This window comes from Pantoea pleuroti, assembly GCF_014156615.1.
Taxonomy (GTDB): Bacteria; Pseudomonadota; Gammaproteobacteria; order Enterobacterales; family Enterobacteriaceae; genus Pantoea; species Pantoea agglomerans.
The window spans coordinates 290,056-347,430 of sequence record NZ_SBFD01000005.1 but is presented as its reverse complement, the minus strand read 5'-3'; the positions used below and the strand labels follow the sequence as shown (position 1 = coordinate 347,430).

Genomic DNA, 57,375 nt, shown 5'->3' with positions numbered 1-57,375 from the left:
TGACACCGTGAACGTGAACGTCGACACCAGCGCCACCGCGCCGGGCCTGACCGACGACGCCGGTAACCCAATCGCCGACGGCAGCAGCACCAGCGACAGCACCCCGACGATCAATGGCGACGGCATGCAGCCCGGCTCCACCGTCACCGTCTCCGACGGCGACACCGAGCTCGGCACCGCCACCGTGGGCGAGGACGGCAGCTGGACCTTCACCCCTGACGCGCCGCTGGCTGACGGCGATCACGCGCTCGTGGTTGACGGCACCGACGCCAGCGGCAACGCCAGCAGCAGCACCGTCGACGTCACCGTCGACACCAGCGCCACCGCGCCGGGCCTGACCGACGACGCCGGCAACCCGATCGCCGACGGCAGCACCACCAGCGACAGTACCCCGACGATTAATGGCGGCGGCATGCAGCCCGGCTCCACCGTCACCGTCTCCGACGGCGACACCGAACTCGGCACCGCCACCGTGGGCGAGGACGGCAGCTGGACCTTCACCCCTGACGCCCCGCTGGCCGACGGCGAGCACGCGCTCGTGGTTGACGGCACCGACGCCGACGGCAACGCGGTCAGTGACACCGTGAACGTCACCGTAGACACCAGCGCCACCGCGCCGGGCCTGACCGACGACGCCGGTAATGCAATCGCCGACGGCGCGACCACCAGCGACAGCACCCCGACCATCAATGGCGGCGGCATGCAGCCCGGCTCCACCGTCACCGTCTCCGACGGCGACACCGAGCTCGGCACTGCTACAGTGGGCGAGGACGGCAGCTGGACCTCTACCCCTGACGCCCCGCTGGCCGACGGCGAGCACGCGCTGGTCATCGACGGCACCGACGCCAACGGCAACGCGGTCAATGACACCATTAATGTCGTGGTGCAAACCGCGCCGTCTATGGAGATCGTTGATGATAACGGTACCGCTATTCTGGATGGCGACACTGTTAGTGACAGCACCCCAACCTTCAACGGTAAAAACTTCGAACCGGGAACCAATATCGTCATCGCTGATGGCGAAACGACGCTGACCACCGTGACAGTTGGTGAAGATGGAAGCTGGACCTTCACGCCGGAAAACCCACTGGCTGAAGGTGCGCACGCTATCAAGGTCACTGTTACTGATTCAGAAGGTGTGAGTAATGACGGCATCTTCAACGTCACGATTGATACCACCGCGCCAGATGGGGTTGATATCACTACGGTGGCTCTGACCGATGAAGATGGCAATGCGATTACCGCCGCGGATGTTACCTCTGAAAACATGCCGACCTTCAGTGGCAAAGATCTCGAAGCAGGAGCCACCGTTGTTATTCGCGACGGTGAAACTGTACTGGGTGAAACGACGGTGAATGAGGATGGCAGCTGGTCGTTTACACCATCAACCGCACTTGACGATGGCGATCATCACTTTACGTTTGAAGTCACCGATGCAGTCGGCAACAGCAGCGGCATGTCTGAGGCACTGGATCTCTCAGTCTCAGCTACCAAAGGCATTAACACCGGTGTCGTAATTACCGATGATGCAGGACGCGTGATTGTTGATGGCGATGCCATAAATGACACCACCCCGACGTTTAGCGGAAAAGATCAGACACCAGGCACCACAGTGACTATCGCCGATGGTGAAACCGTGCTGGGAAGTGTCGTGGTTGCCGAAGATGGAAGCTGGAGCTTTACGCCTGAAGCAGCCCTGGCTGAAGGTGACCATGCGTTAATCGTGACTGTAACGGATGCGGAAGGCAACACCAGCAGCGACACCGTTAACGTCGTGGTCGACACCGTTGCGCCAGAGGTCATTGATGTGGCCGCGATGGTGGTCTCAGATGATGCAGGCAATGCGTTAGTCGCTGGCAGCGCTATCGGTGATACCACACCGACCTTTAGCGCCTCAGGCCAGGAAGCGGGCACCACTATTATCGTTCGCGATAATGGTACGGTACTGGGTGAAGCTCAGGTCGCCGACGATGGCAGCTGGTCTTTCACGCCGTCTGAAGCGCTGACTGATGGTGACCATAGCTTTACGTTTGAGACAGTCGACGCGGCAGGTAACAGCAGCGGTGAATCTGACGCTGTCAGTTATGTCGTGGACTCTGTTGCACCTGAAGGTGTGGACATTGCTGCGGTGGTGATCACCGATGAAGTGGGCGCGGCTATTAATACAGCCGAAACCCAGAGCGACAGTAAACTCACCTTCAGCGGCAGCGATCTTGAGCCTGGTGCCACCGTTACGATCTATGACAAAGGTCAGATCGTCGGCGAAACCACCGTTGCTGATGATGGCAGCTGGAAATTTACCGCTGAAGACGGTTTGTATGACGGCACGCATGAAGTGACCTTTACCGTGACAGATGCGGCAGGTAACAGCAGCGCGCCTTCTGACGCTCTGGATCTGAATGTGCAGGCGATTGTGCTGACCGCCTCCGATAATGTCAGCTCAGATGCAGCGGTCGGCTTTACCTATCCGGTTGATGTGAGTCAGGATCTGGGGACAGTACTGGAAGACAGCGGATTAGTGTCGTTTAACAATAAGATTGTCAGTGATCCGATTGTGGTCGCCGATGGCACCATTATCGATCTTGATGTTACGGCCACCTCTTCCGCATTCCTTAACGTCGCCAGTAACTCGACGCTGGTGTTGCAGAAGTATGACTCATCCACCAGCACCTGGGTTACCGTTTCTGAGGAGAACAGCGGAAACCTGTTTGGCATGTTTGGACTGGGCGCATCCACCTCCACCATCACGCTCACCGGTCTGACTGCTGGCCAGTATCAGCTGGTTTATACCACCGGCGGTATTAACGTCGGTGCGAGCTTTAATCTGAACGCCTCTAAAACCGTCTATACGCTGGCGGAACAGGGCACGCCGACCGACTACACCACGGCAACCGGCAATGTGATCACGGATGTCGATACCGTCTATGGTGCAGATGGTATTCCGCACAGCGCCTATACCTCAGTGAGTGCGGCGAGCGTGACCAGCAGTGATGGCACCGTGACATCTGTCACGCTGGATGCCACCACCAAAACCGCCACGCTGGTGGGTCAGTATGGCACGCTGGTCATCAACGCCGATGGCAGCTATGTCTATACCCCGATCTCGTCCATGGACAGCATCGGTAAGGTAGATTCCTTTACCTATACCATTACCGACTCTGCCACCGGCCAGAGTTCATCCGCCCAGATTCACGTGCAGATTGGTACCACCAATGCGGCTCTGGATCTGAGCTGGGATCCAACCGATCCCACGGCGGCAGCGATCACCGACATTGCTTCCAGTAACGAGGCAAATGCCAGCGTTACGGTGATTTACAACAAAACCAGTGACACGATGCCCGAAGCCCTGCTGACAGCACAGAGTGCAGCCATTTACACCGGCTCATTCACGCTGAATTCTGCAGATGACATTGTGACCGGCGAGTTTAAGCTCTCAACGCAATATGATTTCTGGGGCAATAACTTCTCGCAGGATATGACTCTCGTCTACGAAGTCCAGAAACTGGGAGAAGACGGAAGCTGGTCAACGGTAACCACCAACGAGTTAGTGGTGAAAGCGGGCAACCATAGTGACGAAGTGCTGCTTCTCACCGACATGTCCTCTCTGGTTTCTGAAGCAGGAACCTATCGGATTGCTGTCTCCAAAACGGGGGCAACCAACACGATCAGAGTGAACATGAACGTGGATGTTTTAAGCACTACGGACTACGTCATCACCGCGAATGAACTCGCCACTGGCAACGTGCTGACCGATGAAGGCACAGACGGTGCGGTTGATAAGCTGAGTTCTATCTACACCCGCATCTATGCCAAAGCCGGTGACAGCACCAGCGATGTGACGATCGATGACAGCTATACCTGGGTCACCGAAAGTGGCGTCTCCATTGCGGGTCAGTATGGCACCCTGGTGATCTATAACAACGGGGCTTATACCTACACCCCTGCCACCACCACACTGCCAGCCGGCTCTGAAGACGTGTTCACCTATGCGCTGAAAGGTGCCAATGGTGAGGTCGTTACTGCCACCGTCACGATCCATCTGGGCGTTGAGGTTAACGGCAGCAACGGCGGTGCGCTGGTGTTCCACGGCACTGAGGCAGACGATGTGTTTGATGTGTATGACACTAACTTCGCCTCGGTAGATGGTGCGGCTGGCGACGACACGCTGGCATGGCATGGCAATGGCCAGCTGGTCTTAAGCGACGTCGCAGCGAAAGTCAGCAATATCGAATCGATCATGCTGACCTCAACCACCAGCAGCGACAACCTGGTGCTGGATGCGCAGAGCGTAGAAGATGTCACCAGCGAAAGTAATGCGCTGTATATCAAAGGCATCGCTGGCGACAGCGTGACGCTGCAAGGCACCTGGGTCGACAGTGGCACGGTAATCGTCGACAGCATCACCTATACGCACTACACCAGCACGACGGCTGCCGGAACAGTGGTCGATATCTACGTGCAGCAGGGGGTTAATCTCTCTTCAACCACCTATACGGATAGCCAGAATGGAACGGAATATACCGTTACCGCTGCGCAGGATGTAACAGGTACGGCTAGCGACGATATCTTTAACGTGAGCGATAGCAGCTTCACCCATATTGATGGGGGTGAAGGTCTGGATACGCTGGTGTGGAGCGGCACAGGCACACTGACGCTCAGCGATCTGCAGTCGAAAATCAGCAATATCGAAGAGATTGAGCTGGTTAATGACAGCGCGGTTAATAATCTGGTTGTCACCACGCAAAACATAGCGGATATCACTGATGCTGATAACACGCTGTTTGTTAAAGGTGCCATCACAGACACACTGACCCTCTCCGGTCGCTGGACGCTCTCTGGCAGTGAAGTGGTCAACAATGTGGATTACGTTCATTACGTCGGCACCACCGCCGATGGTCAGACCGTGAACCTCTATGTTGATCGTGACATGAAACTGAGCAGCACCGAAACCGCGCCTGAAAACAATGCGGCCGATGTCACGGGCGACGTTGCTCTGCTCAGCGACAGCGTGGCGCAGACCACCACGATGAACACTGCGACCAGCAGCTTCACCAGTGAGAGCTTCACGGTTAACAGCATCAGCGATCTGCAGGAGATTAACGTCAGCGTGACCGGGGCGTCGATCAATGCCAGCAATACCGTTTCGGTGAACTGGTCGTTGCAGGTTTATAACGAGCAGACGCTGCGCTGGGACAACGTGACCAGCGGCACTCAGGCGGTCACCAGCGGCAGTCCGCTGAATGTTTCGCTGGAAGGCCAGAGTGCGGGAACTTATCGCATCGTGGTCGACAGCACGCAGTCCGGACATCCTGGCTTCCTGTGGTCAACCAACTACGACGCGCTCACCGTGAAAGTGGCAGTGAATATCGTCAGCACCACCGACTATAAGGTCAGCACCAGCTCCAGCGTCAATGGCTCGGTCTTTACCAGCGACAGCGCCAGTGACAGTTCACTGCTGGTGAAATCGATAACCGCGGGTATTGTGACCGGTGCCGCAAGCTACACGCTGGTGGCCGCAGCGGGCACCACCATTGCGGGGACCTACGGCACGCTGACGATTCATACCGATGGGAGTTATACCTACACGCTGAACAGTGACTCGGTGATCAAACTGACCGGCAGTGAAGATTCGTTCACCTACATTCTGGCGGACGGCACCACCAAAAATCTGGTGATGACGCTGGGTGTTTCCGTGGATGGATCGGAAGGTGGTGCGCTGATCTTTGCCGGTACCGTTGGCGATGACAGCTTCACCGTTCACGACACCCAGTTCACCTCGGTGGATGGTAAATCGGGTCAGGATACGCTGGTCTGGAATGGTGCAAGCGAGCTGAACCTCAGTGAGATCGCGGGCAAAGTGAACAATATCGAAATCATCGATTTGCAGGACAACGCCCAGGCAACGGCGCTGCTGATTGGTGCCGATGATATTGAGAAAATCACGGATGCCAGCAATGTGCTGTATGTCAGGGGTGGCAGCAATGACTCCCTTTCACTGCAGGGCGTGTGGACCGTTAACGGCGTGGAAACGCTGAATAACATTACCTACACCCTCTACACCAGCACGGCACTGGATGGCTCGGCAGTCAAACTCTATGTTCAGCAGGGCCTGCACTTCAACGAAGTGACCGAGCACCTTGCCGGTTCTATAGCGGATGTCTCAGCCGATCTGACCGTGGTATCGGTGAGCCTGAATGGTGAAACCACCGCGATTACTGACGACAGTGCCGTCAGCGTCAAAGGCGCCTATGGCACGCTGGTTATCGATGAGGCGGGTCACTACAGCTACGAGGTGGATGATGCGTTTGCGCACAGCGGTAACACTGACACCTTCACCTATGCCCTGTCAGACGGCAGCAATGCTTCTCTGAGCTTTAACCTGGGGGTTGATGTTGATGGCAGCGCGGGTGGCGAAATTACCTTCACCGGCACCAGCGGTGCGGATGTTTTCGAAGTCTATGACACCGATTTCATCTCAATCAACGGCGCTGATGGTAACGATACGCTGGCCTGGCATGGCACAGGTACGCTGAACCTCAGTGATATCTCGGCCAGGGTCAATAATATTGAAACCATCGACCTGATGACGGACGCCGGAAAAGACAATCTGGTGGTCAGTGCAGAAAGTCTGCTGAAGGTAACGGATAACGATAATACGTTATTTGTCAGAGGGGAAAATGGCGACACGGTGACGCTCAATGGTAACTGGGAGCAGGCGGAAGGATTAGTGGCAAATGGGGTTAACTATAACCATTACACCAGTTCTGCAGCCGATGGCTCCGTGGTACAGTTATATATTGAAGACGATGTAACCATCGGATAATTAAAATCCGCATTAAAAGCAGGCTGGGTTATTTATACCAGCCTGCTCTTTCCCCGCGCGCTAAGCCGACTTTTATGACTGAGGTATATTTAACTTTTAAAATATCATGAAAAAAATAATTATCATTTTGCACTGTATTTTTATTACCCACTCTTCTTTTGCTGCAGATAAAAAACTATTTTCTGCAAGCGAGCCTTCAATAAATGAAGCCCCGTCCGGCTTTTGGGGCGTATTTTCTAAAACGCCCGATCCCGGAACCTTACCTGCGGGCGGTTCTGCGCTGGCAGATAAATTACAAATTAATCCGGCAGAAATTGATATGCAGCCTGCAGAATCAAACGGGGCTGACAGCTTTCCGGCTGACTGGCAGGCGGCCATTCAACTGGCGGTTAATCATCACCCTTCCATCAGCAGCAGCATTGCGACGCTGGAGTCATCAGGATTCACCATTGATGCCGCGAAAGCGGGCTATCTGCCTGCCATAAAAGCGGGCATCACCACGGGTCGACAGCAGGATGAAGGCAGCGGCCATATCGCGACCGTCGGCCTTTCTCAGATGCTCTACGACTTTGGTAAAACCGGCAGCGCGGTCGATCAGGCCAGCGCGAAATATCTGCGCCAGCAGGCCACGGTCCTGATGCAGATCGACACCATTATTGAGCAGACCGCACTGGCACTGAATGAGGTTTATCGATCAACGCAGCTGCTTGATAATGCAAAAAAAGAGGTAAAAGCACTGCGTGACATCCTGGCACTGACGCAAATGCGCGCCGAGGCCGGGGCCAGCACCCGTGTGGATCCGGTTCAGGCCCAGGCGCGCGTTGAAGCCGCCCAGGCGTCACAGCTGGATCTGGAAATCAAACTGGAGCAGCAGAAATACCATCTGCAATCGCTACTCGGCCAGCCGGTCGCAGAGAAGAAAATATCCGCGCCGGTCTCCCTGTTGCCCCTGATTGAGCGCCAGAGCGCCAGGATCGATTTAAACCGTAACCCGACCATTTTAGTGGCCCAGGCAGATGCTGCCGTCGCCCTGGCAGAGTTACGTAATTACAAAGCGCAGCGCTACCCCACTTTATCGCTTGAAGCCAACACCAATAAATATATCGGCGACATTGCGGATTATCAGCGCCATAGCCAGTACCAGAACGTTTATCTTTCGGTGAACAGCACCCTTTATCAGGGCGGCGCATTAGTGGCGCAGGAAAGCGCCAGTGCCAGAGCGCTGGAAGCAGCCAGGACCACTATTGCCAGTAAGAAACTGGAGATTAGCGATCAGCAGCGAAATTATTTTCAGAGCGTTAAAGGATTGCAAAAAAATATCACTTTGCTGAGCAGCCGGATGAAAACCATTATGGAAACACGCGCTCTGTACCGGGAACAATATTTATCTTTAGGTAATCGAAATGTTCTCGACTTACTCAATGCCGAACAGGAAATAAGTCGCGCCCGGCAGGATTTAATTAACGCCCGTTGCGATCTTTGGGCCTCCTCCGTTAATTATCTGGTGGTGACCGGAATGGCCCGCGACGCGTTTGATTTAAATAATAAAGTGATCCAGGGACTGCGCATTGCGCCGTAATTCTGTCAGCAACGAAGAGAAGACGATAATGAACACGATATCTGACAGGGAGAGTGCTTCAGCCCAGCCTGAGGCAAAAAAGGCTTATACCCCCTGGCTTGAAGCGCTGCTGCTGGTGGCTAAACATTACCGGCTTGATGGTTCACCTGAACGGGTGAAAGGGGAAGCGGAATGGCATATGCAGCATCTTTCACAGGATGCGCTGATTGAAAATATGGCCCGCCAGCTCGGCCTGCTGGTCATTTTTGATGAATTTCATCCGGATCAGCTCGATCCCTGGCGGATGCCGCTGATCGTCGATTTTGGTCCCCGCGGCGTCGGCGTCATCACCACGGCAGGCGAAGAAGACAAAGTCAGCGTGATGCTGAGCGGCGAAAAACAGCTGCAGACCACGCTGAGTCTTGAAGAGCTGTCGCAGCATGCGCAGCGCGTACTGCTGGCGAAGCCGGAGTCCTCGGTGCCGGATGCGCGGGTAGATGACTATATCAAGCCGCATCGTGCTGACTGGCTGTGGCAGACCATTCTTCGGGAGTGGCCAGCCTATGTAAACGTGATGTTTGCGTCGCTGATCTCCAACGTGCTGGGTCTCTCCGCGATGCTGTTCACCATGCAGGTGTATGATCGGGTGATCCCTTCCCAGTCCGTTCCCTCACTCTGGGTGCTGTTCGGTGGCGTAATGATCGCCCTGACCTGCGTTTTTGTAATGCGCATTATCCGCACGCATATCTCTGATATGGCCGGTAAAAGTGCGGATCTGCGCATCTCCGACCGCGTCTTTGGTCACGCGTTGCGTATCCGTAACGATCAGCGGCCCAAATCCACCGGCTCTTTTATTGCTCAGATCCGCGAGCTGGAACAGATCCGTGAACTGATTACCTCGACCACCATTTCAGCAATTGCCGATCTGCCTTTTTTAATCATTTTTCTCTTTATCCTCTGGTTACTGGGTGGATGGCTGGTGCTGGTTCCGCTGGCGGCGATTCCGCTGATTGTTATTCCGGGCCTGCTGGCGCAGGGGTCGCTGGCGAAGCTCTCCAAAGCGACCATGCGCGAGTCCGCGGTTCGCAGCGCCATGCTGGTTGAGACCGTACAGGGCATGGATGACATCAAGCTGCTGCGCGCAGAGCCCTACTTTCAGAACCAGTGGAATCACCTCAACGAGGTAATCAGTAAATCTTCGCAGAAGCAGCGTTTTATCAGCGGATTGCTGATGAGCTGGACCAGCGAAGTTCAGACTATTGCTTACGTGGGCGTGGTGCTGGTGGGTGCCTTCTTTGCCATGAGTGGCGATCTCTCTACCGGCGTGTTAATCGGCTGCTCGATGCTGGCGTCACGCATGATGGCGCCGCTGGGACAACTGGCGATGATATTTGGCCGCTGGCAGCAGGCCAAAGTGGCGCGTGAAGGACTGGAGAACCTGCTTAACAGTGAGGTCGATCAGCCAGAGCGCAGCATCCGGGTTCATCGTCCGCGCATTAACGGCGAATATGCCCTCTCCGACGTCATCTATCGCTACGACCCGAACTCCCCTGACCCGGTGCTGACGGTGAAAAAGCTGACGATTAAAACCGGTGAGAAAGTGGCGCTACTGGGGCGTAATGGTTCCGGTAAATCGACGCTGCTGCAGCTGATGGCGGGCCTGTTGCAACCGGGCGAAGGCGCACTGCTACTGGATGGTGTGCGTCTTTCCTCTATCGATCCGCTGGATGTGCGGCGTGACGTCGGGCTGCTTACCCAGACCTCCTCCCTTTTTTACGGCACGATCCGTGAGAACTTACGCCTGGGCATGCCGCTGGCGACCGAAGAGGAGATGCTTCAGGCCCTGGAGATCAGCGGCGCACTCGACTTTATTCAGCGCTTGCCGGAGGGCATGGATTACCTGTTGCAGGAGGGCGGCAAAGGATTGTCTGGCGGTCAGCGTCAGCAGCTGTTGCTGGCGCGCACCCTGCTCCGCCAGCCCAGCGTACTGCTGCTGGATGAGCCTACCGCCTGGCTGGATGATAGCGCGGAAAAGCATCTGATTGAGCGGCTGATGACGTGGATGGGCAACCGGACGCTGATTATCGCCACTCATCGTCCGGCGGTACTGCAGCTGGTTGATCGCATTATGCTGATCGACAAAGGCAGGATTGCGCGGGATGGAACGAAAGCCGAGATGCTTATCACCAGGCCCGAGGCCAGCGCAGCGCCGCATCAGGGCAAAGTGAACGTTAAACCGCAGGGAGCACAGGTATGAGTTTCTCCTTATTCCGTAAAAAGAAGTATCAGCGTTCCCGTAAGCGGGTCTCCTCTGGCGGTCTGATCATCCTGTCGGTGCTGATCATGCTGGTGCTGTTCTTTATCTGGGCCTCGAACTTCGAACTGGATGAAGTTACCGTCGGTGTCGGCAAAGTAGTGCCAAGCTCACACGAGCAGATTATTCAGTCGCTGGAGGGCGGGATCCTGAAAGAGCTGAAGGTTCACGAAGGCGATGTGGTTGAGGCGGGTCAGGTGCTGGCCCTGCTGGATCCGACCCAGATTGACTCCGGCGTACAGGAGAGCACCTCACGGTTACGTGCCGCGCTGGCGACGGCGGCCCGCTTACAGGCTGAGACCGCTGGTACACCTCTGATCTTTCCGCCAGAGGTATTAGCCGATCCGCCACTGGTGGCTGCTGAAACCGCGCTTTATCAGTCGCGCCGTGAAAACTACAGCAAGACCATCAGCGGCCTGACCGAAGCGCTGGAGCTGATCAACCGCGAGTTGCGGCTGACCTCTTCGCTGGTGGCTAAAGGCGCAGCCAGTAATGTGGAAGTGCTGCGGCTGAAACGCCAGGCGAACGATCTGCAAAACAAGCTCAACGACGCTGAGAATCACTATATCGTTCAGGCACGTGAAGAGCTGGCGAAAGCCAATGCCGAAGCGGCGTCTCAGCGCTCCATTATTATCGGACGCGCTGACTCGCTGAAGCGCACGGTGATTGTTACGCCGGTCAGAGGCATTGTTAAAGATATCGAGGTCAATACGGTTGGCGGCGTTATCCCACAGCGCGGCAATCTGATGGAGATTGTGCCGCTGGATGAGCAACTGATGATTGAGGCGCAGATTGCTCCGCGCGATGTCGCCTTTATCACGCCCGGCCAGCGTGCCGTGGTGAAGCTCACGGCCTATGACTACAACATCTATGGTGGTCTGGAAGGTAAAGTGGCCTCTATTTCACCGGACACCATCCAGGATGAAGTCCATCGCGACCAGTACTATTACCGCGTCTACATCCGCACCGATAAGGATTATCTGGTCAATAAAAAGGGCAAAAAATTTCCGGTTTATCCGGGGATGATTGCGATGGGCGAGATTCACACCGGCAGTAAAACCATCATGGAGTATCTGATGAAACCGCTGAACCGCGCGAAGGAAGCGCTGCGCGAAAGGTAAGTGTGTTTAGCATGGGTGGCTGCCGATATGGGTTGGGCAGCCACTTCCACTTTTAGTGACGAAGCGCATTAATCAGTAATGGCGACCTGGCCACCTTTCCCTCTGATCCCCTCTCCTCTGGCGCTTTTCTCTGTTTCATCTTTTCAGACATTATTTCAGCAAATTACGGCTGGGTGGTCAGCCTGACCAGTTACTTGTGGCCATGTTTTAATATTTACATGGCATAGTGCCTTTGCTTAGATGATAACTGACAAGGCGAATAACAGATTAAGCGGAACCTGATGATGATGAAGGCGCTGACTGAACGGCAACTGACGATTATGCGACAACTTATTTCTCATAACAGTTATGTGAGCCTGCACGCTATTTCAGAAAAAACAGCAATCACCACCCGAACCTTGCGCCGCGATATTGCCGATATTAACGAAAAACTTTCTGACCAGGGAATCAATCTCAGCGGGAAAAGTGGGAGAGGGATCACAATTAAATTCGCTGACGCGCAGTCTGAAATAGCCGCGCGCCGGATTTTCTCAATCGAGGTGGATGATTTCAGCAGCAACTTCAGGATGCTGAAAATAGCATCGGATTTATTAATGCTGTCACCAAAAAGTTCCTCCATCAGCGAACTGGCGGATAAATATTTTATCAGCCGCGCTTCGATAGTGAATGATTTGAAAACATTAGAAGCATGGTTACATCAGTTTGATTTAACCTTATTAAAAAGTCGTGTCGGAACCAGCATAAAAGGCAGCGACCATAATATTCGCATGGCGATGAAAGCGCTGGTGTTAAAATCGATTTATAACCGTCAGGACATGATGGAAAGCCGTCTGGATGAAAGCACGCTGCAGGAGCTTTCAGAGAAGTTTGGTCAGCAGGCTGTCCATTTTACCCTGCAATTAATTAATTTTATTGAACAGCAGCTGCAATATACGATAAGCGATCCTTACTACATCAATTTATTTACGCATATTCTGGTACTGATCCACCGGAGTCACTCGCCGATGCACAGGACCGACGCCCGCGCGGTGTCGATGAACCGGGTCAGCGACCATCACGCATGGCAGGTATCACTGGCGGTGATAGAGCGCATTGAGACCGCCTACAACACGGTACTGGTGGCCGAGGAATCTCACTCCATCTATCAGTATCTGGTCTCCTCCGGTAAGGCGGGCGGTGAGTCACCACAGCACGATGACTCGCTGATTTCAGAGCGTGAAACCCGCTTTGCTGAGGCGCTGATCGCCCGGGTGGCGCAGCGCATCAACATTGAAATCACTACCGACCAGAACCTGCAGGCGTCATTGTCCTCGCATATCAAGCCGATGCTGAACCGCCTCAGATATCATATCCGGATTAAAAATCCGCTGCTGCATGATATCCAGACCGAACTGGGCACGGTGTTCGCCGCCGTTAAAGCGGTGATCAGCCAGCTGACGCAGGAGTACAGCCTGGATGAGATCAGTGATGACGAAGTGGCTTACCTGACGGTGCATATTCAGGCAGCCATCGAAAACAGCATCAAGGTAAAACGGGTATTGCTGGTCTGCTCCAGCGGTCTGGGTACCTCGCAGCTGCTTTACGGACGGATTATCCGTGCCTTTCCCGACTGGAAGATTATCGACATCGTGCCAGGGAAAAATATTGCTGACTCCCTGAAACGACATGAGTGTGACGTGGTGATTTCCACCATCCGGCTGGAGCCGCTGGAAAAACCGGTGGTGTATGTCTCGGCCCTGTTCTCGGCGAAAGATATCGCAAGAGTAACGGAGTGTCTGGTATCGAATTCGATTAATTAATGATAATGGAGAAGCAAAATGACGACAGCCGTGGCTATTAACGAAGTATTAAAAGAAGAGTGCATTATTCTCGATGTCGATTGCCAGACCAAAGAGCAGATTATTTCTCAGCTGACCGACCTGCTCTGCCAGACCGGTGCCGTCACCGATAAAGCCGCATTCCTGAAAGATGTTTATCTGCGTGAAGAATTAGGCTCCACCGGATTTGAAAATCATATTGCTATTCCACACGGTAAATCTGCTGCCGTCGCTAAAACCCGCATTGCCGTGGGTCGTTTACGCCAGGATATTCCGTGGGAGACCATCGACGGCACCAAAGTCCGGCTGGTGATTCTGTTCGCGGTAAAAGAGTCCGATAAAGATGTGGGCCATATCAAAATGCTCGCCAAAATATCCATCGCGTTAGGTGATGAAGATGTCGTCGAGCAATTACTTAATGTCCCGCATCGCGAAGAGATGTTTCATTTACTGTTATCCCGATCGGGAACCTGAATAAACCGGAGAGCAGCATGCAATAAAAAACAAAGGAGGTATTCCAGGTTGTAGCCATCCCTTCAGACCGAAAAACATAAATATAAAATTTTCACTGGAGAACATTTATGAACATTATTGCCATTACCGCCTGTCCTACAGGTGTCGCCCACACCTACCTTGCCGAAAGTAATTTAAAAAAAGCGGCTAAAAAACTGGGCCTGAATGTATTAGTTGAAACCCAGGGTGCGATTGAAAGCGAATATACTTTCAGCGACGACGATATTCATCGGGCGGACGTCGTGTTGATCGCCGCAGATAAAAAAGTTGAGATGGCGCGCTTCCAGCACAAAAACGTGATTGAGGTGCCCGTTACCCGTGCCGCGAAGGATGCTGAAGGCCTGTTAAACGCCATTGTTAACGGCGAACTGGCTCCGAGGCTGGTAGACGCTGCGCCGCAGGCCAGTGCATCTGAGCCGGCTAACAGTGCCCGCGAGGCGTCGGGTTCCCGCTCCTGGATTTCAGAGATTTATGTGCACCTGATCACCGGCGTGAACCTGATGATCCCCTTTGTGGTGGCGGGCGGCATACTGATCGCACTGAGTTTTTCATTCGGGATTACGGCGGCCACACCAGGGGACGCGAACTTCAGCCCGATAGCGAAGATGCTCTCTGACATCGGTGGCGGTTCCGCCTTTGCCCTGATGCTGCCGATTCTTGCGCTGGGGATCAGCCAGTCTGTCAGCGGCAAAGCGGGCATCGTGGCGGGCGCCGTGGGCGGGATGATGGCGATCCACACCGGCTCCGGCTTTCTCGGCGCGCTGATTGCCGGCTTCCTGGCCGGATACATCACGCTGCTGATCAACAACCATATCCATCTGCCCAAAGCGGTCGCCGGGCTGAAACCTATTTTAATCGTGCCTCTGTTAAGCGTGCTGCTGACCGGCGCACTGATGGCACTGCTGATTGGTGAGCCGATCAAAATGCTGCTCGGCTGGCTGACCGACTTCCTTAGTTCGCTGGGTAACACCAACGCGGCCATCCTCGGCCTGCTGTTCGGCATGATGGTGGCCTTTGATATGGGCGGCCCGCTGAATAAAACCGTCTGTATGTTTGCGATTGGCCTGATGTCGAGCGGGGTTTACGGACCGATTGCCGCCTGTATGGCGGCGGGCATGGTGCCACCACTGGGCATCGCGCTGGCAACCACCCTCTTCCGCCGCAAATTTACCGAGCAGGAGCGGGAAACCGGCAAGGTCACCTACATCCTCGGCCTGTCATTTATTACCGAAGGCGCGATCCCATACGCGGTCGCCGATCCGCTGCGCGTCATCCCGGCCATCGTGGCGGGCTCCGGATTAGCGGGCGCACTCTCAATGATGCTGGGCTGCGCTTCCCGCGCTCCGCACGGCGGCATTTTCGTCATCTTCATTCCTAACGTGATCAGCAATGTCATGGGTTATCTGTTTGCGATTGCCGCAGGCAGTCTGCTGACGGCGCTGATCCTGCTGTTCCTGAAAAAAGATATCTCCGTTCCTGCAAAACAAGGATAAAACTTATGCTTTACAACATGAAAGATCTGCTCAGCGTTGCCCGACAGCATCAGTTTGGCGTTGGCGCGTTCAACATCGCCAGCGCGGAGTTTGGACGTGTGGCGGTTGAGACTGCCGAGCGACTGGATTCACCGCTGATTCTGGAGATCCATCCTGAAGAGATGGCCTTCACCGGCCCGGAATTTATTGGCTATCTGCGGACGCTGGCAATTCAGGCACGTGTGCCGGTGGTGATCCATCTGGACCATGGCCGCTCGCTGGAAGAGGTGATGAAAGCGATCTACGCAGGTTTTACTTCAGTGATGATTGACGCCTCCTCTCACCCTTTTGAGCAGAACATTGCGCTGACGAAGAAGATTGTCGAGATAGCGCACACGATTAATGTCTCTGTGGAAGCGGAGCTGGGCACCATCGGCGTGGCAGAAGGCAGCGGCGAAGGCGGCAGTAACGAGATTCTCTATACCGACCCACAGCAGGCCGAGACCTTTGTGCGCGAGACCGGCACCGACACGCTGGCCGTCGCCATCGGCACTTCGCATGGTCTCTACCCCAAAGGGAAGCAGCCGAAGCTGGATATCGAGCGCCTGCAGCAGATCCGTAAGGTGGTTGATATCCCGCTGGTGCTGCATGGCGGTTCGGGCAACAAAGACAGCGAGGTCGCGGAATCAATTCGTTATGGCGTCGGTAAAATCAATATCTCCAGTGATATGAAGAAGGCGTTCTTCGTGGCGCTGGAGCAGGAACTAAAACAGGGCGGGCACGAGCCTAATGCTCTGTTTGTTAAACCGATGCAGGCGGCAAGTGAAGTGGTCGCCACGAAGATGGCGCTGTTTAGTTCGGTGGGAAAAGCGGCGTTGTATCGGTAAGCCAGTTACCAGTCGTTAGTGGAACCCGGCGGCGATTCAAAGAGACACTGAGGATTCGGTGTCTCTTTTTGCTGGCATCACAACAATCAGCGCTCTGTTCGGCTGACTGAAATTCAGGGGCGTTTAGCGAGGCGACCTGTTCAGCCACGGACGGTAATAGATATGTTCAGCCTGGAAATCGACCGCACCCTTATTCCCGGTCAGGCGCAGAGCAAGCGTTAGTGCAAAATCGAAGGCGACACCCAGGCCCCGACCACTGAGCAGATTGCCATCCTCCACTACATCCTCCATCACGTATTCGCCATCTGTTACCTCAAGCCCCAGCTCACCTGAGCAGGTGTAGCGACGGCCTTTCAGCAGGTTATTTCCACCCAACACCCGGGCGGCGGCAGAGCAGATTGGCGCAATCAACATTCCCGCTTCATCATGTCTCTGGATTAAAGCAGCCACAGCAGGACTGGCGGCCAGGTTCTTAGAACCCTCAGGCCCGCCAGGCATGATCAGAGCATCGAATAAATGTGTGTCCTGTAATTCTTCAATCAGCGTATCTGTTTTAATGACGGCGCCGTGATAACTGACGATCTCACGCTGAGGCTGACAGGCAACGGTAGTGACTGTGATGCCCAGTCGGCTGAGAATATCGAGAGTAATAAACGCTTCTGCTTCTTCAAATCCTGTGGCCAGGAGTAATGCTGCATTTTTGTACATATTTCCTCCGATGATTTTAAATAAATGAAACGCTGTTTCATTTATTGGGATTCTACCAGAAGTTTCCCTCTGTCGATGACTCTGTTTAAGAGAGGCGATTTATAATGTGTGCGTGACAGGATCCTACTGGATGGATTGATCGAAAGCGGGAGCGCTGTTCTCACGAAGCACACGGGTGATCGCATCCACCTTTGCAGAACGGGGTCGCCGGGCTGCTGGCCTTTCATTACGGCATAAGCCATGTGCTGGTTTTTCTGCGCGGGCGATCGTCCTCGTCAGCCGGGTTCTTGCTGGCAGAGCGTTTGATTACAGCAGAGTGGCTGGGTCGGTGGAGGACTAAGGGTGATAAGGTTGAGTTACTTCCCGACTGCAACGTCAGCTGGCGGCGCTGAAAGAATAGCGCAGCGTTTATCCAGTAGTGACTCAACAGAGGCCCGATTGCCCTTATCCCAGCCGCGCCGGGTGGTTAGCAGGATAAATCCTTTTTCTCCCGAAAACGTCGCCGGGATGAGCGCCACGCCAGACTCTGCCAGCTGCGGCGGGGACAGCCGGAAATGGCGCGCTACGGAGGAGACAGGATAGATCCCCATCGCCGTCGGCTGCATAACGCGACGGGCATAGTAGGTGTGATTCAGCAAACGGTCGGGCAAGGGTCGCCAGTCATTATTAATATAGGGGCGCTCGGCCTGAAGCTGGCGATAGACATCCTCCCGCAGGCAGGTCAGATGAATATGCAGTTGATTCTGGCTGCGGCCATAAGCGGAATTCAGCGCCATGCCGATCCGATCCTCAGGCACCCTGGCCCCATAGGCCGCCATCAGACGATAGCGCATTAACCAGGCGTAGCCGAAATAGTCAGGACGCCCGGGGCGCGACAGCGCAATGCTCTCAATGCCGGACATCGCCACCGTCGGCACCAGAATAAAGTGCAACCTGTGGCGAGGATTCTGGATGATGCTGTAGCCCTGCGTGCTGTCCTGCGGCAGATAGATTTGCTGGCAGGGTGCCGGATCGCGACGATAGTGATAGTTATTCATGCAGAGGTCATGCGTGACCGTCCACAGCGCGTCAGAGCGGGCGCATCCCACCAGTAGCAGCGCGATGACCAGTGGCAGAGAACGGCATCGCCACAACAACTTCCCGTTCAGCGGATGGCGTCCGGTCAGGCGACTCAATGCAGGTACAACCTCATCAACAAGGGTTCATATTGAGGGAGCGTTTATCCAGTTTAGTACGGAGCCAGTGGTAACCAGCTTCGGGTTGGTTAGTATAGCGCTGGTGTTGCAGGGTGGTTAGGGCAACTGAGTGAATGTTCTGCCTCCTTATTCTTTGGAATAAGAAAAATCAGCAGTGACTAAATGCGACGCTGATTTATCAGATTGAACATCACAGGCGAAATAATAACGTTCTCCAGTTGTGAACTTAAATCCAAACACAGGAAGACACTCACCTTTTGGAATATAAACAGGTTTGTCATCAAAAACCTTGTGAAGAGAGTTGCTTTTATCGCTGTTGATTTGAATGGCAGTAATCCTTTCTTGTGGCTCCAGTGGCGACACCACACAAACTTGCTTGTCTTTGATAAATGCCGTTGTAGATTCGCGCTCCACCATTCGGTCGCCAGGCCCAGGGCATCCCGTTAAGAGAAATACGACACCCGGCATCATCTTGTTTTTCATGATTAACGCCCCTTCCCTGTTACGCTTTTCTGATAAAGCGTGGGGACATCCTGCAACATATCATTGCCCCTGTACATCCCCATGCGCCCTGGCCTCTGATAGAAAGACCACTTACTCATCCCATAAACCAGTAGTAACCAATAATCAGCTAAAATAGAGACTTGCTGTTCAGGAGAGTAATCAGGTTACTGGCCTACTTACACGACCTGATGTGCCTCCTGCTGATTAACACTCGCTTGTCATCACCTATATGGCCAGTGAAAGCGCAGGCGTTAAGCCGGCTGCAGGGTTGACCTGAACGTTTGCCATCAGGCCGTATGTCCGAAACCCACAGGGGTTAGCGCAGCAGAACTGACGACCCGGTAACGCCGGGGAGCCGAAGGAGAGCATGAGAATCAGGATTTAAAAATCGTCAGCAGTCAGATACTGACTCGGTGTCTGTTTAATTACGCCTGCCAGCATGAGTTTTGTTATGAAAAATGCTGCTGTCGGTTCACTCCAGTCCGCAATAACTTAAAATCGCGAATCATTATTCGAATTTTTCTGCTGTCCCCGCAGATTTTTGTGAATCCCGATAATCCATCTGTAGTCTTGTAAGCTGGTCTTTCCATCCGTTTTGTAAAGCAAAAATATCCAGGATATTGCTGGCAGATGTCATTTGCACTGTCTGTTAGCTGGATTAAAATACGATTAGCAACAGCTAACGAAGCGGATTATACTGGTTTATCCACTCATCCCGGATGGTAGATACTGACGTGAAGGATACATACTACAACGATACAAGAATCAATTTGTTAATCCAGAATGAACTGAATGCATTCTTTGAGGATTACAAGGGTGTTATCTATGCCTACGCCATTATGAACAAGAAAGACCCTTCACAGATGCGTATTATTAATAACAACCCTGAGTGGTTCGATATATACCTTGAAAGAAAATATCAGTTTATTGATCCTGTCATTATTCAGAGTTTACGTTGTATTGAAGATTTTTTTTGGGAAAACAATGTCATTCTGTCAGGCGGCTACAATCTCACGCGAATTTTCAATGAAAGTTTTCAATATAATATCTTCCAGGGGCAGACATTCCCTCTGCATGACTACCTGAACAACCTGGCTTTGCTATCCATTATCAGCCAGAAAGATGCTGGTATTGACATGGAAAAAAATCGTTCGAAAATAGTTAGCTTTCTTATTAACTTGCATCAGAAGACGCTTAACTTATACAGTCAACACCATCAGAAAAAGAACGTTTTTTTGTCACCGCGTGAGCGGCAAATACTTAAGTGGGTCGGCGCCGGGAAAACATACGCCGAAGTTGCGGTCATTTTATCTATTGCGGAACGCACCGTAAAATTTCATATGGGCAACGTCATGAAAAAGCTCGGAGTGAATAACGCCACACATGCGGTAAAACTTGGAACGGAGCTCCGGCTGCTGGACAACTGAGCCAGCGTTACTGGTTAAAGATGGCGTAAATGCCGGGACATCTCACGAAGCCAGCCACTGGCTTTGTCTCTGGTGATAATATCTTCCACGATGCTCATGCTGGCAGGCATGAAAATGTAGTAGATAACTTCCCCTTTTTCAGAAAGGCCTTTCTGAATAACTTCTATTTTCCAGTTTGCATGGCGAAATATTGCATACATGCCGCGACTTGCCACAGCGTACATCCCCCGATAGTTTCTCTTCATGCAATAAAAAATCATTGCAAGGAATAACACTTTACTGGCGGGAAAGCCATGAAGGCCTGCAGAGTCACGTCTTTCTTTATCTAAAAACAGCCGGCTAATCTCACAACAGGGGATATCTGTGGGGAGACCACTTATACCCTCGAAATATTCATGAAAAATTTCGCTCATCATCGTCGGCTGCGTTGAATCTATAAACCGTGCACCACATAGCAACTTCCCGTTATGCATGCCCAGCAGGTAAGTCGTATTTTCGTTGTCAAATTGATCCTTTTCCATGCCGTCAATGCATTCGACTTTCCAGTCGAGTCTCTCACGAAATGTTTTTCTTCTGAGCCGGTAGAGTTCGGTTGCTAATTCTGGCGGAAATGCATCGTAATCACGCAAAAAAAACTCAATAGCAGAATTCATTCATTCATTCCTGATAATCACACATGGGAACCATTACCCCTGTCTTTTAAGACAGCTTTTATTACACCTGCGCAGACCCTATACTTAAAAAAGTACCTGACCACCAGTCACTCACCATGCTTAGCGGTCAGGAGGTCAAAGACCAAGTCAACACCAGGGAAAACCCACCCGCGATTATCTGATATTTCAGGTACCGGGTACAGAGTGCAATAAGCGCTCAAACGATAATTATATTAAAATACGAAAAACATCAATTAACTATAGTTTAATTATTGCCCTTTATAATTTTAAGGGGCAAGCTTTCCTGTTGAATTGACTAAAGCAACTATTATCTAATCTGTGATACAGGTTAACCAGGGGTTTCCCCGCCTGACACTAATCAGTTGCTGAAGACATCGCCACCAAACTGTTCAGCCGTTATACGAAACCCCTCACCATTATCGTTACAGATACCGCCAGCAGCGAGTAACCGACCGACTTTTTTGATGTTAAGCGTTCCATAGATTACTGGCTGTCTCCCGCCTCCCACGCTGAGCTGCCTTAATGAAGTTGGCGCAGTTTTTCCGTCAGAGCGTCGGTGATCGCGCTTACTCACTGCATGATTAAACGCACCGATAGTGTTTTGGCTCCACCGAATCTGAAGGCATTTTCATTGCCGCAAATTAACTTACCGTTGTCGTCAATGTAAAACAGCCCGGCGGACAGAACACACACATCATTCAGGCATACCACATCACCACACTCTATCATGGCTTTTAGTTGTTCCTTTGACCGCTCTACGTGTCTGGATAGCGTTCCGGATTATCTCTCGACAGGCAAATAAGACGGTTTTCTGGCAGACTCAATCCCATATAAACATCCCTGTGTGGTCTCTTTCATTCCCAGGGGATAATCGGACTGCAGGAAAGTGAATTAAACAATCAGGCAACGAAAATCCGATGTCCCGGTGGTGGATACACCAGAAAACGGTGAGCAGGTTATAATGCAACTCAATCAATCACGCATGCACGTATTTTTGGGCAAGAAAACCTAAGATTTAGCCGTACATATCATAATAATTTAATACTCAATGTGAGCGAATTTAGATCATTCAATTTATAAGCAATTTTTTAACTTCTGCAGAATTAATTCACATCTTATAAAATTATTGCTTAGTGCTAAGTTGCTTCTCAATCGCTCTGACTATAATCTGATAACCAATGAGTGTTACCATTGTACATATCACTAATAGCGCAATCCCCACGAAACCCTCAATATCGCGTTGATTAAATAGCTTTGCTAACTCTGTCCAAAACTGCTGCTCTCCTTGTGTCGATGGATCTGACGGTCATACCATAAGGAACGTCATTACAAACAAAGATACTGCGATAAGTATTCTAAACCCCGCTGGGACACGTTTTGCTTCCATTTAAAACCACCTCAATTGTGCCAAAAGACATTAGTCCATTACGTAATTTAACCTGAGATGTAGAGAGTAATGCTTGCCGAATAGCGATGAAATCAGTTCTGTTTTGCAAAGTGATACAACCTAAAGATACACCAAGAGGCCCGCGAGGATGTAGCCTGAAATTCCCTCTTTCTACATTACGCTTCCTGATAGTTAACCGCTCCCGATGCGATGTCGGGAGCGGCTTTTCATTCAGACGACTTTCTGTTTACCGGTTATTACCTTAATAAACTCCTGCACCTGCTTTTGTTTCCGCGCCGACAGCTTGCATACCTGGCGCAGCGACTGCATCAGTTCGCCCTCCTGCCGGGCGGTGAGCACAATACAACCTTCCATTACCTTTACATCTACTGCTGTGCCCGTGGTAAAACCGGCAGCTTCCAGCCATTGTCCTTTCATGGTGATGGCGGGTATCCGGCTGTAATCCGGATAGCGGCTTGCATAGCTAACGGTTAATTGCCGGTTATCTGCAGGAGAGACTTCTGGTTCAGTCGGTTGTGCAATAGAATGGGCGTCAGTCATGATTACTATTCCCTATAAATAGTGATTGTGATTAGCGGCGCGGGTGTGTTGGCGCACATCCGTGCCGCGCTAAATACCTGTATATATCATCAGGAAAGAGAAGGAAAGTCCAGCTAAAAACAGAGTGAAAAAAGTAAGTTATAAAATCATTTTATTATAAAGCGTAACGTTTACCTGGCAGGAAATAATAAGAAGCGCACCAGGAAAAAACATTAATAACATTAGTCCCGGATATCAGAAATCACCAACAGCTATTCTTCCTGACTCAATAAATAGAGAATCATCAGGGAGAGTTTAACTTTCTTCCTCATTTTACTCTCCCCAGGTTACTGCACTAATCCTTACAATCTCATATTGTTGCTCATGAGATGGTGTTTCAATACATTTAAGAATTTTCCCGCCTCAATTTTTCAATGTATGGCTTAAAGCCGATCCCTCCCAATTATCGAGGTTAAAATTGTTCTTTCTGCGCCGTGATTCAGTCAGATTTCCATTTAATGCTGCAGCCAGTACAACTAACTCAAACCAATACCTTCAACCCATGCTTCTGCACTACGGTAAGCAATTTCAGCGATAATCCACCTGGACGCTTTACCCCACTTTCCCATTTCTGCATCGTTGACACACTGGTGTTCAGATAGCTGGCAAAAACGGGCTGGCTGACGTTCAGCTACTCACGCAACGCCTTAATCTCGATGGGTTGCAGCTCATCCACATTGTTGAGGCACGCTTTATCAAAGTTGCGCATCGTTTCCTGCGGGATAGCATCGATGCTTAATAATCCAGAAGCCGCGCTGTGGATGGCATCAAAAGCAGGACTCTTAAATTTACTTTTTGCAGTCATGGCAAATCTCCACCAGTTCTTTACTCTTAATCAGTGCCGTGATCTTTTCATCGCGAAGAGCAGCATAGTGCTTTGCTAACTCGCGAAATCAGGCCAGCTCGCGATTATCAATATTTGCCATATCCTGTTTGGCATAAAAGGAACGTGTAAAACCAGTGCTCCCCACCTTTCGCCAGGATAATGACGCGATCGCGATTCTGGTTCAGGCGCTTCTTGTAAACACCACCACCAGGATGATTGGTATTTTTCCTCTATGACCTCTCTGTCAGAGGTGCCAGACAATAATTTACATATAGTCCCAAAATACCTTTTGATTAGTCGCCTGGATATAGCCAGACACTTCACTCTTCTTAAATGAAGGGATAGTCTTAAACCTCACTCAACATGGATCGTTTTGTAAGCTGTGTGCAATGGTAGCGCTAATAGGGACATTATGCTTCATCACTATCAGGCAAAATCAGTGGATGATATCTACCTTGATGACTTTCCCAACATCATCCACCCGAATACGGCAGCGCGTTACCTTGAGGAGACCGCTCGGCCAAATAAAATCATCCGGGAGTGGGATTTACCGGGCAACTATGGTCTTTTTGTCAGCCGATATCGTCAGTTCCACTTTCAGCAGCCCTGGATGGCGTACCGGGACGTGCTGGATGACATTCGATTCGGGAAGGTTGTTTTACTGGGAAATGACGCAATTGGTCATGTCATTACGGGGGTGCAAACATCTTCTGGCAACCTCCGGAATGACCTGCCTTTGTTTCTCCACTCCCGGCTTAGCTACCTCATCACACATCAACTAAAACGTCCGGTGTACTGCGTTCTTCCGTCAGCACCCATTCAACATGCTCAGGCTGCAAAAACCATCAACAGTAAAGCAGCGGGTCGGCTTCTGGCCGCTGGGGGTGTTTACAACGGCAATATTGAGGGATTCAGGAAGACCGCAGAGCAACTCGGCGGGGATGCACCAGCGGGTTACGAACAGGTCATGGATAACAAGGGGTTACTTATCACCGGTGCATCTGTTGCTGCCGGGCTGACAATGGGAAGAATGCGATTTCCTGAGTTAGAGAAACCAGAGGTATTCGGGGCTAAAGGCACATTTACGTCAAGAACATTTGACCCAGAAAAAGCAGGTGGGGCAATAGAGCACCTGACAACAGACGGAATAAAAATCACTCATGAAGGGATCCAAATCGTAGAAAAACACATATCACGGTTTGATCCCGATCCTGGCAACGACTTTATGGTTTCCAGATTGAAAAAAATTGCAAACGGTGAAATACCTGCTGAAAAAGTAGACCTGAATTACTATACTCATGAGTGTCGAGAATATCAGCGTTACTGTAATTTAGGTTGGGAAACAGGCAGGCCAGCCGATGACATTGAATCTTATGATTTATGGAACAACACGCACACTGCAACTCTCGAAGATTATAGAATAACTGGCGATGACCTTTATCATCCGGATGCCCCATCATGGTAAACAACACTGAACTAAACATTCTTAAGCTGTTAGCTTCAAGAAATGACGTAAATTGGAATTGGTATAATCTTGATCGCGCTATGTCAAAGCGAAAAATGGATGGAGTGGGTAATGTTGCACGGCTTATTAGGGGCTTATCCGAAGCGGGATTAGTTGACATAATACCAAGAACCCCAGCAGGTATGGATCACTATCAGATATCAGAGCAAGGCTCTCGACTTCTGGAAGAACTTGATCATCAAGATTTAATCCAGACCGATTTATCATAACAGTCGTTTCAGGAACCGCCTCAGAAGCTCTGTTGGCGGTTCAGCCATTCATTTTTGGTTAATGGCTTGATGAAGTATCTCGCCTTAAAACATTCCGGGAAGGCGTCATTCACACTTGACATAATTTCTCATGATATCAAAGAAATACGTGTTAACCACTACAAAGCTCAACGTCCTGAAAGTCATGGCAGAAAAAGACATAGACTGGACATGGATGATACTGGATCGCACCCTTGCTACTCGGGGTATTCCCGGATTTAGCAATGTTGCGACGATAGTAACCAACCTGATGAACGATGGAATGGTAGATACTGTTTATAACGAGACCTCATCAAAACCAAGGTATCGCGTATCTGAGCAAGGACACCAGTTACTGGGACAAATCAGCAAGGCTATAAATCCATCCGATATCCCATGATTTGTGGCTAATTATTATGGATACGAGGCATCTCAGGCTTTGCCGAACGGGCCTTCACATAGCCAGGGCTATGATGAATATTTTTTCCGGGTCATGTGCAGGTAAAACCTTATCGAGACGGGATAGACCATAAGATCGACCTGCTTCTATTAACTGATGGGGATTAAGGCAGGTTGATTCCGGCTTTGGAAGCATAAATCCCAGACACAAAAAAACAGCTCTTAAGCGACTTAAATTTGCATACCTGGTGCGAAGGCCGGACTCGCCAATCACAGTTAACAACCTGATATAAATGTAATTTATTTTAGATTACCGATACTTGTACCCACAAATAAAAATCTATATAGATTACTAGCAATACTACCGCTTTGATATTTTCTCCGCACTAACCACGTAATACAACTAACGGCATACTCAGGACCTTACGCCCATCCCTCCACTGCTCCTTCCTTTCAAATTAATCAGGCTAGTTCGCAGCATTCTAATTGGGGCCAATAACCATAGCACCAATAGGCGAACGAAACGTACCATCCAACTGTTTGACGCAACGTTGATGCTGAGCTTCAGAAACAGCTTCTGAACTAACTGTCATAGGAGTTAATTCGATAAGCTGATTATCTACCCACGTTGCCATGTAACTGTCTGCCGGTGATTCCAAAAAGCTAAAAGCAATCTTAGAGCCTTCGGCTTTTATACGTTCAGTAACCTTTGGTTTGAGAAGTAAACTATTTTCACTTTTACCCATAGTGAATCTAAAGCGGAGCCGTGTAGCATCACCTTCAGGTGATAATGTTAGTGACCCTGGTTTGATGTTACTCGATACACTGATAGGTACGATTCCCTCCATTGATTTCCTTAGCGTGATAGTTGCTAGCGACGTTTCAGTCCGGTCGACATACATTCCAGACATGCGCCTGAAGTTGGCTTCCCACATCTCATTTAAGCGAATGGCAATATCCTTACGCTGTACAGTTGTCAGCGGCATAGTCTCTTTAATAACTGATGGACGATTAACAACCATGACATTGTTGGGGTTCTGGCTACCAAATAAAACATCCAGCCCTCCTCGGGAGTCATGTTTCCCTGCTAACAATGGATCATCATGGCTCTCCCAACAGTTTGTCTGAGCCAATCCCATCATGTATAAAAACTGCTCAGTCAATGTGATATATAAATCCCCGATACCTTTAGAGTAAGAAGCGCCTATATCAGAGTGAGAACCTGGCAAATAGATAGTATTAATTCTTTTTATAGGAGCGAACTGCGTACTTAGAGGTAACGGTGTTTTATCCTCATCAAGCGTTGGAACAAAAAACAAGTTCCTGGGCTCGTCTGTTGCTACAAAGTGCACGAGATAATCAACGCTCTGAGGTATGTTCAGATTAAGATGATCCTGCTGGCCAGTTGCTACTGTATCGTAAAGTAGCGCATAAAATCGCGGGCTCTTAATATGGGAATTAAAATTTTTTGCCCATTGATTGCTGGCTAAATTAATAAAATGCCTCGCAGTTGCAGCTCCTCGACTGAACCCCGTAACAAAAACTCGAATATCGGTATCAGAATTTTTCTTTAGCCACATCTTGACTTGAGTATAGAATTTTTTTTCCGCATCTGCTGCTATTTCAACACCACTTCTACCAGTAGCAGCATCAAAATAATCGATACTTTTTCCCTGCATTCCTGCTCCGGAATAGTAATTATCAGCTTGTACAAGCGCGGCTATCCTGGCAACAAGAGTCTCCCGCTCATTAGATGGTACCCTAGCGTGATCATTTAGCGTTCCATCAAAAGCAACTTTATATATTCTTACAGGTCGATTTCCAATCGGTACGGTGATCAATGGCGCGTTATTAACTTCGTATGTAATTTTTTGAATTTCTTCATAATCTGTGACTTTTACAGGTATAGAGCGACTCCCCGAAACTAATCCCGAACAAGCACTTAAAAGACCACTAATCAAAATACATAGAAGAGTAGTGCTAAGTTGATGAAGTCGCATTTCAATCATCTTTCCCCCCAAAACTGGCAAATATTCTGATCTTGAAAATTAGGACTCACTAATGATGATGCTCAAGTTGCCATAGCTTGCATGAACAGCCCCCAGTTTAGATATAACCGTCAGTTAGTAATTTCGGCTCCTTCACTTTCTGAATTTTCCTTTCTCCAGCCCGCTGCAAATTCAGACGGTGTCAGATAATTCAGCGTGGAGTGTGGGCGGCATACATTATAATATCTACGCCATTCACTAATGGTTTTCCAGGCATGACTGACATCGCTGAACCAATGTTCATTCAGACACTCATCGCGAAAGCGTCCGTTAAAACTTTCAATCAGTCCGTTCTGCATTGGCTTACCCGGCTGGATAAGTCGCAACTCCACGCCATGCTCAAAGGCCCACTGAGCGAGCGCGCGGCAGGTAAATTTCGGACCCTAATCGGTTCTTATCGTCGCCGGATAGCCACGAAAGAGCGCGATGCTGTCCAGAATACGCGTGACCTGAACGCCTGAAATACCGATAGCGGCGGTGATAGTCAGATACTCCTTCGAATCATCCACACAAGTCAGGCACTTAATCCGAAGGCCGCTGGCAAGTGCATCCATGACAAAATCCATCGGCCATGTCAGGTTCGGCACATCCGGGCGAATAAGCAGCAGCTGCCTAGACGCCAGACCTTTACGACGTCTCCTGCCGTTTACCGCTCAAGTCATTAAGATAATAAATGCAGTGAACCCGTCTGACATTAACGCAAAGGCCTATATACAGCGGAAGCTGCCACATATGTCGGTAACCAAAGCGCCGGGGTGCGAGTGCCAATTCATTGATGCTCTCAGATAACTGCCTGTCAACAGCCGGACGCTGAGCCGCATAACGACAGGGGCAAACCTGCCAGCCTACAGGCAAGACGTTGCGAAAAGCCTGTTGCCACGCACATGACTTTCACGGCTTCACGCTTTTGGTGTATCGTCAGAACTTTCGGCCCAGAGGCAACCTGAAGCGCCTCATTATCAAACATATCTCCGGCGAGCGGATACTTGAAACGCGCACTCTCCTCTTTAGTTTAGGCGACTTGAGCCGCTTCACTTCGGGTACTTCCATGCCGTCAAACTTTTAGCGCAAGGTGTAAAAGGTGGCGCCTTAAATAACATGCTAAGGCAAAACTGCCGTGCAAAACCCTGTATTCAGCCTCGCGGAGGATACTGATAAGCTGTTCGTTGTAAAAGCGCTTCTTTATGGTGATGTGCTCACATTGCTCATGAAGACACTACTATAATCGCAATGTCCTAATGAATGGGGAGCAGATCAATAGATAAGTAATCCTTTTTCGAGCCTCACTCTCGTACAAAGAGCCTTTCTCATAGCATCTGCCCCCTTCACCCATTACAATCATCGCTTGTTTTTTGCGAGCTGCATAGCAGTCTTCAAAGGGTAGAAATGACGATGAAAAACGACAAAGCATGGATTGGAGACCTGTTAGGCGGGCCGCTAATGAGCAGAGAAAGTCGAATCATCGCTGAGCTCATGCTTACCGATCCCGATGATCAGACCTGGCAAGAGCAGATCGTTGGTCATAACATTCTTCAAGCCTCCTCTGCCAATACGGCTAAGCGCTATGCCACAACGATAAAACTGCGCCTGAATACGCTTGATAAAGCGGCATGGTCACTTATTGCGGATGGGAGCGAGCGCGAGCGTCAGCAATTGCTTTTTGTCGCTCTGGTACTCCATTCACCGATTGTTAAAGACTTTCTTGATAAAGTGGTGAACGATCTACGCAGACAGTTCAAAGAAAAACTCCCTATGGATAGCTGGGATGAATTTGTGGCTAGTCATCTTCGTCAGCAGCCCGTACTCAGCAGTTACTCTGATTCATCCATCAAAAAAATGGGCAACAACCTGGTCAAAGCGCTAGCTGAAGCGGGTTATCTGGATACGCCGCGTCGGCGTAATCTCCAGTCAGTCTTTCTTTTACCAGAAACCCAGGCAACCTTACAGCGCCTTGGGCAAGAGGAATTTATTTCTATTCTGGAGGGGCAACGGTGATCGATCCCGTGCTTGAATACCGCCTGTCACAGGTTCAGAGCCGCATCAGCGAAGAACGCTTCCTCAAAAATAACGGCTCCGGCAATGACATTGGGTTTTGGATATTTGATTACCCCGCGCAGAATGAGCTTCAGGTGCGTGACCACCTGAAATATCTGTTCCGTAATCTGGAAAAAGACCATAAGTTCGCGCACCTTAATATCTTTCAGATCATTATCGATATGCTTACTGAACGTGGGTTATTTGAGCGTATCTGTCAGCAAGAAGTGAAAGTAGGTACCGAAGCGCTGAAAAAACAGCTCGTTGGCCTTTTGAACCAAAAGAAGATCGCGGATTACATAGCAAAAAAAGTCGATCTTCAGAATCAAGAATTTGTCATCCTGACGGGCATGGGCAATGCCTGGCCGCTGGTTCGCGGCCATGAGCTGATGAGCGCTTTGCAGGACGTGATGGGATTTACTCCCTTATTGATGTTTTATCCGGGAAACTATAGCGGACACGACCTCTCTCCGTTGGCGGGCATTGATTCCCGAAATTATTATCGCGCCTTCAGGCTGGTACCCGAATGCGGGCCTGCGGCGACATTGAATCCTCGTTAAAGAGCACAGCAATGAATATTGAACAGATCTTTGAAAAACGTCTGAACCGAAATATTAATGGCGTTGTGAAAGCCGAACAGACGGACGATGCCAGTGCCTGGATCGAGCTTGATGAATACGTCATCACTCGGGAGCTTGAAGGGCATCTTCGCCATTTCTTCGAATCTTATGTTCCGGCAACAGGTCCGGAGCGCATACGCATGGAAAACAAAATTGGCGTATGGGTGTCCGGGTTCTTTGGCTCTGGTAAATCGCACTTTATCAAGATCCTGTCATATCTGCTGTCTAACCGCAAAGTCAGCCATAACGGTACGGAACGTCATGCATACTCCTTCTTTGAAGACAAAATTAAAGATGCGCTGTTTCTGGCTGATATTAATAAAGCGGTACATCACCCGACGGAAGTGATTCTGTTCAATATTGATTCCCGCGCTAACGTGGACGACAAAGAAGACGCCATCCTTAAAGTCTTCCTGAAGGTATTTAACGAACGGGTGGGTTACTGTGCTGATTTCCCACACATCGCTCATCTTGAGCGTGAGCTGGCTAAGCGCGGACAATACGAAGCGTTCAAAACTGCATTTTCCGCTATCACTGGGTCAAGCTGGGAAAAAGAGCGCGATTCCTACTATTTCATCAGCGATGAAATGGCAGAAGCCTTAAGCCAGGCTACCGGTCAAAGCATTGACGCCTCGCGTCAGTGGATAGAGCAGCTGGACAAAAATTTCCCATTAGATATCAATAATTTTTGCCAGTGGGTCAAAGAATGGCTGGATGAAAATGGCAAAAACATCCTCTTCATGGTGGATGAAGTCGGTCAGTTCATCGGTAAAAATACGCAGATGATGTTGAAGCTACAGACTATTACTGAAAACCTGGGGGTTATCTGTGGTGGGCGCGCGTGGGTTATCGTTACCTCCCAGGCGGATATCAATGCAGCCATTGGTGGGATGAGCAGCCGGGATGGACAAGATTTCTCTAAAATCCAGGGCCGCTTCTCTACCCGTTTGCAGCTTTCAAGCTCCAACACCTCTGAAGTTATCCAAAAACGTTTGCTGGTTAAAACCGATGCCGCAAAACCGGCGCTTGCTAAAGTCTGGCAGGCAAAAGGCGACATTCTGCGTAATCAACTTGCGTTTGATCCAACAACCACAGCTTCTTTGCGCCCCTACACCAGTAAAGAAGAATTTATTGATAATTACCCGTTTGTTCCGTGGCACTACCAGATTCTGCAGAAGGTTTTTGAATCTATCCGTACGAAAGGTGCCGCCGGTAAACAGTTAGCTATGGGCGAACGCTCGCAGTTAGAAGCCTTCCAGACCGCGGCACAGCAAATCGCCCCGCAAGGTCTGGATTCTCTGGTGCCGTTCTGGCGTTTTTATGCCGCGATTGAGAGCTTCCTGGAACCGGCCGTCAGCCGCACCATTACCCAAGCCTGCCAGAATGGTATCCTTGAAGAGTTCGATGGCAACTTGCTGAAAACGCTGTTCCTCATTCGCTATGTCGACGTGCTGAAAAGCACATTAGACAACCTTGTCACCCTTTCGATAGACAAAATCGATACCGATAAAGTCGAATTACGCCGTCGCGTTGAGAAAAGCCTGAACAAGCTGGAACGGGAAATGCTGATTGCACGTGTCGAAGATAAATACGTGTTCCTGACTAACGAAGAAAAAGAGATCGAGAACGAGATTCGAAACGTTGAAGTTGATTTCTCCGCAATCAATAAAAAACTGGCTTCGATCATCTTTGATGACATTCTGAAAAACCGTAAATACCGCTATCCGGCGAATAAGCAGGACTTCGATATCAGCCGCTTCCTGAACGGGCATCCGTTAGACGGTGCAATGCTTAACGATCTGGTGGTGAAAATTCTCACGCCGAAAGATCCGAGCTATACGTTCTATAACAGCGATGCCGCCTGTCGTCCTTATACCTCAGAAGGTGATGGCTGTATTTTGATTCGGCTGTCTGATGAGGGTCGCACCTGGACAGACATTGACTTAGTCGTTCAGACCGAAAAATTCCTCAAGGACAACGCCGGGCAGCGCCCGGAACAAGCCAGCCTGCTTTCAGAAAAAGCCCGCGAGAACAGTGTTCGTGAGAAAATGCTTCGCGTACAGCTGGAGTCGCTTATTGCCGAAGCAGACATCTGGGCGATTGGCGAACGCTTGCCGAAGAAATCCTCGACGCCATCCAGCATTGTGGATGAAGCCTGTCGTTACGTGATTGAAAACACGTTCGGCAAACTAAAAATGCTGCGTCTCTATAACGGTGAAATCACCCGTGAGATTCACGAACAGCTTACGTTTGAAAATGATGCCGAACTGGATCTGGGAGATACAGAAGAGTCCAATCCCGACGCGATGCGCGAGGTGGAAACCTGGGTCAGCATGAATATCGAGTTTAATAGGCCGGTCTATTTACGCGATATTCTCAACCACTTTGCCCGCCGTCCCTATGGATGGCCAGAAGAAGAAGTGAAGCTGCTGGTTGCTCGCCTGGCACGTAAAGGCAAATTCAGCTTCAGCCAGCAAAATAATAATATCGAGCGTAAACAAGTGTGGGAGCTGTTCAATAACAGTCGTCGCCACAGCGAACTGCGTTTGCACAAAATTCGTCGTCACGACGAATCACAAATTCGCAAAGCTGCACAAACCATGGCAGAGATTGCCCAGCAGCCGTTTAGCGAACGTGAAGAACCGGCCCTGGTTGAACATATCCGCCAGGTCTTCGATGACTGGAAACAAGAACTGAATGTCTTCAGAGCAAAAGCTGAAAGTGGCAACAGTCCAGGAAAAGAAGAAATTGAGTCAGGCCTGCGCCTGCTGAATTCCATTCTGAGTGAAAAAGAAGATTTTGCCCTGATTGAGAAAGTCACCAGCCAAGTCAATGAGCTGCTGGATTTCAGCGAAGACCGCGAAGATTTAGTTGATTTCTACCGCAAGCAGTTCGCCACCTGGCAAAAGCTGGGCGCAGCGCTGAATGGCAGTTTTAAATCCAACCGCAGCGCGCTGGAAAAAGACGCCATCGCGGTAAAAGCGCTGGGTGAGCTGGAAAGCATTTGGCAGATGCCGGAGCCTTATAAACATCTCAATCGCATCACTCCGCTGATTGAACAGGTGCAGAACGTCAACCATCAGTTAGTCGAACAACTCCGCCAGCACGCCCTTGAGCGCATTGACGCCCGCATCGAAGAGAGTCGTCAACGTTTGCAGGAAGCACATGCCGCCTCGGAGCTGCAAAACAGCGTTCTGCTGCCGATGCAAAAAGCCAGAAAACGCGCCGAGGTCAGTCAATCGATGCCGGAAATTCTGGCAGAACAGCAAGAGGCGAAGGCGCTGCAAACGGATGCAGAGAAGAAGATCAACCAGTGGATCGACGAGCTGCGTAAAAAGCAGGAAGCCCAGCTACGAGTCGCGAGTGAAGTAAAACACGCTGCCGAGTCGCAACAGGCATATGTTGTGGAAGAGAAAACCGTTATCCAGCCGGTACCGAAAAAAATGCATCTGGTGAATGTTGCCAGTGAGATGCGCAAAGCCACCGGTGGTGAGGTGCTGGAAACCGCCGAGCAGGTGGAAAAAGCGCTTGATGCGCTTCGAACTGAGCTGCTGGCGGCCATTGAGGCAGGTGACCGGATTCGTCTTCAGTAACCCCATTTCAGGGCAGCGCTCTGCTGCCCTTTGCAGGATTTTCTATGAATACCAATAACATCAAAAAATATGCACCCCAAGCTCGTAACCAGTTCCGTGATGCGGTGATCCAGAAGCTAACTACGTTGGGGATTGCTACCGATAAAAAAGGCAATCTCCAGATTGCGGATGCCGAGATCGTCGGCGAAACCGTGCGCTATGGCCAGTTCGACTACCCCAAATTCACCCTCACCCGCCGCGATCGTCTGGTCAAACGCGCCCGCGAGCAGGGCTTTGACTTACTGGTTGAGCACAGTGCCTACACCTGGTTCAACCGCCTGTGCGCCATTCGTTATATGGAAATCCACGGTTATCTTGACCATGGCTTCCGCATGCTTTCTCATCCCGATAATCCGACCGGTTTCGAAGTGCTGGACCATGTGCCGGAAGTGGCGGAAGCCCTAGTGCCGGAGAAAAAGGCGCAGCTGATCGAGATGAAGCTCTCAGGTAATCAGGATGAAGCCATCTACCGTGAATTGCTGCTGGCTCAGTGCCACGCCCTGCACCGCGCGATGCCATTCCTGTTTGAAGCGGTGGATGATGAAGCCGAACTGCTGCTGCCGGATAACCTGACCCGCACCGACTCCATTCTGCGCGGTCTGGAGAACGGTATTCCGGAAAAAGACTGGGAAGATGTTGAGGTTATCGGCTGGCTGTATCAGTTCTATATCTCTGAGAAAAAAGATGCCGTTATCGGTAAGGTAGTAAAGAGCGAAGATATTCCTGCCGCCACCCAGCTGTTTACCCCAAACTGGATTGTGCAGTATCTGGTGCAGAACTCCGTCGGTCGCCAGTGGTTGCAGACCTACCCGGATTCGCCGCTGAAAGGCAAAATGGACTACTACATTGAGCCAGCAGAACAGACGCCGGAAGTGCGGGTACAGCTGGCTGCCATTACGCCTGCCAGCATTGAGCCGGAAAGCATCAAGGTGCTCGACCCGGCTTGCGGCTCAGGACATATTCTCATTGAAGCCTATAACGTACTGAAAAATATCTACGAAGAGCGCGGCTATCGCGCTCGCGATATTCCACAGATGATTCTGGGAAATAATATTTTTGGTCTTGACATTGACGATCGAGCTGCCCAGCTTTCCGGCTTTGCCTTATTAATGATGGCGCGAAAGGATGACCGCCGGATATTCACCCGCGACGTGCGCCTGAATATTGTCTCCCTGCAGGAGAGCCTGCATCTGGATATTGCTAAGCTGTGGCAGCAGCTCAACTTCCACCAGCAGAACCAAACCGGCAGCATGGGGGATATGTTTGCCGAAAATACCCCATTAGCCCATACCGACAGTGCGGAATATCAGCTGCTGATACGCACGCTGAAGCTGTTTGTGAACGCCAAAACGCTGGGCTCGCTGATTCAGGTGCCGCAGGAAGAAGAAGCAGACCTGAAGGCGTTTCTCGATGCGCTATATCGCCTGGAGCAGGAAGGGGATTTCCAGCAGAAGGCGGCGGCGAAGGCGTTTATTCCGTATATTCAGCAGGCGTGGATCTTGGCGCAGCGGTATGACGCGGTGGTGGCGAACCCTCCGTATATGGGCGGTAAAGGGATGAATGGCGAGCTGAAAGAGTTTGCAAAAAACAACTTTCCAGAAAGTAAACTTGACTTATTCTCGATGTTTATGCAACACGCATTTTCATTATTAAAGGCAGGTGGTAACAATGCTCAAATAAATATGCAGTCGTGGATGTTTCTTTCAAGTTATGCAAATTTCCGAGCTTGGCTTTTAAAGAAAAAAACATTCATCACAATGGCTCATTTGGGAACTCGTGCCTTTTCTCAAATATCAGGTGAAATAGTCCAGACAACCGCCTGGATCATATGCAACCTTGAGGCGGAAAAATATAAACCAACTATATTTCGATTAATTGGTGGGAGTGAAAATGAAAAAAGAGATGCCTTATTAGGTCGCTGCTTTCGTTTCAACAACTTTCCTCAAGAAACATTTAGTAAAATACAAGGTTCCCCAATAGCATATTGGGTTAGTCTACATACACTAAGCTCTTTTGAAAAAAACAGGCCATTAAATGAGGTAATCAAATTAAAGAAAGGAATCTGCACAGGAAACAATGAGTTATTTTTACGCCTTTGGCATGAGATTTCGATAAAGAAATTCCATCTTTCTGATGAAAATAAAAAAAATATGAAGTGGTATCCTGTAACTAAAGGTGGAAGCTTTAGAAAATGGTATGGGAATAAGGAGTATGTAATAAACTGGGAAAACAATGGCGAGAAATTAAGAGAAAGTACCAATTCTATTATAAGGAACCCTTCTTTTTATCATAGAAAAGGTTTGACGTGGAATGACATTTCAACAGGAAAATTTGCTGTGCGTTTGCAAGATGAAAAAGGTCTTTTTGAAGGGAAAGGACCAATGGCATTTTGTGACGGGAGTGAAGAATACTTTTTAGGTTTAATGAACTCGAAAGTTATAACGAATTTTTTAGAATTTTTATGCCCAGCACTAAATTTTAATATTGGCGATATATCCAGAATCCCAGCAATTATTCCGGAAAATCATTCTATAAATGACATTAATAAACTAGTGAAAAATCTAGTTGAAATATCTAAGCATGATTGGAATAACTATGAATTTTCATGGGATTTTAATCGCTCACCTCTTATTTTTAATGCAACATGCGCGCACACAAGTCTTTTGGAGAGCTTTTCTTATTACGAAAATGTTTGCAAAAAAAATACTGTAGATATGCTTAACCTTGAAAAAAATAATAACCTTGCTTTTTCCAGGGGGTATAGTGTGGAAAATGAGGTGATAGATGATACCCAAGAGAAAGATATATCTCTTTTTGGAAATCCACTTTTCCGTTATGAAGAAAGTTTAACTTATGAGGAAAGAAAGCATAGATTCAAATCTGACACAATCGCAGAGCTTATTTCTTATATTACTGGCTGCATGATGGGCCGCTACTCCCTCGATCGCGAAGGCCTCGTCTACGCCTACGAAGATAACAAAGGCTTTGCCGAACTTGTCGATGAAGGCGCATACAAAACCTTCCCAGCCGATAACGACGGTATCCTGCCGCTCATGGATGACGAGTGGTTTGACGATGACGTCACCTCTCGCGTCAAGGAGTTTGTCCGTGCCGTCTGGGGTGAGGAACATCTTCAGGAAAACCTCGAATTTATCGCCGAAAGTCTCTGTTTATACGCGATGAGTCCTAAAAAAGGCGAATCTGCGCTGGATACCATCCGTCGCTATCTTTCCACGCGGTTCTGGAAAGATCATCTGAAGATGTATAAAAAACGCCCGATCTACTGGCTATTCAGCTCCGGTAAAGAGAAAGCGTTTGAGTGCCTGGTCTATCTGCATCGCTACAATGATGCGACACTGGCGAGAATGCGTACTCAATACGTAGTGCCCCTGCTGGCGCGCTACCAAGCCAATATCGACCGCCTGAACGAACAGGTCGATGGTGCCTCCGGCGGCGAAGCCACGCGTCTGAAGCGCGATCGCGACAATCTGAGCAAAAAATTCAATGAGCTGCGCAGCTTCGACGATCGGCTGCGCCACTACGCTGATATGAGAATCAGTATTGATCTCGACGACGGCGTTAAGGTTAACTACTGTAAGTTTGGCGATCTGCTGGCGGATGTAAAAGCCATTACCGGCAATGCGCCTGAGGTGATTTAAGTTAGATAGCATATCTTTCCTACATTGCCGGGCTTCACTTCAGCTCGGCAATGATCTCAATGCGGTAAACCAGCCTCATTCTGGCATCTGTCACTCCCAGTTCATGATAAAATGCTGCTTTGTGTCAGACCGCTGAACATCCGTTCCCGACGTACTGACATCCCCGACTTAACAGAATCAACATGGGATTGTGACCTTGCAAAATCAGGAATTTATTGCCGGCCTTAAAGCAAAATTCGCCGAACACCGCATCGTTTTCTGGCACGATCCCGATAAACGTTTTCTCGAAGAGCTGGGTAACCTCGAACTGGAGAACGTCACGCTGCTTGATATGACCGACCGGTCACAGCTGGCGGTTAAAAAGCGCATCGAGATCGATGAGCCTGAACAGCAATTCCTGCTGTGGTTTCCCCACAATGTGCCCTCAAAAGAGTTAGACTGGTTGTTGGATATTCGTCTTTATAGTACGGAATTCCATGCCGATTTCGCCGCCATCACGCTGAATATGTTAGGCATTCCGCAGCTTGGACTACGCGAGCACATACAACTCCGGAAGGCATTTTTCAGCACTAAACGTCTTTCTGCCTTGAAAGGCCTAGTGACTGAGCAGGAAAACGAAGCCTCTCTTGATAAGAAGATGGTTGCAGTCATCGCTGGCGTAAAAACAGCAAAAACGGAAGAGATTCTGTTCAGCCTGATTACCCAATACGTTAATCAGCAGAAAAATGACGACAGCGAGCTGGAAAACACGCAGGCGATGCTTAAACGCCACGATCTGGACGGCATACTGTGGAAAATCCTCAATCAGGAAATGGGTTACCAGGCAACCCCCCCTTCGCTGGAAAATCTGATCCTCAAGCTATTCTGTACCGATCTTTCCGCGCAGGCTGATCCGCAAAAACGCGAATGGTTGGAAAAAAATGTGCTGACCACACCGTCAGGCAGAGCCTCCGCGCTGGCCTTTATGGTCACCTGGCGTGCCGACCGTCGCTACAAAGACGCTTATGATTATTGCGCACAACAGATGCAGGATGCGCTACTACCAGAAGACCAGTATCGTCTCAGCTCACCGTATGATTTGCACGAGTGCGAAACCACGCTGAGTATTGAACAGACCATCATTCATGCACTGGTGACGCAGCTTCAGGAAGAGAGCACCACGCTTGACCGCGAAGCCTTTAAGAAGCTTCTGTCTGAACGCCAGAGCAAATACTGGTGCCAGACGCGTCAGGAATATTACGCCATTTATGACGCGCTTCGTCAGGCTGAGCGGCTGCTGAATCTGCGTAATCATCATATTGATGGTTTCCACTATCAGGACAGCGCAACGTTCTGGAAAGCGTACTGCGAAGAGCTGTTCCGCTTTGACCAGGCCTACCGCTTATTTAACGAATACGCGCTGTTGGTTCACAGCAAAGGCGCAATGATCCTGAAAAGCCTGGATGACTATATCGAAGCGCTATATTCCAACTGGTATCTGGCAGAATTAAGCCGGAGCTGGAATAAGGTTCTGGAAGCCGAAAACCGTATGCAGGAGTGGTGTATTGCGGGCGTTCCACGGCAGCAGAACTTCTATAATGAGGTGGTTAAGCCACAGTTTAACAATCCTCAAATCAAGCGCGTGTTCGTGATTATCTCAGACGCGCTACGTTATGAAGCGGCAGAAGAGCTGGGAAACCAGATCAATACCGAGAAGCGATTTGCTGCCGAACTGCGTTCCCAGTTGGGCGTGTTACCCAGCTATACCCAGCTGGGAATGGCGGCATTACTGCCTCATGACGAGATGTGTTATCAACCGGGCAATGGCGACATCGTATATGCGGACGGGTTATCCACCTCAGGTACACCTAATCGCGATACCATTCTGAAGAAATATAAAGGGATGGCAGTAAAATCGGACGAGCTTCTGAAATGGAAAAATCAGGAAGGACGGGATCTTATTCGCGATTACGAAGTCGTTTATATCTGGCATAACACCATTGATGCCATGGGCGACGGCGCATCTACGGAGGAGAAGACCTTTGAAGCGTGCCGCAACGCGGTGGTTGAACTGAAGGATTTAGTGACCCGTGTGATTAACCGTCTGCATGGTACACGCATTATCGTCACGGCGGACCACGGTTTCCTGTTCCAGCAGCAGCCCCTTTCCGGGCAGGATAAAACCACGCTGCAGATTAAGCCAGACAATACGATTAAAAACCACAAACGCTTTATTATCGGTCATCAGCTCCCAGCCGATGATTTTTGCTGGAAAGGAAAAGTGGCGGATACTGCAGGCGTGAGCGATAGCAGCGAGTTTCTGATTCCGAAAGGGATCCAGCGTTTCCATTTCTCAGGTGGCGCGCGGTTTGTACACGGTGGAGCCATGCTTCAGGAAGTGTGCGTTCCCGTTTTGCAAGTGAAAGCCCTGCAGAAAACGGCTGCTGAAAAGCAACCTCAGCGTCGCCCGGTAGATATTGTCGCTTATCATCCAATGATCAAGCTGGTCAACAATATCGATAAGGTCAGCCTGCTGCAGACTCATCCGGTAAGCGAATTATACGAGCCACGCACTCTGACCATTTTTATCGAAGACAATGCAAAAAACGTGGTTTCCGGTAAAGAGCGGGTCTGCTTTGACAGCGATAACAACACAATGGAAAAACGCGTGCGTGACGTTACGCTGAAGCTGATTGGCGCGAATTTCAATCGTCGTAATGAATACTGGCTGATACTGGAAGATGCACAAACGGAAACGGGTTACCAGAAGTACCCTGTGATTATCGATCTGGCATTTCAGGATGATTTCTTTTAAGTGAGGCGATATGCAAACCCATCATGACTTACCCGTTCCAGCCGTCTCCGAAGGGGAACTCGTCGCAGAAGGTTACGATCTGGACGCCTTACTGAATCAGCATTTTCGTGGTCGGGTAGTGCGTAAAGATCTGACCAAGCAACTCAAGGAAGGGGCTAACGTCCCGGTCTATGTGCTGGAGTATCTGCTCGGTATGTACTGCGCTTCCGACGATGACCAGATCGTCGAGCAAGGGTTGCAGAATGTTAAGCGCATTCTGTCTGATAACTACGTTCGTCCCGATGAAGCGGAAAAAGTGAAATCACTTATTCGTGAGCGCGGTTCTTACAAGATCATCGACAAAGTGTCGGTAAAGCTCAATCAGAAAAAAGACGTTTACGAAGCCCAGCTCTCCAACCTCGGCATTAAAGATGCACTGGTTCCGCCGCAGATGGTCAAGGACAACGAAAAGCTGTTGACCGGTGGCATTTGGTGCATGATCACCGTGAACTACTTCTTTGAGGAAGGACAGAAAACGTCACCCTTCTCCCTGATGACAATTAAACCTATTCAGATGCCTAATATGGATATGGAAGAGTTGTTTACCGCACGTACGCACTTTAACCGCGACCAGTGGATTGATGTCCTGCTACGCTCCGTGGGTATGGAACCTGCCAACATTGAGCAGCGAACAAAGTGGCATCTGATTGCCCGCATGATCCCGTTTGTGGAGAACAACTATAACGTCTGCGAACTCGGGCCGCGCGGCACCGGTAAAAGCCACGTCTATAAGGAATGTTCACCGAATTCATTACTGGTTTCTGGTGGGCAAACCACAGTGGCGAACCTGTTTTACAATATGGCCAGCCGTCAGATTGGTTTGGTCGGCATGTGGGACGTGGTGGCGTTCGATGAAGTGGCAGGGATCACCTTCAAAGACAAAGACGGCGTGCAGATCATGAAGGATTACATGGCGTCAGGCTCGTTTTCCCGCGGCAGAGATTCAATTGAAGGCAAGGCATCGATGGTGTTCGTCGGCAACATCAATCAGAGCGTTGAGACATTAGTCAAAACCAGCCATCTGTTAGCTCCCTTCCCTGCCGCGATGATCGACACGGCGTTTTTCGACCGCTTCCACGCATATATACCCGGCTGGGAAATCCCGAAAATGCGCCCGGAATTCTTTACCAATCGCTACGGCCTTATCACAGATTATCTCGCCGAATACATGCGGGAAATGCGCAAACGCAGCTTCTCCGACGCGATTGATAAGTTCTATAAGCTGGGTAATAACCTCAACCAGCGCGACGTTATCGCGGTAAGGCGCACGGTTTCTGGTCTATTGAAACTTCTTCACCCCAATGGATCTTACAGCAAAGAGGACGTCCGGGTTTGCCTGACCTACGCTATGGAAGCCCGCCGTCGAGTCAAAGAACAGCTTAAAAAGCTGGGCGGGCTGGAATTCTTCGATGTGAACTTCAGCTACATCGATAACGAAACGCTGGAAGAATTTTTTGTCAGCGTACCAGAACAGGGCGGCAGCGAATTAATTCCTGCAGGTATGCCTAAACCTGGTGTGGTGCATTTGGTTACGCAAGCAGAAAGTGGCATGAAGGGTCTGTACCGCTTCGAAACTCAGATGACCGCAGGCAATGGTAAGCATAGCGTTTCCGGACTGGGATCAAGTACCTCGGCTAAGGAAGCCATCCGGGTTGGATTTGACTATTTCAAAGGCAACCTCAGCCGCGTTAGCGCAACTGCGAAATTTTCTGAACATGAGTACCACCTGCACGTAGTCGAATTACACAATACAGGACCAAGTACCGCCACCAGTCTTGCCGCGCTGATTGCGCTGTGTTCCATTTTATTGGCGAAACCCGTTCAGGAACAAATGGTCGTGTTAGGTAGCATGACGCTTGGTGGAGTGATCAACCCCGTCCAGGATCTGGCGGCTAGCTTACAACTCGCCTTTGACAGTGGCGCGAAAAAGGTCCTTCTGCCGATGTCTTCCGCAGTAGATATTCCGACTGTGCCAGCTGAGTTGTTCACTAAATTCCAGGTGAGCTTTTACTCTGAACCTGTGGATGCGGTTTATAAGGCGTTGGGTGTGAATTAATAATGAAACTATTATTTCAATAAACCAGAGAGGATACGAATGGCAAAACGATCTGAGATTAAATTCATAAGACCTTGCCTATCCAAGCATGACAACAATAAGATTTTGACTCCTGCTTATACTTTGCAGTGCTTGAAGCATAAAAAAGTTGTTCAGATAAATTTAGATAATTGCTCCTTACAAAGAATGGAGGAATTATCATCAACATCAACGCTGGAGGATGTAAAACGAGTTGGGCTATTACCGTTAGTAAATTTATTACAATCAGGAAATGTATGTTTAACCGCAATTGGTATTAATGAAATGCCTGATGTATGGGTTGAAAAATCAAGAACTGCATATCAGGATTTTTGCCGACAATTCTGGCCCGGACATATTGACGACCCCGAGGCGACTTTCAGACGTTATTCCCCAGAATCTAATAAAAAGAAAGTTGATTTCCATGAACTTTCAGCTGAAGCAAGAACTGTATACGGTTTCCATTATGTATCAATGCTTCAAATTCAAAATGTAAAGCTAAACTATCCTCACCTTACATGCGAAAAAAGATTCGAGGTATATCTTTATAGCATGATAACCTTTATTGATATTATCAGTGCATATGATTTGGAAATAGCAAAATATGCTTTTTGGGATCTTGATTCGAATACTATCAACCAGTTACCTGAGAGTATCCATACGCGCCGAAAATATATAAAAGAGAATTTTTATAAAAATGGAAGTAGTCTTGACAAATGTCGTTGGTATGCCTTCGATGCTGCGATGGATTTACACTGGCTTACGGGGGCCAATTTTTCAGAGGATATAGGCTCATTCATCACTTTAAATGGTGTAAAGTTTGAAACGGAACATTGGGTTGGAACAAATGATAAAAAGTTATATTACATCTCACAAGATATTCATCATATTTACTTTGAAGGTTCAACGATGAAAGCGTTAAGTTCCGCTCGAGAAATTGAGATGACTGCATTCCAATACTGGCAAAGTGTTGATAGTATTTCAGAGTCCGTTCTTTTATTCCGTAAAAAATCCACAAAAGAAATAAGTCAAAATATTACAAAGTTGATAGATTTAGCTGTAGAAAAAATTGAAAAGGATTTACAGGATTTCTTCTTAAAGAAAGTCAAATGAATTCATTAGTATCGGAATAATTTTTTTCATTTCATTCTAATTTTTATCAATCAGCAATCCTTATTTATTGGTTTTTTAAATTTTTAATAAACACATCATATATTCTTTGATCAACTATCAGTTGATCAATACAACGTAATGTTGTTAATTTCGTGATCAGTAATCGGAGATTGGTTAAATCACCTTGATTAGGATTGAGTAAAAAAGCGTTGAAGGACTTGAACAACGCGGAATCCCAGACACAAAAAAAGCCGCCCTTGAGCGACTTTAATTTCCATACCTGGTGCCGAAGGCCGGAATCGAACCGGCACGCCTCGCGGCGGTTGATTTTGAATCAACTGCGTCTACCGATTTCGCCACTTCGGCACTGAAGGGTATGCGGAAAACGTTGAGGATTATACCGTTACCCCCTGTTTCCGCAACCCTTATCCGCAGGCAGTGGTGCAACTGCTGAAAAAACCGTCTTTTGGGTTCTCCGGGACACTGCGTGACATCCTTGTCAGAAATTCTTCACTCACCCTCGCCCGCCGTAAAGCAGTCGCTTCAGAACTCATGTTTCATTAGCAAAACAATAGCTCTAACCCGAAACAGCCTTCACGTCCGTTACCAGCGTAGGCAGATCCCAGGTGCCGCCCGCATGGATATAACGACACATGCCGGTCCCGCCCTCATAGCTTTTGCGGAAAGCCTGACCATCCCATACCCAGCTTTCCTGACTCATGCAGTCACCAATCCCCCGGCCTTTCTGCACACTGGTAATCTCGCCCTTGTCGTAATCCGACCCGGAAATGGTCACCAGCTCAGGCTTGCCTTTTAGCTGGTTATCAATGACCCAGTAGCCATATCCTTCGTTATAAGCCGCTCGCCAGCAGAGCGCCGAAAGCAAGGCGTGGCTGTCATCCAGTGGCGTAAGAGTCAGTCCGTCGGTTTCCGGATCGCTGTTTTCTGCAGGTGAATACAGGCTGTCGCACGTGTCATCGTCATTATGATTGACCGTTGCAAGCAGTCGGGTTTTCAGCGCGTCGATTTCTGGTGCGGTCAGCAAACGGGGTTCGCCGCTGAGGGTTTTTGCCGCCTGAATAACCGGTGCGGGCACAGCCTTAGCCACGCTGCTTTCTGGTTTATTGCCCTTTTTGGTGAGCGCGCCTGGCGTGCCGATACGGCCCTGCACATCGTCCGCTTTCAGCAACACGGCATAAGCGCCTTCGCCAGAAAGCAGGAAAGGCTTTGTACCGCCTTTAAATTCGACTTTACCGCTGCCTTTGACGGCGCTGATTACCGCAGCGGTCTGGCTGGCCGAAAGCCGCCAGTTGTCATCAGCCGCCACCAGATCGCCAGCTGATTTTCCGTTGATCCACAGCGTCAGTTTTTCCGCCGGTTTGCTGTCATCTTCGGTGTCGCCCAGCGTCACCTCTCCCACTGTCTCCGTTGCAGGTCCAGCGGCACGGGTGAGCAGGATAGAGCCGGAGGGGTCCTCTTCTTTGGCATAACCCGCAATACGGCAGGTCATGGTGTTATCACAGACAACTTCCCAGTCTTTGTGCTCAAGCGTTTTTCCGCTCTGGGCGGCCTGAGCCGACAGGGAGAACACCGCCAGTACGAAAAGCATCGGTTTACAGTTCACTTTATTCCCTCAGGTTTTATTTCTGCCCGGCCTGCGCAGATATTTCCTGATTATACCGAAGAAGATATAACGCCGTTGTCCGTTTTTACTGCCCCCCCAACGCAAAAGAGCCAACCTCTCGGTTGGCCCCTTCTTGCATCTTGCATGCTCAGCATCGGGCATCAGCGGTGCCCATTAGCGCCTGTTGTTGTCAGGATAAGCGCCTCAATGCGAGTGATCGTGCAGTTTGTTTCCGACCTTATCCTTCACTTCGCTGGCTTTCTCACTCACCTTCTCAGTCAGGCTCTCTTTGTGGTCACGGTTATGTGCACCTGGTGACTGTGTGCCTGCTGCTGCGGTCGCAGGTTTTACCCCTGCGGTTGTACCCGGCAGTTCGCGCTCCAGACCACCTTGTGCATGGTCGATATCCACTTCCTGACGACGCACCGTGTCGTTAATCGTCTCGGTACGATCGCTGCCGTCGGTACGGACCACCACTTCTTCTTTCACGTGGGTCGTTTTGTTGATTACCGGCTGCTCATGCGTCTCAGCAACTTCTACGGTTTTCTCGGACCAGTCCACTTCACCAGCCAGCGCGGGTTCATTCACCGAACGGCGGAAGATGTCGGCGTGCTGCTCATGCAGCGAGATATCTTCAGATACGGTATCGGTCACGGTATAGCGGCGAACACGAGTAGAGCCTTCACTCACCAGACGTTTACCCACTTCCACCTGCTCTTCGGCGAGACGCAGAATGTCAGCTTCGCTCTCATCACCGGTCAGTGAGGTTCGTCGCGGTTCAACCTGGCGGTCATTAGTCTCACCGGCAAACTGCTTGCCTGCCGTCGTCGGGTTGATACCCGGCGCGGTGGTGCCATTCTCAACCGAGCTTTGCATACGTGACGGAACGTCCACCGAGTCATGAGAATGGAGAATGGTCATGGCGCGAGCCAGCTTCTCCTCCTCAGTACGGATGGTCAGCACTACGCCGCCCTTGTCCATCGCTCTGGTGTAAACATCGGCCTGCTCTTTATCAACTGAGTGACCAAACAGACGCTGCCAGATGCTCGGATGGCGGATAGAGTGTCCTTCCTCCTGCAAACGTTCTCCACTGATAAGACTGATGTCCCGATCAGAAAAGCCTGCTTTCACGAGATTTCTTTTCGCGGCCTCTGCCTGATTTGCAGAATCGAACAGTGTTACGATTTTTTCATGTGCCATGATAGGTTCCTCTCTGTTAGCTAATTTGATCGTCATCTCTTTCAACGTTCACCTGCTGCTCACGTCGGGTCACCACCTCCTGAAAAGGAACATTCTCCTGCACTTTTCGGATGTGGATCTCCTCTTTAAGCACCAGCTTTCTGACGATTTGGATTTCTTCCTCTACTACCGGGACAATCAGTACACCGTTCTCTTCCCTGATTTCGGGCATCGTTTCAACGGGTTGCGCTTTCGCTACATGCTCAACCTCAACCTTCTCCCGGTTAAGCAGTGTACTGATGACCTCGTCATGCTCAGTTGTGGAACGGGTAACACGGACATGTCCATCCACAATCTTTTGCTTCGTCAGGGCTATTTTCTCTTCAGCGAGTTTAAGCGTGACCTCTGCATTATTATTGTGCTCTGGCTGTCCAGCCATAATATCGCCCCCGTTAAATTAAATATCTGCCACAACTGCCTGACACAGTGATTAAGCATGAACATTCTGGCTTATTTCGCAAGCCGGAATAATAAAAAACTCCGCTAACTCAATTTAATTACGGCACAGAAAATCGCATCAAAAACCAGCGGCACGGCTTAAATCACCGCTACGCTAAAAATAAGAAACAATTAAAATACATGAAGTTATATTAATATGATTTCGCAGGTAAATATTACCAAGCCAGACGCAAGCGCTTAGAAAACACGCTATAAGCAAAGCGGTAACTTTAATTTAAACCAGGACGATTCCTGATAAATACCGTGAGAATATTAAATAATATTTCCACGGAACGTGCTTATTACTGCCTTCAGCAAATCACTTCACACAATAATAACACCCACAAGCATCTGAATATTTTATTGCTCCTGTTACAGAAGATTCCCAAAGTGCTATTTAAGACGCTTTTTATAAAAGGAAGTCAGGAACTTTCTGCCCGTCAGCCTTTCTTAGGAAAACTGAATAAGCACATACCGAGGTTGAAATGAAGCAAGCACAACGCAGTGCGTGGGGATGGGGACTGGCGGCACTTCTGGTCGCAGGCAGTGCATCAGCGGCAAGCTGGCAGGATCAGCTGAGCAGTGCAGCATCGCAGCTTAGCCAGCAGAACAACGGCAGCACCACCGGCACCACGCAGCAGAATGGCGGCATGTCGCTTTCTACTATTACCAGCATGCTGGGTGGCGGCGATAAAGCGGTCAGCGCCAACAGCATGACCAACGCCGCTGGTGTGATGCAGTACTGCGTCGAACATAACGTGGTGAAAAACAATGTGCAGTCGGTAAAAGATCAGGTGCTGAGCAAGCTCGGTCTAAACACCACCACTGCGCAGGAACAGAAAACCGATTACACCCAGGGCGTGGCCGGTCTGCTGAATACCGGTAACGGCCAGCAGTTGAATCTGCAAAGCCTGAGCAACTCGCCGATGGGTGAGAAGCTGAAAACCAAAGCCTGTGACGTAGTGCTGAAGCAGGGCAAAAACTTTATCTCCTGATCTCCTTCCCTTCTCTCTCCCCTCTCTGCTCTGAGGGGAGCGTTAAACGCCCCCATGCTGTGATGCCTGACATTCCCTTAACCTGGGGTTGAGCGCTATAGTGTTGTTTTGATTTCTACAGGACAGCACGCATGAAAGGCATCAACATCGCACTTTACTTCGACCCCGATCAGATTCAGGCCTGCGTTCACGAACAGGACGACAGCTATGTCACCAAAAAATTCGAGTATGACGATGGCGTGATTGAAGAGATCTACCAGTGGCTGGAGCAGTACGAACCCAAACGTACCCACATCTGCGTGATTGAAAACGAAACTGCCGAGCTGCTGGCCGATGAACTGGTCGACAGCGGTTTTCGCGTCCATCAGGTCACCATGCATCAGTTGCTGAGCTGGTTCGCTACCGAGCCGCCTTCCACGCCAGACGGCACGCCAATGCGCGCCATGCTGCGTTTCCTGGAAGATGAACATCCGCGTGAATATGAGTCGCGCACGCCGCAGACCGAAGCGCTGATGGAGATGTTCGACGAGCTGGACGCGCTGGAGATGGTGGAAGACGCCGACGACGAAGACGCGCTGCCAGGCGATCTGCTGCGCGCTATGAAGAAGCACAAAATCACCGCCAGCGCCGCGGCCCAGCGTCTGCTGCCGGACATCAACGAGCGTATCCGTGAACATCTGATGCAGTATCCCGAACTGATGACGCCTGAAATCCTGCAGGACTTCTTCCCGGAACTGCTTGAGGCGCTGGAGCGTCCGAAGCACTAATCACCACGGAAAAGGCGATTTGTCATGCTGGAGTTAATTAAAGCAGTCAGTCTGGGGCTGGTGGTGATCCTGCCGCTCGCCAATCCACTCACCACCGTGGCGCTGTTCCTGGGGCTGGCGGGTGAGATGAACTTCCAGGAGCGCAACCGACAGGCGCGCCAGGCTTCCATCTATGTCTTCGCCATTATGATGGTGGCGTGGTACGCGGGCAGCGCGGTGCTGAATACCTTCGGCATCTCCATTCCTGGCCTGCGCATGGCGGGGGGGCTGATCGTTGCTTTTATCGGTTTTCGGATGCTGTTCCCGGCTAAACCTGCGGGCCACTCTGTCGAAGCAAAGCAGAAACTGGATGAGCTGGATGGGGCCAAAGAGCCGGTAAATATCGCCTTTGTGCCGCTGGCGATGCCAAGCACGGCCGGGCCAGGAACTATTGCGATGATCATCTCCTCTGCCTCGACGGTAAGAAGCGGCGTCGATTTTCCGGCCTGGGTGGTAAGCGTCGCGCCGGTGCTGACCTTCCTGCTGGTGAGCCTGATTCTGTGGATTTCACTGCGCAGTTCGGGTGCCATCATGAAGCTGGTGGGTAAAAGCGGCATTGAGGCGATATCGCGCCTGATGGGATTTTTACTGGTCTGTATGGGCGTGCAGTTTATCATTAACGGCGTGCTGGAAGTGGTGCGCACCTTTCACTGATCCCGCGTCCCTCCGCGCCGTCCGGTTTTACGGACTGGCGGTGCGGTGGGATGCTTATCTCGCCGCAACGCCACTGCACAGGCTTACATCAGCGTAATACCAAACCGCTTCAGCAGCAGCGCCCACAGAATAAAAAGCACAATGGTGAGAACGCAACAGAGGCCCAGCGTAATCCAGAAACCGGTGCGCTGATAAAGCATTGGAAACAGAATAAACATTGGCAGCGTCGGCACTACATACCAGAAGGTATACCAGGCGTGAGCAGCGATTTTTTCCTGAGCCTGCCCTTCCAGTTTCATCCAGATCAGCACCAGCACGGTGACCAGTGGCAACGCCGCCAGCAGGCCACCCAGTCGATCGCTGCGCTTTGCCGTTTCAGAGATCAGCACCACCATAAAGGCGGTGATAGCATATTTTGAGAAGAGCCAGAGCATGATATTCCCGTCAGGTCGCCGTGGGCAGGATTGCCTACTTCAGATAAGAGCGAATAACCGTTACGATCTCTTCCAAATCCTCACTCCGCGCCTGTGGAGTGGCATCGTCCTTCATCAGATGCTCACGGATGTGACCCTCCAGCAGCTCACTCATCAGGCCATTAATGGCACCGCGCATCGCCGCCACCTGCTGCAGCACCTTCAGGCACGACTCCTCTGACGCCAGAGCCGTCTCCAGCGATGCCGCCTGCCCTTTAATCCGCCGTACACGGTTAAGCAGACTTTTCTGGTTCTTTGACGTATGGGACATTGCGACGCTCCGCTGAAGCAGGTTGTATACTGGGGGGGAGTATATTGAGAGAATAGTACGGCGCTTTTTCTCCGGCTGCAACATGGCGCGCGCAGAAACTCAGTCTCTGATGCCGCTATTACTCACCCTTACCCGATTCAGGAGGCTTTTATGGCAGTGAAATCACCCTGCATTGACCTGTGCGTATTTGACGGCAAAACAGGCTGGTGTGAAGGATGCGGACGCACCCGTCAGGAGACGCAGGCCTGGCGTAAGCTTTCTCCTTATCACCGTAAAGAGACGGAACGTGCGCTTCCGCTACGCCTGAAAACCCTTCACAACAAAAAGTAAGTCCGGGTCTGCGAGGTCAGTGCCCTTTATGGCTGGCAGGATGTGAACGGGCTGACGCGGTGTCAGCCCGTTCACAGATTGAGGCAGGTTTTATGAGGCACAGAAACAATGCTGATTGACCACCTTATCCCTCATGAAAACAGGCACGGAGTGGATCGTGCCTGTGCTTCCGATTACTTCAGCGTTTTACGCACTTCAGCAACCTGATCTTTGCTCACCGCTGGCGCGGTGTTGCTCCAGCCCTGGCGAATAAAGGTCGCCAGCTGCGCCACCTCTTCATCACTCAGACGCTGACCAAAGCCTGGCATCGCCAGTTTCGACGGGGCCTTAGCGGTGGAAGGCTGCTGTGCGCCCGCCAGGATGGTGTGGATCAATCCGGTTGGATCTTTGGCATTGACGATCGTCGCCTGATCCAGTTCCGGGAAGATCCCCGGGGCGCCTTTGCCGGTCACGAAGTGACAGGCACCGCAGTTATCCAGATAAAGACGCTCGCCTTCGCTCAGGTTCTTCGCGGCAGTGAGTTTCGCTTCCGTTGCCTGCTGCGCCTGCACGTTGTACGCCTGCAATGGCGGGTTGCCGCCCAGGAACTTCAGGTAGGCCGCGATGGCTTTCAGATCGGCGTCGGTCATGTGTGAGCTGCTGTGCTCAATCACCGAGGTCATCTCGCCGCCCACCGCCGCTTTATCGTTACGGCCGGTCTGCAGGTAGTCCACCACTTCCTGCTCGCTCCAGCGCGGCAGGCCACGCAGTGACGGCACATCCCAGTTATTCAGGCTGCCGCCTGCCAGGAATGTATCGTCACCGCTATCCAGCGCTTTCTCGTTCATGCCCAGACCGCGCGGCGTATGGCAGCTGCCGCAGTGGCCCAGACTCTCCACGATATAGGCACCGCGGTTAACCTCTTCAGAAGCTCCACCAATCGGCTGGAACGGCTTATCCGAGGCGAACGCCCAGTTCCAGAAACGCATGCCCCAGCGCTGGCTGAACGGGAAGCTCAGATCGGTTTCCGGCGGCTGTTCTGCGCTTGGCTGCACGCCTTTCATGAAGTAGACGTAAAGCGCGTGAATGTCGGCATCACTGATTTTGGCGTAATCAGGATAAGGCATCGCCGGATAGAGATGCGAACCGTCCGGTAATACCCCTTTGCGTACCGCGTCCGAGAACTGCTGCTCGCTGTAGTTGCCAATACCGTGCTGCTTATCGGGCGTGATGTTGGTGGAGAAGATGGTGCCAAGGTTCGACTCAATCGCCAGCCCGCCTGAATAGTCAGGCTTGCCAGGCAGTGAGTGACACGCCATGCAGTCGCCCAGCCGCGAGAGATATTCGCCCTGCTTAATCAGTTGCGCTTCATCTTCGGCGTGAACCGGCAGCGCAAATCCGCTGGCTAACAGCACCGCGTTGGCAAAGATAAAAGATTTCAGTTTCAGCTTATTCATGCGCTTATGCCTGTACCAGTGGGCCGGGATTTTTCAGATACTGATCTTTGATCGCCTGTGCCGCCATCAGGGTGATCGCACCGATGGTATCGGTCGGGTTTGCCTGGAAGTTCTGCGGGAAAGCGTTGCCGCCCGGCACAAAGACGTTATGCACGTCCCAGCTCTGCAGATACTTATTCAGCGCCGAGGTTTTCGGGTTATCGCCCATTACGGCCCCACCCACGTTGTGGGTAGAGACATATTTGGTCAGATCGAAATCCGCGCCCATTGGCAGGAAGCTCATGCTCATGCTGTCAGGGTTCAGCTCTTTCGCGATATTGCCGACGATGCCTTTCAGGTGCTGCTGCAGCTTCAGCTCATTCTCTTTCCAGTTGAAGGTCATGCGCAGCAGTGGCAGGCCACGGTGATCGTTGTAGTTCGGATCGAGATCCAGATAGATATCGCGGTAAGACTGACAGGTCGTGGTGATGCTGATCTTCATTGAATGACCGTACCACTCCTCCAGACCTTCCTTGTATCCCATGCCCCAGGTCGGCGTGCCTTTTGGCAGCGCGGTGCTGATCGGCGTACCGGTCGCCTGTGAGCTGTGGATCTTCGCGCCGCCGAGGAAGCCGAGTGATGGACCGTCGAAATTGCCTGGCGAGATATCGTTAAACATCTGGCCGGTCGCGCCCGCCGTGGCATACGGATTGAAGTTTTTATCTTTGAAGAACAGCGTCGCGCCGCCGTTGGACAGGAACGCGTAGTTACGCCCTACCACACCCTCTTCGGTAATCGGGTTGTAAGGCTTGCCGATGCCGGAGAGCAGCATCAGACGCACGTTGTAGAGCTGGAAGCTGCTCAGCACCACGATTTTCGCTGGCTGGAAGCACTCGTTGCCCTGCGCATCGATGTAGATCACGCCTTTCGCGGTTTTCTTATCATCGTTCAGTACGACCTTGATCACTTCCGCATTCACTTCATAGGAGAAGTTCGGCATACGCTTCAGTGAATCCATTACGGCGGTCTGCGGCGACGCTTTGGAGTAGTTCAGGCAGGGATATTTACTGCAGTAGCCGCAGTAGTTGCACGGCGCGATCTGGTTGCCGTACGGGTTCTTCCACGCACGCGACACACAGGCCGACGGGTTCGGGAACGGATGGTAACCGAGTTTGGTCGCCACCTCTTTGAACATCACGTTGTTCAGTGTGTCATCCAGCGCAGGCAGCGGATAAGGCTCAGAACGCGGGCCTTCAAACGGATCGCCGCCTTCCAGGATTTTGCCGCGCAGGTTGCCGGTGTTGCCCGACTGGCCGCAAATCAGTTCGAATTTATAGTAGTAAGGCTCGATCTCTTCCCAGCTGAACGGGAAGTCCATCACCCGCATATCATCCTGCAGAATGCCCGGCTTGTAAGCCTCGTCGACATAGGTCTTCAGTTTGATATCGGTTGGTGTCGGACGGATCAGTACTGCGGTCCAGTGCAGGCCGGAACCGCCTACGCCGGTGCCCGGTGCAAACGCACCCCATTTACGGGTTGGCAATGCCGTCTGGCTGCTGTTGTAGCGCACGGTGACCGCCACTTCGGCGGGGGTGGCAAACACTTTATTGCGCACCGCATAGGCGTATTCATCCGCCGGTTTCGGGTAGGCGAACTCGTCATAATCGCGATCGCCGCCGCGCTCAAGGGCGCGCACGTCCAGACCTGCCAGTGCCAGCTCGATGCTCATCAGCGAGCCTGCCCAGCCGAGGCCGCAGACCACGACGTCGACTTCTTTTTTAGTAACCTGTGCCATGATAATCCTGTTTCAAATACCTGATGTGGACGCGCCCTACGCGCGTTCGCCCTTCACACTGACCGGACCCAGCGGATAAGGAACGTTGTGCTGTTTCACCCATTCGGTGAAGCTGGCACGCGCGCCGGGGAAGCCGATGGCGATCCAGGCTTTCATGCCTTTATTACCGCCGTACATCGGGTCAGCAAGGTAGCCATGCTTGGTATCGGAAAGCAGCTGGCTGAAGAAATGCGCAGGCTTAAGATCGGCTTCGCCCAGTGCGGCAAAGTCGATCTCGTTTTTGTTTACCTGGGTCAGTACCGCATCTTTCTCTTCCAGCGTCAGCGCATGAAACGCTTTCTGATGGGTGTTCTGCGACCACTGATTAATCAGCCGGATACCGGTCTGATACATCTGCTGTGGGCGGAACGGGATCTGGTAACCCATGGTTGCGGGCGCCTGCGTATTGAACGGCCCCTGCAGGTAGATTTCGCTGCCAAACGCTTCGCTGTGCAGCTGCTGATCGATAAAGATCGGCACGTTAGTTTCCAGCGCGCCCGGCGCTTTGCCTTTGCCGCCTGCCGGAATCAAACGGTCAGTGGCGGCCAGGATAAACTGCCACTCATCGGCACTAAAAAAGATCGGTTTGTAATCGGCTAACTCCGGTGCGGCCATCTCTGCCGCCTGTGCCGCAGTAATGCCTTTGAAGACCAGTTCACTTAATGGCAACGCCAGCAGTGAACCGAGCAAAAATTTACGCCTGGTGGTGGGTTTTTCTAAAAGCATATCCGCACGACTCTCATCTGCTAAATACCCGCTTTATTTGTTATGAAGCTGAAAGGCTGAGTGCAGGCGGAAAACTCCCCGCAGAGATTAACGCACGCGGCACAGACGACGGCAGAACAGACAAGGGCAGGTAGAATTATGGTTCGGTGACTAACGGAACTTATCGGTTAATAACCTGGCAATCTTAGGGATATAGATATGTCTGAATGTAAAAATTGAATTTAAGATGTGTCTTAGTGAAAGTTTATCATGGTGTTGCGAAAGGGTTGCGGAGAGGTAAAAGATTTACAGCGCAAAAATAGGGGGTAAAACCGCATAAACATCGGGTATTTAACTCTTTTAACGCAGGAATGAAGGATATTATTTTCGCCCTGTCATCATCACGCCAAATAACCGATAAAAAAATATCATACTTCCATACAAGAGAATCATTCTCATCGTTAACACTATAGTGACTTTGATAGTCATACAATCAGACTGTGCGCAATTTGTGATCGGCTGAGTAAAACCGGCTTTATTCCGCCCGCTGTAAATGACAATGAAATAATGACTGACCGTCATTATCTTATTTTGTCTCTTTGCCTGAATGACTACGCTAATAATTGTGCAAAGCTCATAAGAAACCCGCATTTGGAGATTATCCGGCGCCCGATAGAGTAGAGCTATCAACGACTCAGGATAACTCTCCATGCGAAAAACACTCTTGTCACTGTTAACGGCTCTGGCACTGGTTCACCCGGCACACGCCGCCACGCCTGCCGACACGCTGGTCGTCGCCGTTCCGCTTGATGGCATCATCAGTTTCGATCCGGCTGAAAGTTTTGAGACCGTCAGCAACAGTAGCCTGCGCAATATCTATCAGACGCTGCTGGAGCCGGATCATCAGAATCCGCAGCAGCTCTCGCCGCTGGCGGCCACGCGCTGGCAGCCAGGCAAAACGCCTCACAGCCTGGTGTTTGATCTTAATCCGCAGGCCCGCTTCGCCAGTGGTCATCCCGTGACCGCACAGGATGTGGTCTTCTCATTAACCCGCGCGGTAAAACTCAATAAAGCGCCCTCTTTTATTCTGGGTGAATTTGGCTGGACGCCAGAAAACATCGATCAACAGTTCACGGTGATCAACGACCACCAGCTTGAGCTGCGCTGGCCAGCGGAGATCGGCAGCGATCTGGCGTTGCGCCTGCTGACCGCGCCGGTCTCCTCCATCGTCGACAGCAAACTGGCGCAAGAGCACGCCAGCAACAACGATTACGGCAATAGCTGGCTGAAGGTGCACTCCGCCGGCAGCGCCGCCTATGCCATCAAACAGTTTGTGCCGCTACAGGCGCTGGTGCTGGAGGCCAATCCCCACAGCAGCCAGAAGCCGCATCTGAAACGGGTATTGCTGAAAGGTGTGGCCGATCCGGGCAGCCGCCGTCTGCTGATCCAGCAGGGCGATGTGGATGTCGCCTATCAGCTCGGCCCGGATCAGATTGCCGCGCTGAAGAACACCGCCAATGTGCGTATTGATGCCTTCCCTTCCAGCCTGGTTTACTACCTGGGCTTTAACACCCAAAGCCCGCAGCAACCGGCGCTGGGGAATCCGGCGCTGTGGCAGGCGGCACGCTGGCTGGTTGACTATGACAGCCTGGCGAACCAGCTGCTGAAAGGTCAGTACCGCATTCATCAAAGCTTCCTGCCGGACGGCTTCGATGGTGCGCTGAACACGACACCGTTCCATTACGATCTGAAAAAGGCGCAGGCGATACTGCAAAAAGGCGGCATCAAACCTGGCACCCATATCGCGCTGACGGTGGTGAACCAGCCACCTTACATTGATGTAGCGCAGGCACTACAGGCCAGCTTTGCCAAAGCGGATGTGCAGCTTGATATCCAGCCGGTGGCGGAATCGGAGCTGTGGAGCAAAATGCGCAGCCGGGACTTTCAGGCCATCTTTACTTACTGGGGCGCGGACTACATCGATCCCAATACCAATGCCAGCACCTTTGCCTATAACGTGCCGGGCGGCGGCAAAACCCTGGCGTGGCGCGTCGGCTGGACGATTCCGGAGCTGAGTGCACAGACCCGCGCTGCCGCCGGAGAGAGCGATGCGGTGAAACGTCGCAACCTCTACACCGGGCTGCAAACCCGCATCCAGCAGGATTCGCCGTTTGTCATGCTGTTGCAGGGCGCAACCCAGGTGGCGGTGCGCAGCAACCTCAGTCACCTGCAGCAGGGCATCGGGGTCAGCCTGCTCAATTTTGAAGAGGTGCAGAAGTAAACCACTGTTGCTGGCCGCTGCTCCCCGGGCAGCGGCCTTTTTTTGGTGAATAGTTCTCCTCCTGTGCCGCTCCGGCTTGCTATCCTTCAGGCATAACCCAATGCCTGAGAGTGGAAAATCATGACTTCCCCGCTACTGATTGCCCGTACGCCAGACGTCGAACTTCATCTGTTGCCGCAAATGGCCAACCGCCACGGCCTGATCACCGGCGCGACCGGCACCGGTAAAACCGTTACGCTGCAGAAACTGGCTGAATCGTTCTCCGCCAGCGGCGTGCCGGTCTTTATGGCTGACGTTAAAGGCGATTTGACCGGCGTGG

At 50.8% G+C, this 57,375-nt stretch carries 40 protein-coding genes, 1 tRNA gene and 5 pseudogenes; 26 read left to right on the top strand and 20 right to left on the bottom strand.

What is annotated here, in order from left to right; translation table 11 throughout:
• The first annotated feature begins 13 nt into the window (after positions 1 to 13).
• The 9 genes and pseudogenes from EPG66_RS14650 to EPG66_RS14615 all read left to right on the top strand — a co-directional run bounded on the left by EPG66_RS14650 (position 14) and on the right by EPG66_RS14615 (position 16,505).
• Entirely contained in the window at positions 14 to 6,823 is a 6,810-nt protein-coding gene (locus EPG66_RS14650) for a BapA/Bap/LapF family large adhesin (RefSeq protein WP_343055225.1), read from the top strand.
• Positions 6,824 to 7,142: 319 nt separating this feature from the next.
• A complete protein-coding gene (locus tag EPG66_RS14645) occupies positions 7,143 to 8,402 on the top strand; it encodes a TolC family outer membrane protein (RefSeq protein ID WP_227028346.1) in 1,260 nt (419 codons plus the stop codon).
• A 28-nt stretch (positions 8,403 to 8,430) separates the two neighbouring features.
• Entirely contained in the window at positions 8,431 to 10,638 is a 2,208-nt protein-coding gene (locus EPG66_RS14640; protein ID WP_182687337.1) for a type I secretion system permease/ATPase, read from the top strand.
• Positions 10,635 to 11,816, top strand: coding sequence for a beta-barrel domain-containing protein (locus EPG66_RS14635; RefSeq protein ID WP_031593683.1), 1,182 nt, complete (start codon positions 10,635 to 10,637; stop codon positions 11,814 to 11,816). Before EPG66_RS14640 ends, EPG66_RS14635 begins: the two co-directional genes overlap by 4 nt.
• A gap of 281 nt (positions 11,817 to 12,097) precedes the next feature.
• Positions 12,098 to 12,283 (top strand): annotated as a pseudogene (locus tag EPG66_RS23170) (HTH domain-containing protein); the annotation flags it as partial.
• A gap of 126 nt (positions 12,284 to 12,409) precedes the next feature.
• On the top strand, positions 12,410 to 13,615 hold the full coding sequence (locus tag EPG66_RS14630) for a BglG family transcription antiterminator (protein ID WP_229518688.1): 1,206 nt from the start codon (positions 12,410 to 12,412) through the stop codon (positions 13,613 to 13,615).
• An 18-nt stretch (positions 13,616 to 13,633) separates the two neighbouring features.
• Positions 13,634 to 14,107, top strand: a complete 474-nt coding sequence (locus tag EPG66_RS14625; protein WP_182687334.1) for a PTS sugar transporter subunit IIA — start codon at positions 13,634 to 13,636, stop codon at positions 14,105 to 14,107.
• A gap of 107 nt (positions 14,108 to 14,214) precedes the next feature.
• Positions 14,215 to 15,639 (top strand): PTS fructose transporter subunit IIC, encoded by a 1,425-nt coding sequence (locus tag EPG66_RS14620; RefSeq protein WP_182687332.1) that lies wholly within the window; start codon positions 14,215 to 14,217, stop codon positions 15,637 to 15,639.
• A 5-nt stretch (positions 15,640 to 15,644) separates the two neighbouring features.
• Positions 15,645 to 16,505, top strand: a complete 861-nt coding sequence (locus EPG66_RS14615; protein ID WP_064704867.1) for a ketose-bisphosphate aldolase — start codon at positions 15,645 to 15,647, stop codon at positions 16,503 to 16,505.
• A 123-nt stretch (positions 16,506 to 16,628) separates the two neighbouring features.
• On the opposite strand, the gene EPG66_RS14610 is transcribed toward EPG66_RS14615, so the two are convergent.
• The 3 genes from EPG66_RS14610 to EPG66_RS14600 all read right to left on the bottom strand — a co-directional run bounded on the left by EPG66_RS14610 (position 16,629) and on the right by EPG66_RS14600 (position 18,892).
• Positions 16,629 to 17,213, bottom strand: coding sequence for a DJ-1/PfpI family protein (locus EPG66_RS14610; RefSeq protein WP_182687330.1), 585 nt, complete (start codon positions 17,211 to 17,213; stop codon positions 16,629 to 16,631).
• A 356-nt stretch (positions 17,214 to 17,569) separates the two neighbouring features.
• Positions 17,570 to 18,346, bottom strand: a complete 777-nt coding sequence (locus EPG66_RS14605) for a CDP-diacylglycerol diphosphatase (RefSeq protein ID WP_425497031.1) — start codon at positions 18,344 to 18,346, stop codon at positions 17,570 to 17,572.
• A 189-nt stretch (positions 18,347 to 18,535) separates the two neighbouring features.
• Positions 18,536 to 18,892 (bottom strand): putative T6SS immunity periplasmic lipoprotein, encoded by a 357-nt coding sequence (locus EPG66_RS14600; protein WP_182687326.1) that lies wholly within the window; start codon positions 18,890 to 18,892, stop codon positions 18,536 to 18,538.
• A gap of 755 nt (positions 18,893 to 19,647) precedes the next feature.
• On the opposite strand from EPG66_RS14600, the gene EPG66_RS14595 reads away from it, so the two are divergent.
• On the top strand, positions 19,648 to 20,340 hold the full coding sequence (locus EPG66_RS14595) for a helix-turn-helix transcriptional regulator (protein ID WP_083070387.1): 693 nt from the start codon (positions 19,648 to 19,650) through the stop codon (positions 20,338 to 20,340).
• Between the two features lie 14 nt (positions 20,341 to 20,354).
• On the opposite strand, the gene EPG66_RS14590 is transcribed toward EPG66_RS14595, so the two are convergent.
• The 6 genes and pseudogenes from EPG66_RS14590 to EPG66_RS14570 all read right to left on the bottom strand — a co-directional run.
• The gene (locus EPG66_RS14590; protein WP_182687324.1) at positions 20,355 to 20,993 is read right to left on the bottom strand and encodes an acyl-homoserine-lactone synthase; all 639 of its coding nucleotides are present in this window, start codon (positions 20,991 to 20,993) and stop codon (positions 20,355 to 20,357) included.
• A 591-nt stretch (positions 20,994 to 21,584) separates the two neighbouring features.
• A pseudogene (locus EPG66_RS23335) lies at positions 21,585 to 21,758 on the bottom strand (DUF8093 domain-containing protein); the annotation flags it as partial.
• Positions 21,759 to 22,369: 611 nt separating this feature from the next.
• Positions 22,370 to 22,591 (bottom strand): tlde1 domain-containing protein, encoded by a 222-nt coding sequence (locus EPG66_RS14585; protein WP_343055227.1) that lies wholly within the window; start codon positions 22,589 to 22,591, stop codon positions 22,370 to 22,372.
• 41 nt (positions 22,592 to 22,632) lie between these two features.
• Positions 22,633 to 22,962, bottom strand: coding sequence for an endoribonuclease SymE (gene symE / locus EPG66_RS14580; protein ID WP_182687322.1), 330 nt, complete (start codon positions 22,960 to 22,962; stop codon positions 22,633 to 22,635).
• A 520-nt stretch (positions 22,963 to 23,482) separates the two neighbouring features.
• Positions 23,483 to 23,806: pseudogene (locus tag EPG66_RS14575) on the bottom strand (helix-turn-helix domain-containing protein).
• Positions 23,790 to 24,036 (bottom strand): annotated as a pseudogene (locus EPG66_RS14570) (type II toxin-antitoxin system RelE/ParE family toxin); the annotation flags it as partial. The pseudogenes EPG66_RS14570 and EPG66_RS14575, both read right to left, overlap by 17 nt.
• Before the next feature lie 203 nt (positions 24,037 to 24,239).
• Here EPG66_RS14570 and EPG66_RS14565 point away from each other — a divergent pair.
• The 3 genes from EPG66_RS14565 (at position 24,240) to EPG66_RS14555 (ending at position 25,979) form a co-directional block, all read left to right on the top strand.
• The gene (locus EPG66_RS14565) at positions 24,240 to 25,292 is read left to right on the top strand and encodes a hypothetical protein (RefSeq protein WP_182687320.1); all 1,053 of its coding nucleotides are present in this window, start codon (positions 24,240 to 24,242) and stop codon (positions 25,290 to 25,292) included.
• On the top strand, positions 25,286 to 25,561 hold the full coding sequence (locus EPG66_RS14560) for a hypothetical protein (protein WP_033759756.1): 276 nt from the start codon (positions 25,286 to 25,288) through the stop codon (positions 25,559 to 25,561). The genes EPG66_RS14565 and EPG66_RS14560 overlap by 7 nt, the downstream gene beginning before the upstream one ends.
• A 184-nt stretch (positions 25,562 to 25,745) precedes the next feature.
• Positions 25,746 to 25,979, top strand: a complete 234-nt coding sequence (locus tag EPG66_RS14555) for a MarR family transcriptional regulator (protein WP_182687359.1) — start codon at positions 25,746 to 25,748, stop codon at positions 25,977 to 25,979.
• Between the two features lie 481 nt (positions 25,980 to 26,460).
• On the opposite strand, the gene EPG66_RS14550 is transcribed toward EPG66_RS14555, so the two are convergent.
• Together EPG66_RS14550 and EPG66_RS14545 are read right to left on the bottom strand one after the other, a co-directional pair.
• Positions 26,461 to 27,987, bottom strand: a complete 1,527-nt coding sequence (locus EPG66_RS14550) for a DUF2235 domain-containing protein (protein ID WP_182687318.1) — start codon at positions 27,985 to 27,987, stop codon at positions 26,461 to 26,463.
• Positions 27,988 to 28,097: 110 nt separating this feature from the next.
• A pseudogene (locus EPG66_RS14545) lies at positions 28,098 to 29,212 on the bottom strand (IS3 family transposase).
• Positions 29,213 to 29,418: 206 nt separating this feature from the next.
• Here EPG66_RS14545 and brxA point away from each other — a divergent pair.
• From brxA to EPG66_RS14510, 7 genes are all read left to right on the top strand, one after another.
• Entirely contained in the window at positions 29,419 to 30,021 is a 603-nt protein-coding gene (brxA, locus tag EPG66_RS14540; protein ID WP_182687357.1) for a BREX-1 system protein BrxA, read from the top strand.
• Complete coding sequence (gene brxB, locus EPG66_RS14535; RefSeq protein WP_182687316.1) at positions 30,018 to 30,620, top strand: BREX-1 system protein BrxB; 603 nt, start codon at positions 30,018 to 30,020, stop codon at positions 30,618 to 30,620. The genes brxA and brxB overlap by 4 nt, the downstream gene beginning before the upstream one ends.
• A gap of 11 nt (positions 30,621 to 30,631) precedes the next feature.
• On the top strand, positions 30,632 to 34,273 hold the full coding sequence (brxC, locus tag EPG66_RS14530) for a BREX system P-loop protein BrxC (RefSeq protein WP_182687314.1): 3,642 nt from the start codon (positions 30,632 to 30,634) through the stop codon (positions 34,271 to 34,273).
• Positions 34,274 to 34,317: 44 nt separating this feature from the next.
• Positions 34,318 to 37,971 (top strand): BREX-1 system adenine-specific DNA-methyltransferase PglX, encoded by a 3,654-nt coding sequence (gene pglX, locus EPG66_RS14525; RefSeq protein ID WP_182687312.1) that lies wholly within the window; start codon positions 34,318 to 34,320, stop codon positions 37,969 to 37,971.
• Between the two features lie 196 nt (positions 37,972 to 38,167).
• Positions 38,168 to 40,765, top strand: a complete 2,598-nt coding sequence (pglZ, locus tag EPG66_RS14520) for a BREX-1 system phosphatase PglZ type A (protein ID WP_182687310.1) — start codon at positions 38,168 to 38,170, stop codon at positions 40,763 to 40,765.
• A 10-nt stretch (positions 40,766 to 40,775) separates the two neighbouring features.
• Positions 40,776 to 42,860, top strand: a complete 2,085-nt coding sequence (brxL, locus tag EPG66_RS14515; RefSeq protein WP_182687308.1) for a protease Lon-related BREX system protein BrxL — start codon at positions 40,776 to 40,778, stop codon at positions 42,858 to 42,860.
• A gap of 39 nt (positions 42,861 to 42,899) precedes the next feature.
• A complete protein-coding gene (locus EPG66_RS14510; RefSeq protein ID WP_182687306.1) occupies positions 42,900 to 43,991 on the top strand; it encodes a hypothetical protein in 1,092 nt (363 codons plus the stop codon).
• 281 nt (positions 43,992 to 44,272) lie between these two features.
• On the opposite strand, the gene EPG66_RS14505 is transcribed toward EPG66_RS14510, so the two are convergent.
• From EPG66_RS14505 to EPG66_RS14490, 4 genes are all read right to left on the bottom strand, one after another.
• Positions 44,273 to 44,357 (bottom strand) — tRNA-Leu (locus EPG66_RS14505).
• A gap of 211 nt (positions 44,358 to 44,568) precedes the next feature.
• Positions 44,569 to 45,600: a DUF1176 domain-containing protein gene (locus EPG66_RS14500; RefSeq protein WP_182687355.1), complete on the bottom strand. Its 1,032-nt coding sequence runs from the start codon at positions 45,598 to 45,600 to the stop codon at positions 44,569 to 44,571.
• 219 nt (positions 45,601 to 45,819) lie between these two features.
• A complete protein-coding gene (locus tag EPG66_RS14495; protein WP_182687304.1) occupies positions 45,820 to 46,815 on the bottom strand; it encodes a YsnF/AvaK domain-containing protein in 996 nt (331 codons plus the stop codon).
• 16 nt (positions 46,816 to 46,831) lie between these two features.
• The gene (locus tag EPG66_RS14490; protein ID WP_060681628.1) at positions 46,832 to 47,233 is read right to left on the bottom strand and encodes a DUF2382 domain-containing protein; all 402 of its coding nucleotides are present in this window, start codon (positions 47,231 to 47,233) and stop codon (positions 46,832 to 46,834) included.
• A 544-nt stretch (positions 47,234 to 47,777) separates the two neighbouring features.
• Between EPG66_RS14490 and EPG66_RS14485 the strand changes: the two genes are divergently transcribed.
• The 3 genes from EPG66_RS14485 (at position 47,778) to EPG66_RS14475 (ending at position 49,747) form a co-directional block, all read left to right on the top strand.
• The gene (locus EPG66_RS14485) at positions 47,778 to 48,287 is read left to right on the top strand and encodes a YjjA family protein (protein WP_010251612.1); all 510 of its coding nucleotides are present in this window, start codon (positions 47,778 to 47,780) and stop codon (positions 48,285 to 48,287) included.
• A 131-nt stretch (positions 48,288 to 48,418) separates the two neighbouring features.
• Positions 48,419 to 49,054, top strand: coding sequence for a hypothetical protein (locus tag EPG66_RS14480; protein ID WP_182687302.1), 636 nt, complete (start codon positions 48,419 to 48,421; stop codon positions 49,052 to 49,054).
• A gap of 24 nt (positions 49,055 to 49,078) precedes the next feature.
• A complete protein-coding gene (locus tag EPG66_RS14475; RefSeq protein ID WP_031592605.1) occupies positions 49,079 to 49,747 on the top strand; it encodes a MarC family NAAT transporter in 669 nt (222 codons plus the stop codon).
• 83 nt (positions 49,748 to 49,830) lie between these two features.
• Here EPG66_RS14475 and EPG66_RS14470 read toward each other — a convergent pair whose 3' ends face one another.
• Together EPG66_RS14470 and EPG66_RS14465 are read right to left on the bottom strand one after the other, a co-directional pair.
• Positions 49,831 to 50,181, bottom strand: coding sequence for a DUF3147 family protein (locus EPG66_RS14470; protein WP_163658397.1), 351 nt, complete (start codon positions 50,179 to 50,181; stop codon positions 49,831 to 49,833).
• A 34-nt stretch (positions 50,182 to 50,215) separates the two neighbouring features.
• Positions 50,216 to 50,491 carry a metal/formaldehyde-sensitive transcriptional repressor gene (locus EPG66_RS14465; protein ID WP_115758363.1) on the bottom strand — a complete coding sequence of 92 codons (276 nt, stop codon included), beginning with the start codon at positions 50,489 to 50,491 and terminating at the stop codon, positions 50,216 to 50,218.
• A 150-nt stretch (positions 50,492 to 50,641) separates the two neighbouring features.
• Here EPG66_RS14465 and EPG66_RS14460 point away from each other — a divergent pair, with 150 nt between their 5' ends.
• Entirely contained in the window at positions 50,642 to 50,821 is a 180-nt protein-coding gene (locus EPG66_RS14460; protein ID WP_115758364.1) for a DUF1289 domain-containing protein, read from the top strand.
• 173 nt (positions 50,822 to 50,994) lie between these two features.
• On the opposite strand, the gene EPG66_RS14455 is transcribed toward EPG66_RS14460, so the two are convergent.
• The 3 genes from EPG66_RS14455 to EPG66_RS14445 are packed head-to-tail and all read right to left on the bottom strand — an operon-like array spanning position 50,995 to position 54,796.
• A complete protein-coding gene (locus EPG66_RS14455; RefSeq protein ID WP_182687300.1) occupies positions 50,995 to 52,257 on the bottom strand; it encodes a c-type cytochrome in 1,263 nt (420 codons plus the stop codon).
• A gap of 4 nt (positions 52,258 to 52,261) precedes the next feature.
• Positions 52,262 to 54,031 (bottom strand): GMC family oxidoreductase, encoded by a 1,770-nt coding sequence (locus EPG66_RS14450; protein ID WP_010251625.1) that lies wholly within the window; start codon positions 54,029 to 54,031, stop codon positions 52,262 to 52,264.
• 36 nt (positions 54,032 to 54,067) lie between these two features.
• On the bottom strand, positions 54,068 to 54,796 hold the full coding sequence (locus tag EPG66_RS14445) for a gluconate 2-dehydrogenase subunit 3 family protein (protein ID WP_064704896.1): 729 nt from the start codon (positions 54,794 to 54,796) through the stop codon (positions 54,068 to 54,070).
• Positions 54,797 to 55,484: 688 nt separating this feature from the next.
• On the opposite strand from EPG66_RS14445, the gene EPG66_RS14440 reads away from it, so the two are divergent.
• On the top strand, positions 55,485 to 57,056 hold the full coding sequence (locus EPG66_RS14440; RefSeq protein WP_182687298.1) for an ABC transporter substrate-binding protein: 1,572 nt from the start codon (positions 55,485 to 55,487) through the stop codon (positions 57,054 to 57,056).
• 120 nt (positions 57,057 to 57,176) lie between these two features.
• On the top strand, positions 57,177 to 57,375 hold a 199-nt coding region (locus EPG66_RS23065), incomplete at its 3' end, for a helicase HerA-like domain-containing protein (protein WP_246379374.1).

Bases quoted from the DNA above. Each gene is read 5' to 3' on its own strand.
- brxA (WP_182687357.1), top strand. From the start codon at position 29,419: ATGAAAAACGACAAAGCATGGATTGGAGACCTGTTAGGCGGGCCGCTA.
- EPG66_RS14450 (WP_010251625.1), bottom strand. From the start codon at position 54,031: ATGGCACAGGTTACTAAAAAAGAAGTCGACGTCGTGGTCTGCGGCCTC.
- EPG66_RS14620 (WP_182687332.1), top strand. From the start codon at position 14,215: ATGAACATTATTGCCATTACCGCCTGTCCTACAGGTGTCGCCCACACC.
- EPG66_RS14500 (WP_182687355.1), bottom strand. From the start codon at position 45,600: ATGCTTTTCGTACTGGCGGTGTTCTCCCTGTCGGCTCAGGCCGCCCAG.
- EPG66_RS14640 (WP_182687337.1), top strand. From the start codon at position 8,431: ATGAACACGATATCTGACAGGGAGAGTGCTTCAGCCCAGCCTGAGGCA.
- pglX (WP_182687312.1), top strand. From the start codon at position 34,318: ATGAATACCAATAACATCAAAAAATATGCACCCCAAGCTCGTAACCAG.
- EPG66_RS14445 (WP_064704896.1), bottom strand. From the start codon at position 54,796: ATGCTTTTAGAAAAACCCACCACCAGGCGTAAATTTTTGCTCGGTTCA.
- EPG66_RS14600 (WP_182687326.1), bottom strand. From the start codon at position 18,892: ATGAAAAACAAGATGATGCCGGGTGTCGTATTTCTCTTAACGGGATGC.
- EPG66_RS14560 (WP_033759756.1), top strand. From the start codon at position 25,286: ATGGTAAACAACACTGAACTAAACATTCTTAAGCTGTTAGCTTCAAGA.
- EPG66_RS14480 (WP_182687302.1), top strand. From the start codon at position 48,419: ATGAAAGGCATCAACATCGCACTTTACTTCGACCCCGATCAGATTCAG.
- EPG66_RS14550 (WP_182687318.1), bottom strand. From the start codon at position 27,987: ATGATTGAAATGCGACTTCATCAACTTAGCACTACTCTTCTATGTATT.
- EPG66_RS14645 (WP_227028346.1), top strand. From the start codon at position 7,143: ATGCAGCCTGCAGAATCAAACGGGGCTGACAGCTTTCCGGCTGACTGG.
- brxL (WP_182687308.1), top strand. From the start codon at position 40,776: ATGCAAACCCATCATGACTTACCCGTTCCAGCCGTCTCCGAAGGGGAA.
- EPG66_RS14630 (WP_229518688.1), top strand. From the start codon at position 12,410: ATGCTGTCACCAAAAAGTTCCTCCATCAGCGAACTGGCGGATAAATAT.
- brxC (WP_182687314.1), top strand. From the start codon at position 30,632: ATGAATATTGAACAGATCTTTGAAAAACGTCTGAACCGAAATATTAAT.
- EPG66_RS14490 (WP_060681628.1), bottom strand. From the start codon at position 47,233: ATGGCTGGACAGCCAGAGCACAATAATAATGCAGAGGTCACGCTTAAA.
- EPG66_RS14635 (WP_031593683.1), top strand. From the start codon at position 10,635: ATGAGTTTCTCCTTATTCCGTAAAAAGAAGTATCAGCGTTCCCGTAAG.
- EPG66_RS14510 (WP_182687306.1), top strand. From the start codon at position 42,900: ATGGCAAAACGATCTGAGATTAAATTCATAAGACCTTGCCTATCCAAG.
- EPG66_RS14470 (WP_163658397.1), bottom strand. From the start codon at position 50,181: ATGCTCTGGCTCTTCTCAAAATATGCTATCACCGCCTTTATGGTGGTG.
- EPG66_RS14460 (WP_115758364.1), top strand. From the start codon at position 50,642: ATGGCAGTGAAATCACCCTGCATTGACCTGTGCGTATTTGACGGCAAA.
- EPG66_RS14455 (WP_182687300.1), bottom strand. From the start codon at position 52,257: ATGAATAAGCTGAAACTGAAATCTTTTATCTTTGCCAACGCGGTGCTG.
- EPG66_RS14465 (WP_115758363.1), bottom strand. From the start codon at position 50,491: ATGTCCCATACGTCAAAGAACCAGAAAAGTCTGCTTAACCGTGTACGG.
- symE (WP_182687322.1), bottom strand. From the start codon at position 22,962: ATGACTGACGCCCATTCTATTGCACAACCGACTGAACCAGAAGTCTCT.
- EPG66_RS14615 (WP_064704867.1), top strand. From the start codon at position 15,645: ATGCTTTACAACATGAAAGATCTGCTCAGCGTTGCCCGACAGCATCAG.
- EPG66_RS14555 (WP_182687359.1), top strand. From the start codon at position 25,746: ATGGCAGAAAAAGACATAGACTGGACATGGATGATACTGGATCGCACC.
- EPG66_RS14610 (WP_182687330.1), bottom strand. From the start codon at position 17,213: ATGTACAAAAATGCAGCATTACTCCTGGCCACAGGATTTGAAGAAGCA.
- EPG66_RS14625 (WP_182687334.1), top strand. From the start codon at position 13,634: ATGACGACAGCCGTGGCTATTAACGAAGTATTAAAAGAAGAGTGCATT.
- EPG66_RS14440 (WP_182687298.1), top strand. From the start codon at position 55,485: ATGCGAAAAACACTCTTGTCACTGTTAACGGCTCTGGCACTGGTTCAC.
- EPG66_RS14590 (WP_182687324.1), bottom strand. From the start codon at position 20,993: ATGAATTCTGCTATTGAGTTTTTTTTGCGTGATTACGATGCATTTCCG.
- EPG66_RS14475 (WP_031592605.1), top strand. From the start codon at position 49,079: ATGCTGGAGTTAATTAAAGCAGTCAGTCTGGGGCTGGTGGTGATCCTG.
- EPG66_RS14485 (WP_010251612.1), top strand. From the start codon at position 47,778: ATGAAGCAAGCACAACGCAGTGCGTGGGGATGGGGACTGGCGGCACTT.
- EPG66_RS14495 (WP_182687304.1), bottom strand. From the start codon at position 46,815: ATGGCACATGAAAAAATCGTAACACTGTTCGATTCTGCAAATCAGGCA.
- EPG66_RS14565 (WP_182687320.1), top strand. From the start codon at position 24,240: ATGCTTCATCACTATCAGGCAAAATCAGTGGATGATATCTACCTTGAT.